Origin of the sequence: Mycoplasmopsis columboralis (assembly GCF_900660675.1) — a bacterium.
Taxonomy (GTDB): Bacteria; Bacillota_I; Bacilli_A; order Mycoplasmatales; family Metamycoplasmataceae; genus Mycoplasmopsis; species Mycoplasmopsis columboralis.
In genome coordinates, this window is the sequence record NZ_LR215039.1 from 576,717 (window position 1) to 634,387 (window position 57,671).

At 27.4% G+C, this 57,671-nt stretch carries 39 protein-coding genes (2 of these 39 cut by a window edge); 23 read left to right on the top strand and 16 right to left on the bottom strand.

The features are described 5' to 3' along the window. The 4 genes from EXC45_RS02270 to EXC45_RS02285 all read left to right on the top strand — a co-directional run. Nucleotides 1–411: the 3' portion of a ribonuclease HII gene (locus EXC45_RS02270; protein ID WP_036434752.1), read on the top strand. The gene continues 192 nt to the left of window position 1, outside the view; 411 of the gene's 603 nt are visible here — the last part of the coding sequence; its start codon lies off the left edge, out of view; the stop codon is at nt 409–411. A 76-nt stretch (nt 412–487) separates the two neighbouring features. After that, nucleotides 488–1,288, top strand: a complete 801-nt coding sequence (locus tag EXC45_RS02275; RefSeq protein ID WP_036434754.1) for an energy-coupling factor transporter ATPase — start codon at nt 488–490, stop codon at nt 1,286–1,288. Then, nucleotides 1,279–2,223 carry an energy-coupling factor transporter ATPase gene (locus EXC45_RS02280; protein ID WP_036434756.1) on the top strand — a complete coding sequence of 315 codons (945 nt, stop codon included), beginning with the start codon at nt 1,279–1,281 and terminating at the stop codon, nt 2,221–2,223. Before EXC45_RS02275 ends, EXC45_RS02280 begins: the two co-directional genes overlap by 10 nt. Further along, nucleotides 2,223–3,131 carry an energy-coupling factor transporter transmembrane component T family protein gene (locus tag EXC45_RS02285; RefSeq protein ID WP_036434758.1) on the top strand — a complete coding sequence of 303 codons (909 nt, stop codon included), beginning with the start codon at nt 2,223–2,225 and terminating at the stop codon, nt 3,129–3,131. Before EXC45_RS02280 ends, EXC45_RS02285 begins: the two co-directional genes overlap by 1 nt. A gap of 70 nt (nt 3,132–3,201) precedes the next feature. Here EXC45_RS02285 and trmB read toward each other — a convergent pair whose 3' ends face one another. From trmB to EXC45_RS02300, 3 genes are read right to left on the bottom strand one after another with little or no spacing between them, the layout of a single operon-like run. Continuing rightward, the gene (trmB, locus tag EXC45_RS02290) at nt 3,202–3,813 is read right to left on the bottom strand and encodes a tRNA (guanosine(46)-N7)-methyltransferase TrmB (protein ID WP_036434760.1); all 612 of its coding nucleotides are present in this window, start codon (nt 3,811–3,813) and stop codon (nt 3,202–3,204) included. A 36-nt stretch (nt 3,814–3,849) separates the two neighbouring features. Continuing rightward, nucleotides 3,850–4,707 (bottom strand): MAGa3780 family membrane protein, encoded by an 858-nt coding sequence (locus tag EXC45_RS02295; protein WP_129693778.1) that lies wholly within the window; start codon nt 4,705–4,707, stop codon nt 3,850–3,852. A 60-nt stretch (nt 4,708–4,767) separates the two neighbouring features. Beyond that, on the bottom strand, nt 4,768–6,135 hold the full coding sequence (locus EXC45_RS02300) for an FAD-dependent oxidoreductase (protein ID WP_036434764.1): 1,368 nt from the start codon (nt 6,133–6,135) through the stop codon (nt 4,768–4,770). A 121-nt stretch (nt 6,136–6,256) separates the two neighbouring features. On the opposite strand from EXC45_RS02300, the gene EXC45_RS02305 reads away from it, so the two are divergent. Genes EXC45_RS02305 through EXC45_RS02315 form a run of 3 tightly spaced genes read left to right on the top strand, consistent with a single transcriptional unit; the run spans nt 6,257 to nt 12,478 of the window. Beyond that, nucleotides 6,257–7,000: a phosphotransferase gene (locus EXC45_RS02305; RefSeq protein ID WP_036434766.1), complete on the top strand. Its 744-nt coding sequence runs from the start codon at nt 6,257–6,259 to the stop codon at nt 6,998–7,000. Nucleotides 7,001–7,024: 24 nt separating this feature from the next. After that, nucleotides 7,025–8,095 (top strand): phosphatidate cytidylyltransferase, encoded by a 1,071-nt coding sequence (locus EXC45_RS02310; protein ID WP_051616977.1) that lies wholly within the window; start codon nt 7,025–7,027, stop codon nt 8,093–8,095. Nucleotides 8,096–8,110: 15 nt separating this feature from the next. Further along, entirely contained in the window at nt 8,111–12,478 is a 4,368-nt protein-coding gene (locus EXC45_RS02315; RefSeq protein ID WP_036434768.1) for a PolC-type DNA polymerase III, read from the top strand. A 780-nt stretch (nt 12,479–13,258) separates the two neighbouring features. Here EXC45_RS02315 and EXC45_RS02320 read toward each other — a convergent pair. The 4 genes from EXC45_RS02320 to cypl all read right to left on the bottom strand — a co-directional run bounded on the left by EXC45_RS02320 (nt 13,259) and on the right by cypl (nt 17,825). Next, nucleotides 13,259–13,966, bottom strand: a complete 708-nt coding sequence (locus EXC45_RS02320) for a hypothetical protein (RefSeq protein ID WP_036434770.1) — start codon at nt 13,964–13,966, stop codon at nt 13,259–13,261. 146 nt (nt 13,967–14,112) lie between these two features. Continuing rightward, nucleotides 14,113–15,864 carry an ABC transporter permease subunit gene (locus tag EXC45_RS02325; protein ID WP_051616978.1) on the bottom strand — a complete coding sequence of 584 codons (1,752 nt, stop codon included), beginning with the start codon at nt 15,862–15,864 and terminating at the stop codon, nt 14,113–14,115. Further along, on the bottom strand, nt 15,857–16,597 hold the full coding sequence (locus tag EXC45_RS02330) for an ATP-binding cassette domain-containing protein (RefSeq protein ID WP_036434772.1): 741 nt from the start codon (nt 16,595–16,597) through the stop codon (nt 15,857–15,859). The genes EXC45_RS02325 and EXC45_RS02330 overlap by 8 nt, the downstream gene beginning before the upstream one ends. Further along, the gene (cypl, locus tag EXC45_RS02335) at nt 16,590–17,825 is read right to left on the bottom strand and encodes an ABC transporter thiamine pyrophosphate-binding lipoprotein p37/Cypl (protein WP_051616979.1); all 1,236 of its coding nucleotides are present in this window, start codon (nt 17,823–17,825) and stop codon (nt 16,590–16,592) included. Before cypl ends, EXC45_RS02330 begins: the two co-directional genes overlap by 8 nt. A 189-nt stretch (nt 17,826–18,014) precedes the next feature. On the opposite strand from cypl, the gene EXC45_RS03995 reads away from it, so the two are divergent. Then, complete coding sequence (locus tag EXC45_RS03995; protein WP_051616980.1) at nt 18,015–19,769, top strand: hypothetical protein; 1,755 nt, start codon at nt 18,015–18,017, stop codon at nt 19,767–19,769. Nucleotides 19,770–19,800: 31 nt separating this feature from the next. Here the strand turns inward: EXC45_RS03995 and EXC45_RS02345 are convergent, their stop codons facing one another. The 5 genes from EXC45_RS02345 to rpsL form a co-directional block, all read right to left on the bottom strand. Continuing rightward, a complete protein-coding gene (locus tag EXC45_RS02345; RefSeq protein ID WP_036434774.1) occupies nt 19,801–20,331 on the bottom strand; it encodes a hypothetical protein in 531 nt (176 codons plus the stop codon). 123 nt (nt 20,332–20,454) lie between these two features. Continuing rightward, the gene (locus EXC45_RS02350) at nt 20,455–20,985 is read right to left on the bottom strand and encodes a hypothetical protein (RefSeq protein WP_036434775.1); all 531 of its coding nucleotides are present in this window, start codon (nt 20,983–20,985) and stop codon (nt 20,455–20,457) included. Between the two features lie 98 nt (nt 20,986–21,083). Continuing rightward, nucleotides 21,084–23,174, bottom strand: coding sequence for an elongation factor G (gene fusA / locus EXC45_RS02355; protein ID WP_036434777.1), 2,091 nt, complete (start codon nt 23,172–23,174; stop codon nt 21,084–21,086). Nucleotides 23,175–23,194: 20 nt separating this feature from the next. Next, nucleotides 23,195–23,665 carry a 30S ribosomal protein S7 gene (gene rpsG / locus EXC45_RS02360; RefSeq protein ID WP_036434779.1) on the bottom strand — a complete coding sequence of 157 codons (471 nt, stop codon included), beginning with the start codon at nt 23,663–23,665 and terminating at the stop codon, nt 23,195–23,197. A gap of 56 nt (nt 23,666–23,721) precedes the next feature. Next, nucleotides 23,722–24,138, bottom strand: a complete 417-nt coding sequence (rpsL, locus tag EXC45_RS02365; RefSeq protein ID WP_036434781.1) for a 30S ribosomal protein S12 — start codon at nt 24,136–24,138, stop codon at nt 23,722–23,724. Between the two features lie 223 nt (nt 24,139–24,361). On the opposite strand from rpsL, the gene EXC45_RS02370 reads away from it, so the two are divergent. The 6 genes from EXC45_RS02370 to EXC45_RS02395 all read left to right on the top strand — a co-directional run bounded on the left by EXC45_RS02370 (nt 24,362) and on the right by EXC45_RS02395 (nt 31,113). Continuing rightward, nucleotides 24,362–26,002, top strand: a complete 1,641-nt coding sequence (locus EXC45_RS02370; protein ID WP_036434783.1) for a PTS transporter subunit EIIC — start codon at nt 24,362–24,364, stop codon at nt 26,000–26,002. Between the two features lie 78 nt (nt 26,003–26,080). Continuing rightward, nucleotides 26,081–27,838, top strand: a complete 1,758-nt coding sequence (locus tag EXC45_RS02375; RefSeq protein ID WP_036434785.1) for an ABC transporter permease — start codon at nt 26,081–26,083, stop codon at nt 27,836–27,838. Then, nucleotides 27,838–28,545, top strand: a complete 708-nt coding sequence (locus tag EXC45_RS02380) for an ABC transporter ATP-binding protein (protein WP_036434787.1) — start codon at nt 27,838–27,840, stop codon at nt 28,543–28,545. The genes EXC45_RS02375 and EXC45_RS02380 overlap by 1 nt, the downstream gene beginning before the upstream one ends. Then, nucleotides 28,520–29,440 (top strand): aromatic motif membrane protein, encoded by a 921-nt coding sequence (locus tag EXC45_RS02385; RefSeq protein ID WP_036434789.1) that lies wholly within the window; start codon nt 28,520–28,522, stop codon nt 29,438–29,440. Before EXC45_RS02380 ends, EXC45_RS02385 begins: the two co-directional genes overlap by 26 nt. Next, nucleotides 29,433–30,242, top strand: a complete 810-nt coding sequence (locus EXC45_RS02390) for an aromatic motif membrane protein (protein ID WP_036434790.1) — start codon at nt 29,433–29,435, stop codon at nt 30,240–30,242. The genes EXC45_RS02385 and EXC45_RS02390 overlap by 8 nt, the downstream gene beginning before the upstream one ends. Further along, nucleotides 30,235–31,113: an aromatic motif membrane protein gene (locus tag EXC45_RS02395; protein ID WP_036434792.1), complete on the top strand. Its 879-nt coding sequence runs from the start codon at nt 30,235–30,237 to the stop codon at nt 31,111–31,113. Before EXC45_RS02390 ends, EXC45_RS02395 begins: the two co-directional genes overlap by 8 nt. 85 nt (nt 31,114–31,198) lie before the next feature. Here EXC45_RS02395 and EXC45_RS02400 read toward each other — a convergent pair whose 3' ends face one another. The 4 genes from EXC45_RS02400 to EXC45_RS02415 all read right to left on the bottom strand — a co-directional run bounded on the left by EXC45_RS02400 (nt 31,199) and on the right by EXC45_RS02415 (nt 35,706). Then, nucleotides 31,199–32,248, bottom strand: coding sequence for an IS30 family transposase (locus EXC45_RS02400; RefSeq protein ID WP_084272228.1), 1,050 nt, complete (start codon nt 32,246–32,248; stop codon nt 31,199–31,201). A 164-nt stretch (nt 32,249–32,412) separates the two neighbouring features. Then, entirely contained in the window at nt 32,413–33,711 is a 1,299-nt protein-coding gene (locus EXC45_RS02405) for an aldehyde dehydrogenase family protein (RefSeq protein WP_036434794.1), read from the bottom strand. After that, the gene (locus EXC45_RS02410; protein ID WP_036434796.1) at nt 33,680–34,777 is read right to left on the bottom strand and encodes an ABC transporter permease; all 1,098 of its coding nucleotides are present in this window, start codon (nt 34,775–34,777) and stop codon (nt 33,680–33,682) included. Before EXC45_RS02410 ends, EXC45_RS02405 begins: the two co-directional genes overlap by 32 nt. 8 nt (nt 34,778–34,785) lie before the next feature. Then, nucleotides 34,786–35,706: an ABC transporter ATP-binding protein gene (locus EXC45_RS02415; RefSeq protein ID WP_036434799.1), complete on the bottom strand. Its 921-nt coding sequence runs from the start codon at nt 35,704–35,706 to the stop codon at nt 34,786–34,788. Nucleotides 35,707–35,922: 216 nt separating this feature from the next. On the opposite strand from EXC45_RS02415, the gene EXC45_RS02420 reads away from it, so the two are divergent. From EXC45_RS02420 to EXC45_RS02460, 9 genes are all read left to right on the top strand, one after another. Continuing rightward, nucleotides 35,923–37,338: a DnaA ATPase domain-containing protein gene (locus EXC45_RS02420; RefSeq protein ID WP_129693779.1), complete on the top strand. Its 1,416-nt coding sequence runs from the start codon at nt 35,923–35,925 to the stop codon at nt 37,336–37,338. A 132-nt stretch (nt 37,339–37,470) separates the two neighbouring features. Beyond that, entirely contained in the window at nt 37,471–38,586 is a 1,116-nt protein-coding gene (locus EXC45_RS02425) for a DNA polymerase III subunit beta family protein (RefSeq protein WP_036434967.1), read from the top strand. An 8-nt stretch (nt 38,587–38,594) separates the two neighbouring features. Continuing rightward, a complete protein-coding gene (locus EXC45_RS02430; RefSeq protein WP_036434970.1) occupies nt 38,595–38,807 on the top strand; it encodes an RNA-binding S4 domain-containing protein in 213 nt (70 codons plus the stop codon). Nucleotides 38,808–38,876: 69 nt separating this feature from the next. Then, the gene (locus tag EXC45_RS02435) at nt 38,877–41,087 is read left to right on the top strand and encodes an ATP-dependent DNA helicase (RefSeq protein WP_036434971.1); all 2,211 of its coding nucleotides are present in this window, start codon (nt 38,877–38,879) and stop codon (nt 41,085–41,087) included. Next, entirely contained in the window at nt 41,087–41,653 is a 567-nt protein-coding gene (gene pth / locus EXC45_RS02440; protein ID WP_036434973.1) for an aminoacyl-tRNA hydrolase, read from the top strand. The genes EXC45_RS02435 and pth overlap by 1 nt, the downstream gene beginning before the upstream one ends. After that, on the top strand, nt 41,637–42,521 hold the full coding sequence (tilS, locus tag EXC45_RS02445) for a tRNA lysidine(34) synthetase TilS (protein WP_036434975.1): 885 nt from the start codon (nt 41,637–41,639) through the stop codon (nt 42,519–42,521). Before pth ends, tilS begins: the two co-directional genes overlap by 17 nt. A gap of 61 nt (nt 42,522–42,582) precedes the next feature. Next, the gene (gene ftsH / locus EXC45_RS02450) at nt 42,583–44,583 is read left to right on the top strand and encodes an ATP-dependent zinc metalloprotease FtsH (protein ID WP_036434976.1); all 2,001 of its coding nucleotides are present in this window, start codon (nt 42,583–42,585) and stop codon (nt 44,581–44,583) included. A gap of 163 nt (nt 44,584–44,746) precedes the next feature. Next, on the top strand, nt 44,747–50,368 hold the full coding sequence (locus EXC45_RS02455; RefSeq protein WP_036434978.1) for a GA module-containing protein: 5,622 nt from the start codon (nt 44,747–44,749) through the stop codon (nt 50,366–50,368). A 275-nt stretch (nt 50,369–50,643) separates the two neighbouring features. Next, on the top strand, nt 50,644–57,671 hold the 5' portion of the coding sequence (locus tag EXC45_RS02460) for an ABC transporter permease (RefSeq protein WP_036434981.1). 811 nt of this gene lie beyond the right edge of the window; the window shows 7,028 of its 7,839 coding nt (coding positions 1–7,028); the start codon lies at nt 50,644–50,646; its stop codon lies off the right edge, out of view.

Sequence of the window (57,671 nt, forward strand, 5' to 3'; positions counted from 1 at the left end):
ATTCGAAATGCTTACGAAATTCAAATTAGTGTCAGAAGCGTTGAAAAATTAAACGAATCCAATCCCAAAGAAGAATCAAAGCTTGCTATGTCCGAATGTGTTGCTAAATTTAGTGCCCGTCCTGAAGTTGTTATTACAGATTTTGAAAAAATCTACACTAATATTGACCAAATTAATTTAGTTAAAGGTGATGAAATTTCTTATAATGTTGCTGCCGCAAGTATCGTTGCAAAGGTATATCGTGACAAATTAATGACTGAACTAGCAACCAAGTATCCTGGCTATGGTTTTGATGCTCATAAGGGTTACGGAACTAAAGAACACAAAGAAGCAATTATTCAAAAAGGTGTTACACCAATACACCGGATTAAATACAAACCTATCAAAGAATTAATTTGCAAAATACCTTAAAAAAGGTGTTTTTTATTATTTTTTTACGTCTTTTCTTTAAAAAATATAATTTTTTAACTGTGGTAAAATTAATACTATGATTAAAGTACAAAATGTAACTTTTAGGTATCGTGAATCCGATCCTGTGCCGGCATTATCAAATGTTTCTTTTGAAATTCAAAAAGGAGAATATGTTGCTATTTTAGGTCATAATGGATCAGGAAAAAGCACTCTTTCTAAAATCCTTTCTGCATTAATTAAACCTTCAAGTGGTAAAGTATCAATTGACGGAATTGTATATTCAAGAGAAACCTTAATTGATGTAAGAAAAAAAATAGGAATAGTATTTCAAAACCCAGAAAACCAATTCATTGGATCTTCTGTAGAAGATGATATTGCTTTTGGTTTAGAAAATAAAAGAATGTCACGCGAACAAATGGTTAAGGTTGTTCGTGAATACGCAGAAAAAGTTGATATGCTCCCTTTTTTAGAACGTGAACCCGAAAATCTTTCTGGTGGACAAAAACAAAGAGTTGCGATTGCTTCTGTTTTGGCTTTAGATCCAGAAGTTATTATTTTTGATGAAATTACATCAATGTTGGACCCAAAAGGTAAAAACAAAGTTTTACAAATTATTCAAGACATTAGATCAACAAAACAAAAAACTCTAATTTCAATAACTCATGATATGGACGAAGCTATTTTAGCTGATAAATGTTTGGTCTTTTCTGGTGGTAAATTAATTGCCGCTGGAAAACCTATTGAAATTTTGAACAATAAAGAAATCATTGATATCGCTAAAATTGATTCTCCTTTTGTGTATAAATTAAGTTCACTAATCAAAGGGGTAGAACCAACATATAATGAAGAGGAGTTAATTAAAGAAATATGCAAATAAAATTAAATAATGTTAAACATATCTTTTCTAAAAATACTCCTTGACAATTCAAAGCTTTAGATGGAATTTCAGTTGATATAAAGCAGGGTGAATATATTGGAGTGATTGGACAAACAGGAAGCGGAAAAACAACTTTTATACAACATTTAAACGGTTTGTTAAGCCCTACTGAAGGTGAGGTTTCTTGAATTTTTAATCAAGAAATTCAAAACAAAAAAACTAAAAAAAGTTCGATCTGAAAAATGCATGTAACTCTTCCTGTTATTAAAAAACGTTTTTTTGGATTAAGTAAAAAAACTAAGAAAACATACAAATTTAAAGAGTCTAAAATGATCAGAAATAAAATTGGTGTGGTCTTTCAGTTTGCTGAATATCAACTATTTAAGCAAACAGTATTAGACGACATCATCTTTGCCCCTATTGCTTTTGGAATGCCTAAAGAATTAGCAAAAGAAAAAGCTAGAGAGTATATTAAATTAGTTGGTTTAAGTGAAGATTATTTAAAACGTAGTCCTTTTGATTTATCTGGAGGTCAAAAACGGAGAGTCGCTTTAGCTGGTATTTTAGCTTTAGAACCTGAAGTTTTAGTTGTTGATGAACCAACTGCAGGATTAGATCCTGTCGGGGTTGTAGAGATTTTAGATATTTTATCCAACTTGCACAAAAAAGGTGTCACAATCGTTAATGTCACTCATGAGTTAGATCACGTTTTAGAAAGAGCTCAAAGAGCAATAGTTTTTAAAAATGGTTTAATTCACAAAGATGGGGACCCATATGAAATTTTAAATGACATTGAGTTTTTAAAACAAAACAATTTGCAACCACCTAAATTATTAGAATTTGTGCATAAATTAAGAGACAAAGGTCTTGATGTACCACAAATCAAATCACTTCAAGAATTAGCAACATGAATTAATAAACAAAGGAGCAAGTAATGAAAAGTGTTTTCGGAAGATATGTTCCTGGTAAAGGTTTCTTTTACAATATTGACCCTAGATTAAAAATCTTTATTGTTATTTTTTATGTTGTATTTGCTTTTTTATCTAAATATTTTATTGATAATCTAATTTTATTAATTCCCTTACTTATAGCTTATGCGGTTGTTATCAGAAAAATTAGACCTATTGTTAAAATGGCTAAATTCCCACTGTTTATGTCTATTGTCATCTTTTTGATTAACATTTTAACAATTAAAGTTGATGATGTTGCGAAAGCATTTGAACATGTAATGTCAAGTGAAAATGTTTGATTTTGAAAACTAGTTTATCCAAATAGTGCAACCCAAGACCAAATTGTTATCACCACTTTAGCGTTAAATCGTAGTATAGCTTTATTTTTAAGGGTCTTTACAATGATTTTAGCTACAACATTACTTACCAATACCACTAGACCTATTTTATTAACTAAAGCAATTGAAGATTTAATGTTACCTTTAAAATTATTATTTATACCAACACAAATTATCGCAATGATAATTTCAATTGCATTAAGATTTATCCCTACTTTGCTTGATGAATCACAAAGAATAATGAAAGCTCAAAGCTCAAGGGGTATTGATTTTAAAAACGGAAAACTCAAAGATAAAGCTATTGCTTTTTCAACATTAATTATTCCGTTATTTGTTTCTTCTTTTGCTAAAGCTGATGATTTAAGTGATGCGATGCAAACAAGAGGATATGAACCTTATTCAAAAAGAACTAAGTATCGTAATTTAAAATTATCTTGAATTGACTTAGGAGTTGCTTTATTTTTTATTGGTTTAGGAACATTTATTGGTTTAAATATAGCTATTGGAGAATCGTTCTTACCAATAGTATGAACACAAGTTTTAACAATTTATTAATTACTGAACTAGGTTTAAACCTAGTTTTTTTATAAAAAAACTTGAGCATAAGCTCAAGTGAGTGTTTATATTATTGTTTCTTTCTCGCTTCTAAATAATTAATGTTTTTTCCTAAAGAAGATCATTTTATTTCATAACCAGTTTTATAATTATCAGCATTAAATTCGCTGTTATGTAAATCTGTAGTTTGAGCTAAAATTTCTCAATTGTTTTCTTGCAATGATTCTATAGAATAATTAAACAACTTGTCATTGTCGGTTTTAAAACGCAACTTACCTTCTTTTGAAAGAATTTGTTCATATAATGCTAAAAATGTCTTATAAGTTAATCTTCGTTTTTCGTGTGCATTTTTTGGTCATGGGTCAGAGAAAGTCAATCAAAGTTGATCTATTTTACCTTCAAATAGTTCAGGAATTTTCACAGCATCTTGTGTGATAATAAATAAATTTGTCAAATTCAACTCATTAATTTTCTTTAAAATTTTGTGAGCTACAGTAGGATATTTTTCTAGAGCAAAATAAGTGATTTCAGGATTATTTAACGCCAGTTGAGTGATCATTTCTCCTTTTCCAGCCCCTATTTCTAAAACATTAGAATTGTGCAATTTGATTGGAAATTCGGAAATAAAATATTTTGAAGTAGCTAACTCTCCAGCTGCATTTTTATTGTGTCTTAGTCTCATAAATATTATTATATTGTATTTGTACTATGCGATAAATTAATTGTTAATTTTGTTTTTTAAGAAATTGCTTGTATAAGGATTTTCTTTTGGTAACTTACAAACTTTTTGTCAAAATCAAGCCAAGAAAACACTTAAACTACAAAGAGCAAGTAAAATCGCAATATCTAAAGTCACAATCACAAAGATATTACCCCCTTTATAAAAGAGCGGTTCCACAAAATTAGCAAAAGGATAAATTGAAAGTTCAACTTTTGAATGATACAAGCCATCAGAATTAAATTTTATAAAGTATTGATCAAAATCTTTACCCACTAAAAACACTGCCAACGCAAAAAGATAATAAAGAATCATCGCTACAGAAGAAAAAAATATGGTTTTGTTAGAAGTGTTGATATTCTTCTTATTTCAAATAAAAATAAACATCCCCAAAGCCGGAGTAACAAAGTGAACAATTGTAGTGGAAACTAACACATCAACTGCGATGTTTCCTTGCAAAATTGCTGGTAAAAAGATCAACCCTCAAAATACTAAAAATGTGATGCTGATATATGAAACGTTCAAATGCATTAATCTTTGCGTTTTTCAATTTTTTGGATAAATCGCAAATAAAATAATACTAAAACCCATTAAAAAATTTGAAATTCATGTAAAAGTTAGTGTTACTTTTCAAAATAAAGCTAACGGTGAAATAATTAAGTTATTAGAGTATAAAAAATAGAGTTGATCTTGAGAAAGGTTGTTTAAAACATTAAAATATTCTTCTTTTCTAATTTCTCAGGTTCAAATAGTTATAGAACACATTAGAACAATGTAGACAATTCCTAAATATAAAGTTCATTGTCGTTTAGTATCTCATTTCAAGAAAGTTAAATGGTTTGTTATTCTATTTTTCATTTTTTAATATTAACATTTTTTGCGTAAAAAAACACCCATTTAAGAGTGTTTAGTTATAAATTATTTTTTGTATTTAATTCCTAAAGCATTTAACATTGGCATTAAGAAGAAGTTAAATGGTTTGTTAAAGTGTGGTAAGAAGTAAACATCTGTTAAAGCAATTTCTGGTAATGTTAATCCTTTTTGAATTGCTAATGCAAACATATAAATAACTTCAGTGTGAATGAATTTACCTCATGATCCAATTTGAACTCCTAAAAGTCTAAGTGTTTTTGAATCGTAAGTAATTTTACATGCAACTTTGTCATATTCTCTCATAAATTCTGGACGGTCATTGTCAATGAAGTATTCTTCAGCAACATTTTCAAGACCTGCTCTTTCAGCTGTTAATTTTGTCATTCCAGTTGAAGCATAGTGGCAATCAAATACGTTAATTGCGTTTGTTCCTACAACTCCTGGGAATGGCACATGTAATCCAGCGATATCTAAAGCAGCAATAAGTCCTGTTTTAACTGCATTTGTAGCAAGTGCTGTGTGAGCGTGTTTTCCTGTCACTTTGTTGATCATAGCAGCAGAATCACCGATTACATAAATATCTTTATCTGATACTGAACGTTGGTATTCATCAACTTTAACAGCTCCGTTAGGTAATTTATCAACATCTGTTAGAGCATCGGTTCTAGGTTTGAATCCAATTGATAAAATAACTAAATCAGCTTTGTATTCACCTTTGTTTGTCACAACTGAAGATACATGTTCTCCATCTTTTGATTTAAATTCAACTACTGATTCTCCAAGTTGAAGTTTAATTCCTTCTTCTTTCATTCTTTTTTCCATTACATCAGTAAATTCAGGGTCAAAGTAATTAGGAACTACTCTGTCTTGAAGATCGATTAAAGTAACTTTTTTACCTTTTAGATGGAAAGCTTCAACTAATTCAACTCCAATGTATCCAGCTCCAACTACAACAACATCTTTGACTTTTTTGTCGTTAGCAGCTTCTAAAATTTCTTCAGCGTGTTGGAATAATTTTGAAAGCATAATGTTTTTGTATTCTCTACCTTTAAATGGAGGTTCAACAGGTCATGTTCCACCAGCAAAAACAAGTTTATCGTAATTATCTGTAAATTCTTTTCCTGATTTTAAATCTTTAACTAATACTTCTTTTTTGTGTCTATCAATTTTTAAAACTTCGTGTTCTGTTTTTAAATCAACTTTGTATTCATCTCTTAAAATTGCAGGAGATGAATAGAATAAACCTTCAGAAGTTTCAAATTCACCTCCAACTCATAAAGCAATACCACAACCTAAAAATGATGTGTTTGTATTACGGTCATAAGCAACAATTTGATCTTGTGGGTTAACTGTTTGTAATGTTCTTAAAAATGATGTTCCTGCGTGGTTTGCACCAACAACTAAAATTTTCATATTTTCCTTTCTAATATTTAAATTATTCAATATTTTAATAACTGCTTATAATTATACAATAATATAATTTATCAGTATAAAATGTGAAAAGTATTTCCACATTTTTAAAAAGGAGGTTTTGATGAAAAAAATTAATCTCGGTTTCACTAATGAATCATTTCAAGATGGGAAGTTGTTTATTCAAAAGAAAAAATACAATAATTTTAATCACAAAATTGACTATAGCATTTTAAACAAACTTGATTTTGTGCCCAAACTAGTTGAAAACTCACAAGAGTGACTTAAATACGAATTTATTGAATCACAAGAATTTATTTTTGATGAAGAGACATTAAAGGAAGTAGCACGAAATTTAAAAACTTTGCATGATTCAAAATTAAAGTTTCCTAAAACCAATCATGCTGCTCGCATTAAAGAATACCGTAAAGTTTTAAAAGATAAAAACATACACATTGAAGTTTTAAACAAATATTACAAAAGAATTAACAACATTCTTGCACACGCTGAAAACAATCGTCCTTTGCATAATGATTTATTTAAAGTTAATATCTTAAAAGACAAAAAGGGTAAATTATGATTTATTGATTGAGAATATGCATCAATGGGAGATAAACATTTTGATTTAGCATATTTTATTACTAGCAATAGTCTAAGTGAAGATCAAGAAAAGATTTTTTTAGATGAATATGACTCATATTGAGAAGAATATTTGTGACAACATAAAATTTTAATTTACTACTTGGTTATTTTATGAATCAATGTTCAAGATCAAAAACCTTTTGATGACAAACCCTTTTATGATTTGGTTGAAAAAACAGTTCAAACTTATGAATTTAAAAAGAAAAACAATCTCTTTAGAAACTAACTTTTTCAATATAATTGAAACACAATGAACAATCAAATAAATAATTCGCAACATTCGCTTTTTCAACAAAGAATTCTTCCTGCCATTTTTATGGTGGTAGGATTAATTTTTATTTTCATTCTTTTCAGATTGTCTTTTTTTGGTTTTCCTAATTTCAATTGAAGTTCTTTTGCTGATGTCGGAAAAATTGTTGCAAGATCACTTTCTCTTGCCATTTATGTTGCATTAGGAATTTGGGCTTTTTATGAATTAACTTATGCTTTTACACAAAATAAAATAATTGCCTCAGTTCTGGGAGTGTTTCAATTATCAACAATGTTTACTGGGATTTCGTTTTTCTTTTTTATAAGTAACTTTTGAAATGTTCAAGATAAAACTTCATATAACATTTCAAACCTTATCTATTTATATTCTGATTGAATTTATTACTTGTTTTTATTGTTAAACACTGTTATATTTGCAATTTTAAGACTAACAACCACAAAAGATATTATTTATTCAAACTTCTTTGTAAAAGTACTGATCTATTTTATTTTTTCTTTTTTGATTTCTTCTTTTTTTAAAACCTTTGTTTTATTAATGGCTGTTCCTTCAGGATTGTCATATATTTTAATTTTAATGACTGCAGCTAGCGCCTCAGATATTGGAGGTTTTGTTTTTGGAGCTAAATTCGGTAATAAATATTTTAAACGCAAACTTGCGCCTACTATTAGTCCTAAAAAAACATGAGAAGGTTTTTTTGGTGGAATGATAGTTTCAATAGCAACAATAATTTTATTGTCAATTATTTTAAATTTTGCAGATCTTACATCTCAACAAGATAACAAAAATTATTTTAGTGTTTTGTTTAAAGTTTTTGTGGCTCAAGATAGTTCTATTTCATCAGTTTTAATTTCTAAATTTTCACTTATATTATTTACTTTATTAGTTCCTGCAATAGCAACTTTAGGAGACTTATCATTTTCAATGATTAAACGAGCTAATAATATTAAGGATTTCTCTAAAGTCTTAAAAGGGCACGGCGGATTGCTTGATCGTATCGATAGCATAATCTTTGTTTTTGTTATTTTTTCATTTGTTGCCATTGGATTTTAAAAGTTAGGAGAAAAAATGAGTACAAAAGAGTTTTACAGTGATATATCGTTTAATAATTTTGCCAAACATTCTAAATTGGGTAATTTAGAAACCATAAAAGACGCTTATATTTTAGACAATAAAGTAACTTTTAGCGAGGATCAAAAAAGTGCTTTTTTAACAATTTGTTTTAAAAATATACCTAGTTTAAGCGATTTTGCTATTCTTAAGCACAAAATAGAAAATTTTGATGATTTAATACTAAATGCCTCTTATTCAGTTGATGATTATTATCCTGAAGATTCTAAAATCAAAGACTATGTGTTTTATTTTTTACTACACAATGAAGATTTTAGAGAGTTTGCTCAAACTTATAAAGACTCTTCAATTTTGCAATTTGATTTTGAAACTCGAACATGAATATTTACTTATTCTGATCTTTCTTTAAAAGATACTTTAACTAAGATAATTCAGTTTTTGAAAGAACAATTTTTAACATTAAACTTAAGTAAAATCTTTTTTGATGCAAAACAATTAGAAATTCAAATTCAAAAAGAAGTAAAACCAGAAAGTTTTTTTATTGAACAAGAAAGCTTACTTTTGGGCGAAAAATCAACTAAAAGTGATTCTTTTTCAAAAAATGTGTTTAACGCTAAAAAAACAAAATGATTATCAAACAACAAAAACTTTAAGAAAATCTCACTTAAAGAAATTAACTCACTTGAAGAAATTCCTGAACGGTTTAATATAAACTGCTCTGGTCAAGTTTATAAGACAGATATTATCGATCGAAAAAACTTCGTGATTTATAAATATTGAATCACTGATTATAAAGACGCTATTGAAGTTTCATTTTTTCAAAACCAAAAACTTTCTTCTGATCAAATATACAATGTTAATGATTGAATTGATGTTTATGGTGCTGTATCAGAAAGTTTTGATAAATCTCAAAAAGTCATCAAAGCTTCACAAATTATCAAAACAGAATCCCCACAAAATTCAAGAACCGATGAAGAAGAACAAAAAAGAATTGAATTAAACACCAAAACTAAAATGAATACAATGGACGGAATAATGAGTCCATCACAAATTGTTTCAACAGCTAAAAAATTTGGTCATAAAGCTGTTGCTGTTTTAGATTCTAACGGGGTTCAATCATTTCCTGAATTTTATCATGCTGCTTCTAAAGCTGGTATAAAAGCAATTTACGGTTCTTCATTTAATGTTATTGATAAATCTAACAATGTATTTTTAAATGAATTCGAACACAAAAACTTAGAAGATATAGAATATGTAGCTTTTGATATTGAAACTACTAATTTGTCAGCCAGATTTGGAGAAATCATTGAATTTGGAGCTGTGTTAATTAAAAATAATCAAATCGTTGAAGAGTATCAATTTTTCATGAAAGCAACAAAACCACTTTCAGCATTCACTACTGGGTTAACTAAAATTACAAACGAGATGCTTCAAACTCAAGGTCTTTCGCAACAAGAAGGTTTAAAGCGTATTTACTCAATTTTAAATAATCGTGTGGCTATTGCACATAACTGTAAGTTTGACCGTGGCTTCTTAATTCAAAAATTCATTGAATTTGGTTTTGAATTACCCAAAACAACTTACATGGATTCTTTGATGGTGTCAAGACTACTTTTCCCACTTAAAAAAAGACATAGACTTGAAGAATTTTCTTCTTATTTATCAATTGAATACAATGTTGATGAAGCTCACCGTGCTGATTACGATGCTAAAGTGCTTGGTAATTCTTGAATTATGGCAATTCAGGAATTAAAAAAACATAATGTATTCACAACAACTGATTTATCTTTGTTTTTAGATTCTAATTTTTATAATAAGCTTTTTGCTGATCATCAAATTAGTGTATTGGTTTTAAATCAACAAGGATTAAAAGAACTTTTTTCTTTAGTTACCTTTACACTAACTCAAAGATATTTTGCTGGTCCTAAACTTTTTTATGAAGATATAAAAAAATCTCCGAACATCTTAATTGGAACTGGAGGAGTTAGAAGTCCATTAATTAATGCTTATTTATATGGTAGCGAACAAGATCAAAAAGAAATTTGAAACAAAGGTAATTTTGATTATGTTGAAGTTCCTCATCCACGAGCTTTTTTAAATCTCACTTCTGAAGATGGACTAACATTGCTACAAATTGAACTAGCATTAAAGAAACTTGTAGATGATGCTAAGTCTCTAAATAAACTTATTGTTGCTATTTCGGATGCAAGATACGAAAATCATGAGGATCAAATCTTTTACAAATCATTAGTTTATTCAACAGGGATCGGAAATACCAAACACTTCCTGTTACCTTCAGGAAAAGAAAATCAAAGAAGTTTAAAATTGCCAGAACTTCATTATTTAACTACCAGAGAAATGTTAGATGAGTTTTCTTTTATTGGTGATGTTAATGTAATTAAAGATATTGTTATTAATAATACTCATAAAATTGAACAGATGGTTCAAGATGATATTGAAGTAATTAAAAGAGATTTGTATACACCAAAATTTGATGATTCTAAAAACAAACTTTATGAATTAGTTTATAAAACCGCAAAAGAAAAATATGGAGAGACTCTTCCTACAATTGTTGCTGAAAGACTAGAAAAAGAAATCACTCCTATTATTAAGTACGGTTTTGATGTTATTTATTGAATTTCTCATAAGTTAGTTAAAAAGAGTACAGATAGCGGTTATTTAGTTGGAAGTAGAGGAAGTGTTGGTTCTTCTTTGGTGGCAACCATGGCCGGAATTACTGAAGTTAATCCACTTCCTCCACATTATATTTGCAATAAATGTAAATATTTTGAATTAGTCGAAGATTCTTCAATATCATCAGGTTTTGACTTGGATGATAAAAATTGTCCAAATTGTAATATTGTGTTAGATAAAGATGGTCAAACCATTCCTTTTGAAACTTTCTTAGGTTTTAACGCTGATAAAGTCCCTGATATTGATTTAAACTTTTCTGGTGAATTCCAAGCTGAAATTCATAACGAAGTTAAGCGACTTTTTGGAGATTCACACACATTTAGAGCTGGTACAATATCAACAATAAAAAGTAAAACAGCATATGGATATATTAAGAAAATGGAAGAAGAATTTAATTTTGGTTATTCTCAAAATTTCATTGACTTTCTTTCAACTAAAATTGAAGGAGTAAAGAGAACTACTGGTCAGCACCCAGGGGGAATTATTATTATTCCTAAAGAATTTGATGTGGAAGATTTCACTCCCGCTAATTATCCAGCTGATGATACATCTATTGATTGAAAAACTACCCACTTTGATTTCCATGCCATTCATGATAATGTTTTAAAACTTGATATTTTAGGACACCTAGATCCTACAGCCATTAGAATGCTAGAGAGAATAACTAACATTGATGTTAGAAAAGATATTCCTAAAAAAGATCCTCGTGTTATGTCTCTTTTTAGCTCTACTAAGGAGTTAAATATAACTCCTTCAGATATTGGTCAAGAAGAAACTGGAGCTATTGGTATCCCTGAATTTGGAACCAACTTCGTGCGTAAAATGTTAAAAGAAGCTAAACCAGAAAGTTTTGCTGATTTAATTTCTCTTTCAGGATTATCTCATGGTACTGATGTGTGAGCTAATAATGCACAATCACTAATTAAAAACAACAACTTCACCATTAAAGAAGTTATTTCTTGTCGTGATGATATTATGGTTTACTTAATGCAAAAAGGCGTTGATTCATTATATTCATTCAAAATCATGGAAAAAGTTCGTAAAGGTAAAGGACTTACTGAAGAAGAAGTTAAAGAACTTAAAAAACACAATGTCCCTGATTGATACATTGATAGTATGCAAAAAATTAAATACATGTTCCCTAAAGCTCATGCTACTGCATATGTATTAATGGCGTGAAGAATCGCTTGATTTAAACTATATTATCCACTTGAATACTATGCAACTTTTTTAACAACTAGGGTTGAAGAATTTGATGTTGAAACAATTGTGGATGATTTTGGAGCGATCAAAATTAATAAAAAAATTAAAGAAATTTTATCTTTAAATGATAAAAAAGTTAAAGATGATGAATTACTCACAACTTTAGAATCAGTGCGCGAAATGTACGCAAGAGGATTCTCGATTGCTAATATTAATTTAGAACAATCCTTAGAAAAAGAATGAGTAATTGACAAATTAAACAAAAGACTTATTCCTCCTTTTTCAGCTGTAAAAGGGCTTGGAGAAGCTGTTGCTAAAAAAATAGTTCAAGCCAGAATTGAAAAAGAATTTATTTCAAAAGAGGACTTTGCAAAAAGAAGCACAATTAACAAAACATTGTTAGATACTCTTGAAAAACTCGGGGTATTGAAGCATTTAGACGACACAGATCAAATGAAATTGTTCTAAAAAACAAGGCAGATTTTATTCTGTCTTGTTTTCATCTTCGTCTGTTTCGTTTTTATTGTTTATTAGGTCTTCCTCTGAGTCAGAAAGTATTGTTTTTCTTGTCATAATATGATTGAACCGTTCTTTATTATTTATATAACATCAGTATATGAAAATTCAACGAGGAATTCATATTGGAATTCACAAAAAGAAAGCAATATATATAAAGATTATTCCTGCATCGTATATTTGCGCTGGTATTATTCATCAAGGGATTAAGATATTTCAAAATATAATTAATCAAACAATTGATGAGAAATAAATTATTACAGTATTAAAAATTAAAAACATAACAGATGCCATAATACTTATGATAGGACTTTGTCTAAAAACTGTGTAACCATCTCATTTTGTGTCTATTTCAGACAATTCCTTTTCTTTACAAAATTTTCCTTCTATCTTTTTTAAAAAATAGGTAATAAAACAAACAAAAAATATTAAGGAAAATTGTGATAATAATATAGGTGCTTCAGGAATATACTCAACAAGTTTGATGTTTTTCTCGTCGTTTTTAGACCAAAAGAACAACATAAATAACGAAATAACTAAGAACATTATTAGTTGAGTAAAATAATTTAAAAAAACGATTAGATATAAAACAGTAATTATTCTGAATCTTGATTTAGTATTAAAGTTACTACAAAACATTATTTTATTATATAAAAATTGATCTGTAAGATGATCGTGTTGATTTATTTTTTATTTAAAGGCATAAAAAAGCAGACAAACATTTTGTCTGCACTAATTATATTTATCCTGTAATTCGTGTATTTTTAAATATAAACTTTTATAGTCTCCGATTTTCTTGTTATTTTTTGAACCAAAATTTTCACATTCTACAGCTGTAAAGTAAATTACATCTAAGCTATTTTGGTTAAATAATCTTTCCAATGAATTGATATTTAAACTATAACCTGTTCACTTTCCTATAATAAGGACATTAGATTTAATAGGAGTATCCAACACTTTTAAATCAGAAGGAATCAAATTTTTATTTTCCACTTTTATGTTGCTAAATTTCTTTTCAAAAATTCTAAAATAAAAATCCATTGTATAAAACATTCCAGCAGGCATAAATAGTAAGGAAATTGAACTTATTAGAAATGGGGTTCAAATTCTTCAATTAAACACCGTGTTATTATCATCATAAACTAATCCAAATATACAAATTCCAAAAATCAACATTGCCAAAAAACCTAATAACAGAATTGGTAGAATAATTTTTTTCTGGTTTTCTTTAATATGTGTTTTGATTAGTTCATATCCTTTTTTATATCTATAATCAACGCTAATATCGTTTTTCACAAGGTATTTTATTTTTTCTTTATTTAATCAAAACACTGTTCTAACTAGTTTTAAATCTCTATTTCTGTACGCAATAAATGCAAAAAAAGCAGCATAAGCAATATATATACCAATAGTGATATAAAATAAATATTCATTAATCATAAATTTCCTAAATTTCTTTACTGTTATAAACTTTATACTAAGTCATAGAAGCTGTTATTTGTGCAATTGAATAAACATCTTTTTATTTAATTGTTTAACAACTAAAGATAACTTTTAAATTATATTCGGATAAATTCAAAAGGTATTTAAAACTTTTTTCTAAAAAGAAAATAACTTTTCCTTTTTAACAGATCTAAGCTAAACAACGGTGTGTTAAATTTGGTTTTTCTTATAATCACATAATTAATAGTATTCAAAATTAAAATATTTAAAACTATAAGTCACATATAAGCAAAAGCTTTATTGGGATTGTAACTTTTAGCATTTAAATGTGAATACATATATCCTCCTAAAGAGAACTCTGTTGTGGATAAGAAACTATACAAAATAACACTCTTAAAAATAATTTCAAAATAAATAGTGCTTAGTGTGATGATGTGAATTTTTAAGCAAGGTAGAATATGTTTGAAATAAATTTGTCTTTTATTTCAACCTAGTAATTTAAGTTGATTAATCTTTGTTTGATTTAAGTTGTTTGCGTATTCAGAAAGTTGTTTTAAAAACGAACAGCTATTATGAACCCCCAATAAAAATAAGACCACCAAGGCAGTAGAATTAAACAATACACTAAAAATGTAAAACAAAACAATAACTGGTACGGTTCGAAAAATCACAATTAAAGTTTGAAAAGATATTACAGTAATCTTTCTTTGTTGACTGTGTACCAAAAATGGCAAGATTAAAAAAACAAAAAAACACATAATTACAAACACGAAAAATGCGTGAGCTCAAGTTTGAAATGATTGTAAAATTAGATTTTTTTCTATAGAAAATTCATTTAAAGAAAACACACTATAATCGGGTTTAAATAAATTGCTTAAATATGCATTAAAGAAGTTGTTTTTTAAAAATGAATAATTTAAAGTAGATGATGTTCAAATGCTGAAAATCACAGTACTTAACACAAATATAACAATCAAATATTTTTGTCAGCTTTTTAAGAACAATTTTTTGTTTTTTTTCTTGTTGCTAAACTTAAATGAAAAATGTACAAAAACATATTTTGCGAGCACATAATTTAGCAATTCAATAAATAAAATAAAAGATACAAGAACTATTAAAGGTATTAAAAGTTCGGAAATTTTACTTCCACCCCCTTTTGTGGCGTGCTCAGTAAGTAAACCAATACCAATAAGACCTAAGCTTGATAAAAGAGAAGATCATCTAATATTTGATTCAAACGAAAACAGGAACAATGATAATGCTTTATTTTTGAATTTAGGTCACACTTCCTTGGTAAATGATTTAATTTTTGTATTCCCCATTTGAATTGAAAGAAAATAAAACTTCAAATCAATGTCTTTATATAATTCTGCAAAGTATTTATGAAGTCATAATCAAGAAAATCAAATATAAACTAAAAATAAAACAGCTTCTGCTGATTCTAAACTACGGCTTATTAGAGTAATAAAAACAATTTCCGGCAATGCTCTTAAAACAAAAATCAAAGAAATTCCAATATACGCAACATATTTATTTACAAAATTTTTGTTAGCTAAAAACGAAGAGATTAAAGCAAAAATAAATCCTATGAAAGTTCCTGATATTGCTAGTTTTAAATTAGATCACAGATAACTCAGTGATTTAAATCACAAGTTGCCACCATCTCTAAATGTGCTTTGATCTTGAAAAATAAAAAGTTTTTTTATGTTGTTTTTAAACACTTCAAGACCATATGAACTATTTGTTTTGTAATCATAAGTAAAAACAACTCATAAAACTAAAGCAATTACAATCAAAAATAAAAATCATTTTCAATAATTTTGCAACCTTCAGGTGGTTGATTGATTTTTTGAAGAAAATTTAAATTTTCAAAACTTATTTTCTCTACTAATCATTATCAATCACCATTTGTTTTAGTTCTAACAAACTTGTAGATTCTTTAATAAAAGTTGATATTTTTTGATTATTTACTACCACAAAAAAGTCAAAGTATTCATAAGCTAAATTAAGATCATGAATAACAACTATGGTCGACAAATCAAATTTAAAAGATATTTCTTTTAAGCTTTTAATCACATTTTCAGCTGTTTGAAAATCTAAATTAGATGTGGGTTCATCAGCTAGCAAAACTTTTGCTTTTTGAATTAGTGCTTTTGCTATTTCTACTCTTTGCTTTTCTCCGCCACTTAGTTGCTGTGCTCTTAAAAAAGTTTTATCTAAAATATTTAGACTTTCCAATGTTTCATAAATATCATTTTGCTGTTTTTTGGTTATTATTGAAAAAAATTCAAAAAACTTATTTGAATAGGATCTAATTGATCTTTTAACGTTTGCATAAACAGAATCTGTCTCTATTAAATTAGGTTCTTGAGTTATGTATGCAACATTTAAAATAAGTTTTTTTCATTTCTTTTTTGAGCATTTAATGCTTTCATTTAATAATTTAATATCGCCTTTTGTTATTGGTAGGCCTCTTACAATTGTATTAATTAATGTGGTTTTTCCTGCTCCAGATTTACCAATGATAGCCACCATTTTATTTTTGGGAATTGCTAAATTTAAGTCTTTAAAAAACTTCATGTTATCAACTTTTATAGTTACATTTTGAAACTCTATCACATTACTCATGTTTTAGCATTTCCTTTAATGTACTATATTTGGTTAAAAGTTCTTTGTCGCTCATTTTTACAAACTTATTAAAACCTGAATAAATACCATAGGTATTCTCTTCATAAGTTAGTTTTTCTAAAGCTTGAGCAAATATATCTATTTGCTCTTTTGAAATCCCTTTACGTGCTAAAACAGCATCGTAAAGAAGCGGACCACTCATTGTGAGATATCTTACTTGCTCATTTGGATAATTTGTTGGTTTAAAATTATAGCTTTTAGATGCAGAATCAGGAGTTCATGTAGGCGGTGTTCAATTAAACACTCCGTCATACTCAAAAGCTATTCTATAAACTTTACCTGTAGATGTTTGAACTCCTAAAGAACTTTCAGGTACATTACCTAAACTAACTAAATCATTAGGCTGTTTAATTAAATAATTAACTATATCTGAATATTTTAAATTAAAGTTTTTAGCAATTAGTGAAGCTGGTAAATTAAACTTTGCTAATGAATCAGAAGAATCAAAAACGATTCCAAAACTTCTAAAAGTATCTCAATCTTTATTAATTCAAGCTTGTTTTATTTGTTCTCTTTGTTCTTCAGTACCTGAAATTAAAATAGAACCATAATAATTTTCGGTATATGATCCCAATTTATAAAAAACTTCGTATTTAGAACCATCTCATTTTAATTTTTTCTCATTATTAATTCAATCAAGCGGATATGTACCGTAATTGGAATTCTCTAATTGAATTTTGTTAGCATTTTGTGCCATTAAATACAAAGGATCATTTTCCTTTTTATTTTCAAAATGAACCGGTTTATCAGGTGTTCATAAAAACTTAATTGTTTGACTTTGAGCAACCGAAGGAAGCAAATCTTCTTCTGATACATCTACTAAATCTGTATAACTCATAATTACAAAATCATTAGTAGAATTGTTTGCTAAAAACTTTGGATAAAGAGCACTTCGATCAGAAGCAAATTCTAATTTCACACTAACATTTGGTTTATTTTTTAATGAACTAATATTATTTTTTGTTTCATTAAAATAATTAGTCAATGTTTTTTCTCAATTTGTTTTGTCTTCTTCACTAAATCCGGGATTGGGTTGTGGTGCATAAATAGTTAATTCTTGATCTCATTCGTTTAAATTTGAAGAATTAAAGCAAGACACAGCCATAAACGGTGTTGCTAGTGTTAAAACAAGAAATAATTGTTTAATTTTTTGTGTTATTTTTGACATAAAAAAACTCCTTCAAAAAGGGGTTTGCTGAAAAATCGCAATAATGCGAAATTAACTTAGCTACGCAAGCATTACCTTGATCAGCTTAGGTATTTCTCAGCCCGTAACGGACACCCTCGTTAATAATGTATATATTTTAACAAAATAAATTACTCTTTTGTTTGCATATTATTAATTTATAATACGCATATGAAAAAATCAAAGAAATTTTTAACTCTCGCTGGTGTTGTTTTAGCTGCTGTTGCGATCACTTCAGCTATTTCAACTCCGCTTATTTTATCTAAGTTCAAAAATGGTTGAAGCTATTCAATAAAAAGTCTAAATCCTTTAAATAAAATTTATGAAGAGAAAAAAGAATATCAACAAAAACAACTCACAGACTATACAAATGTTCTTGATTTTCAAGACCAAGCAGATATTAACATATATTTTTCTTCAAATGGTGTTCAAACCTATTACAACTTATTAAGAATGGCTATGCTTTCAAAAAAAGAAGTTCATTTTGCTATTTGAAACAAATCTTATTCATTTCAGAGAAAAACTAATAAAAATTATTTGGAAAACTTTTTAAAACATTTAAGAACTGTAGATTCTATTAACGAAGAACAAATCCGTGAAAAATCTTCTGTATTGGAATATTCAAATGAATTGTATTGAGACATTCTTGAAAGAGTTCAAAAAATAATTATTGATAATCCAGATAAAAAAATTAACCTTTGAATTAATGCAGATCATTTAAAAAATAATCCGGGGCTTCCATTACTTTCTTCTTATTCGAACGTTTTAATAAATGGACTTGAGGATTCAAAAATTCTTCCCAATTATATTTTTGATAATTTTGAAAATCAATCAGTTGACAAAGAAAGCTATTTTAACGAGCAAAACAATGCTTTTGAAAATAATTTAACAGAAATAAATCGGGATACACAGTATCTCATTCCTACCTTTTATGCTGGTTTTAATATATTTTTCAGTGATCCTAGTGCTGTATCAAAATATACATCTCATGGGTTTAAAAATATTTATAACTTTTTCGATCCAAAAAATTCTAATCTTACACATAAAGAAATTAAAGATTATATTTTCTCAGCAAGAGATATTAATAAAAAAAGATATATGACTCATTGATCATCTATTACTGGTTTAAATTGACAAGAACAAAGAGATATTGTTAACTCGTTTGCTAAGCAAAATGGTAAAAAATCTCTTTTAGTAGTAGGAAGTGATTTCGAAAGTGATTTAAATTACATTACTTACTTAGCCGATACTTATGCTGATCAATACAATATTTTTTATAAAGGTCACCCTGGCTCTAATTACAATAGCGAATGAGTTTTAGAAAATTTTATTACTAAACCAACTCAGTTAAAATACACAAACCCTTTTGATAATGATCAACACATTTACATACCAAAAAAAGACCATATAGTTTATCCTTTAGAATCTCAAATACCGTCTGAAGAACTTACAACTGATAATGTTTTTGTCGAAAATCCTTTAAGATTTGATAAATTTATTGCTACCGATTACACATCTACTGCATTACTAGGTATTTTGAACGGATTTAATAATTTAGAAGATATTTTAGAAATTCAAGAAACACCAAAGGAAAAAAGCGAAATATGAAAACTAAACACTCCACAATGAGAAGCTAAAATATCTCAATGATTATCACAAAGAGTAGTGGGTACATATTTGAAAACTCAATTAAAAGAAGATTCTAAAAACAAGGAACTTGATCAATTGACTGTTGATGATTTTGATTTTAATTTACCCGACAATTCAAAACCTTTTTTAAAAGATCTTTCAAATATAGTAATAGTTAGCAAATCTCTTTCAAACACAAATAAACATGTAATTGAATTTCGAGCTAAAGTAAAAGTAAACTCCTTTGTTTTATTAGATAAAGAATACGAAATTGTATTTGAATATGTTCAAAATTAAAAAATAGGTCCATTAGTTAAAGACCTATTTTTTAAACTTCAGATTTTAAATTTTCGCCTTGATGCAAATGATCGTGCTTGATGATTTGATTTGCTAATTTTATTGAAGTAACTACATATATAATTACAAATATAAAGGCAACAAATGCAAAACTTGATCCATAAGGTATATGCAAAAAGTATGTTAGTAATTCTAAAACAAGATCAGCTAAAATAAACATAGACAAAAATCAGATTGGATAATTAAATAAAAATTTATTTTTAATTCTGATTTCCTCTGGTGTGTTCACTTTAATTGCTTTAAGGGATTTTCATCAAAAATAAGATAAAAATAAACTAATGATTAGCATACTTATTGAATAGCTGTAGTTAAGTATTGGTAACACTTCGTTAATAGATTTTAATATTGATTTTAATTCACTTTCAGTATTTAAAGATCTTGAAATTAAGTTGATGATTATAGAAATGATTTCTAACACAATTTCAATAACAACAAGAGACAAAATAATTTTAGCAAAGAATTTTACTTTTTTAGCATGTTCAATCGTGTTTGTATTTTTCATTTTTTAATTATAAACAATTCTAATTTATTTGAATTATTTAACTTAAACACATTAATAAAAACCCGCATGTGGGGTTTTAAAATAAAAACTGTCAATTGATTGAGATTTAAATTTAAAAATTCACTAATTTTGAATTTCTGAGTAGTTTTGTTCTTTTGAATTTTCAAATTCTATGACTTGATTTGCAAATCTTATAGCTTTTAATGAGTAAACAAGTATAAAGATAGTGAAAATCAATAAAACTATTGGTACATAGCTTACTGGGAAAATAAATAAAACAATTTTAAATACAAGATTAGTGGCAGTAAATGCTGAAAGCATTCATGCTGGTCTGCTGAGAATGAAGTTATTCTTTTCTTTAACTTCTTGAGAAGCGTTTTCTTTAAGGTGTTGATAAGGTTTAAGTAATAAGATTGACAATCCTAAAATAATAACCAAAATAATTGTTGAAAAAACCAATCCGACAATTGAAAAAATTTTCTTAGCAGGGTTTAATAGTGTTTCATCTTTATTTTGTGCAATCGAGAGCGCAAAAACAATCAATGCTATGACAAAAATAACTTCAAAGATAAATTCAACAATGATTGTCCAAAAAATAGATTTTGACAACAGTTTTAGTTTTTTTGCATTTGATATTAGTGTAAATTCTTTCATATTTTAATTATAACCGATTTTATATTTTTGCTTTTTTTGAATCTTTTGAAAAACAAAAAACCCGCATATAGCGAGTTTTCTGGGTACTGACTTTAATATTATTCTTCGTCTTTGTTTTGAATATTTCTACGTTTGATGATTTCATCAGAAATATTTTTTGGACATTTTTCGTAGTGATCGAATTGCATTTGGTATGTTCCACGACCACTTGTCATAGATCTAAGTTCTGTTGAGTAACCAAACATTTCTGAAAGAGGAACTGCAGCTCTAACAATTGTAGCTCCATCATTTCTTTGTTCTTGGTCGTTAACAAGTCCTCTTCTTCTTGAAAGGTCTCCAATAACATCTCCAATGTGATCGCTAGGTACAACTACCGCAACGTCCATAATTGGTTCTAAAAGAACTGTTCCAATGGCATCTTTAGCTTTAGTAAGAGCTTTAGAAGCAGCAATTTTGTATGCCATTTCAGATGAATCGACATCGTGGTATGATCCATCAAATAATGTAGCTTTAATATCAATCATTGGATATCCAGCTAAAATACCAGCTGCCATTTTGTCTTCAAGTCCTTTTTGAATTGGTTTGATGTATTCTTTAGGAATTTTACCACCAACGATTTTATCAACGAATTCAAATCCACCATCTGGATTAGGTTTAAATTTAATTCATACGTGTCCGTATTGACCTTTACCTCCAGATTGTTTAATGTGTTTACCTTCAACTTCTGCAGTTTTAGTAATTGTTTCACGGTATGAAACTTGAGGTGCTCCAACTTTTACTTGAACACCAAATTCACGTCTAAGACGGTCAACAATAATGTCAAGGTGTAATTCACCCATACCAGCAATAATTGTTTGACCTGTTTCTTCATCGGTATATGTTCTAAATGTAGGGTCTTCAGCTGCTAATTTTTGAAGTCCAAGTGAAAGTTTTTCAGTAGCAGCTTTTGATTCAGGTTCAAGAGCTTGAGAAATAACTGGTTCAGGGAATACCATTTTTTCTAAAACGATTTTTGGTGATTTTTCTGAAATAAGGGTATCTCCTGTTGTTGTAGCTTTAAGACCAACAGCAGCAGCTATATCTCCAGCACGACATTCATCAATTTCAACACGGTTGTTTGCGTGCATTTGAAGAATACGTCCGATACGTTCTTTTTGTTCTTTAGTTGAGTTGTAAACATAACTTCCTTTGTTTAAAACTCCACGGTACACACGGAAGAATGTAAGAGTTCCAACAAATGGGTCAGTCATAACTTTAAATGCTAAGGCAGCAAATTCATCATCATCTGTTGCAACAACATCAACTTGATTTTCACCTTCATAAGCTTTAATTGGTGGAATATCAAGAGGTGAAGGTAAATAATCAACAACAGCGTCAATCATTTTCTTAACCCCTTTGTTTTTGAATGAAGTTCCACAAACAACAGGGAAGAATTCTGAAGTTAAGGTTGCTTTACGGATCGCTTCTTTGAATGTAGGTTCATCAATGTCCCCACCTTCAAGAACAACCATCATTAATTCTTCATCGAAGTTAGCAACTGCTTCAAGTAATTCTTGTCTTTTGATTTTTGCAATTTCTTCTAATTCTGCTGGAATTTCAATTGGAAACTCTTCTTCTTGAGCTTCTCCATTGTAAGTAACAGCTTTCATAGTAACTAAGTCAATGATTCCGTTGAAGTCTGATTCAGCTCCAATAGGTCATTGAATAGCAACAGCATTTCCTCCAAGTCTGGTTTTAACTGATTCAACTGATTTTTCAAAATCAGCTCCAGCTTTATCCATTTTGTTTACATAAACAATACGAGGAACTTTGTAGTTTGTAGCTTGTCTTCAAACTGTTTCTGTTTGAGGCTCAACTCCTGATTGAGCATCAAGAACAGCTACAGCTCCATCAAGCACACGAAGTGAACGTTCAACCTCAACTGTAAAGTCAACGTGTCCTGGGGTATCGATAACATTAATTCTTTTTCCTTTTCAGAACGCTGTTGTAGCAGCAGAAGTAATGGTAATACCACGTTCTTGTTCTTGAGCCATTCAGTCCATTTGTGAAGCACCATCGTGTGTTTCACCGATTTTGTGAATTTTTCCTGTGTGGAATAAAATTCTTTCTGTAGTAGTAGTTTTTCCTGCATCAATGTGGGCCATAATACCGATGTTACGGTAGTCTTTTAATTGATAATCTCTAGCCATAATATCTTAAATACACAAAATTATCATCTGAAGTGTGCAAATGCACGGTTTGCTTCAGCCATTTTGTGAGTATCTTCACGTTTTTTAATAGCTCCACCAGTTTTATTTGATGCATCAATAATTTCGTTAGCTAAACGAACGTCCATTGTTTTTTCATTTCTTGAACGTGCATAGTTAACAAGTCATCTAAGAGCAAGAGTTTTTTTTCTACGTGGAGAAACTTCGGTTGGAACTTGGTAGTTTGTTCCTCCAATTCTTCTTGTTCTAATTTCAAGTTGTGGAGTGATGTTTTCTACAGCTTGTAAAAACACTTCCATTGGGTCTTTTTGAGTTTTTTCTTTAACAATTTCAAACGCTGAATATAAAATGTCTTGAGCGATTGATTTTTTTCCGTCAAGCATAATAGTGTTAATTAATTTTGTAACGATTACAGAATTAAAAACTGGATCTGCAAGTACTTCACGGATAGGTGCACTTTTCTTTCTTGACATATTGTCCTCCTAATTTTTGATTCAATTTTTTATGATTTTGATAATTAATTATTTAACTATTTAGCTTTTTCTTTTTTGGTTCCGTATAAACTACGTCCTTGTTTACGTTTTGCTACTCCGGCAGCATCTTGTGTTCCACGAACAATGTGGTATCTAACCCCAGGTAAGTCTTTAACACGACCTCCACGAATTAAAACAACAGAGTGTTCTTGTAAGTTGTGTCCTTCTCCTGGAATATATGCTGTAACTTCCATACCATTTGATAATTTAACACGAGCATATTTACGAAGCGCTGAGTTAGGTTTCTTAGGTGTCATAGTTGCAACACGAGTACATACACCACGTTTAAATGGTGAAGCCATTTTTTTAGCTTTTTTAATAAGTGAGTTGTAGCTTAAGCTTAAAGCAGGTGCGTTTTGCTTTTTAACTTTAGAAACACGACCACTTGTAACTAATTGGTTTGTTGTTGGCATTTTAACCATCCTTTCATTTGATTATATTAATTTTGGCATACTAAAATTGTATGAGTTTATTATACATAAAATTCCGTGCCGGGTGTATCATATTTTTATTTTTTTTAATAGCGAGAAATTAACTTAAACAAAAAGAGTAATTTATAAATAAATTATTTATTTTGACTAGTCATTATTAAGTTTGTTTTTTTAAATTTATTTTGTTAAAATTTAGTTCACTATTATGAAAAAGAAAAACAAAATTAGCAAATATTTTGAGTTTTTTGGCGGAATAGAAAATATCAAATTCTATCATCACAAAGATAATTTTTACACTTTCTATTTTCATGATTTTTCCGATGTCAAAATAGCTCAGATTCAAAATTATTTATTTTTAGGTGATATTCAAGTTTTTGATGATTTTTTGACCATTAAGATCAATGAAGAGTGCTTTAAAGATTTTAAAGGACTTCTTTCATCAAAATTTAAATTTGATCACAACTATTACAAAAAGGTATTTTTGTGAGACGAAACACTTAAACCATCTAAGAATTTAATTAACATCTTACGCAATCTTTTCAAAGGTTTTGCAGATATTTTTCTTCCTTTAATCCCTTTGTTTATAGTTGGGGGTTTGTCATTAGCTACTGCTATTTTAATTGATTCATTTTCTAAAACAACAACTCAACATTCTGCTTCTTATTTTTTAAAACTAATTGGAAACAGCATTTTTACCTCTTTACCAATTTTTATTGGATATACATCTATGAAACGATACGGTGGAAATCCGTTTTTAGGAATGGCTATAGGGATTATTTTGGTTGCTCCTAGTTTATTTAACATTAATGATTCTTTAAATAAATATTATGTTAGCGCTCAATTGGGCGCTTCCTCAGAAACTATTTCAATGCTAAAACAAACCTTTATTGAAGAACATAAAAATATTCCCAATTTAACACTAGATGACATTAAAGTGTCATATTCACTTTTCCCAACAAATTGAGGATATTTTAAATTTGAATTTATCGGTTATCAATCACAAGTGTTTCCGACTTTAATCATTGTTTATTTGGCATATTGAATTGAAAGAATTTCAAATAAATACATTCATTCTTCAATTGTCGCTTTACTTTCTCCATTATTTACTGTATTAATTTCTGTTTTTATTGGTTTTTGAATTTTAGGACCTTTAGGAAGAGTTATTTCAGATATTTTAGCAGTTGCTTTGTCTGGTATTTGAACTTATACTAATTTTCCATATTTTGGGATTGGAGGATTTATTATTGGTTTTTCATACCCATTTATGGTTCTTACTGGTTTTCACCAGGGTCTTTTACCAGTGGAAATCCAACTTTTAGCAACTATTGGTCGAAGTTGGATTTCTCCTATTGCCATTTCCTCAAATATCGCTCAAGGTACAGTTGCTTTAGCTATAGCTACTTGAATGTTTATTAATAAATTTAAAAACAAAACAACTAAAGTAATATCTTCAGGAGTTACTGCAAACTTAGGAATTACTGAACCTGTGGTTTTTGGAATAAACTTACCACTAAAATATCCAATGTTAATTGCCGCATTTTCAGCTGGGGTTGCTGGATATTGAATGGGAATTACACAAGTAGCCGCCATTTCTCAAGGGTCAAGTTCTTGAATTGGTAGTTTAATTCAATTTACCTGAACGATAACTGATGCTGATAAACAATATTATGAGTCTTTAAAGCTATTTTCTATGGGTGAATATTACATTGTTAATTCAATAGCAAACGCATTAAAAATGCTAATTGCTAATTTAATTGCTGTACTTACAGCTTTTAGCATTACATTAACTTTATCTTTAACCAAATTTAAAGCACAAACAAAACAATGAGTTGTTCAAAATCTTTAAAAGTAGTTTTTAACTATTTTTATTTTTTTATTTTTATAATATTACTAACTGGTAATATATTAATGAGGATATTTTATTATGCAAAACATTTTATTTTTTTCAAAATCTTTTTTTAAACTAATCTTTAAAAAGAAATCAACTTATATTCCGTTGATTATTTTTGTTTTAATAAACTTAATTGTTGCTACAGTTAATTTAACATTACAATTAAATGTTTATATAGGAATTTGAAGCGCTGTTTTTGGAGTATTGTTTATTATATTTACCATTTTTTATGCTTCGTTAAAATATTTAAATTTATTTAAAGACCTTCAAGAAGAAGGTTTAGAACTTTTGATTGTTTCTAAACCTATTTCTCGATTACATTTAAATTTAAGCAAACTATTTGTGCTTTATTTTATAGCTTTAATAAATGCTATAGTCTTAAGTTTGTTATTTGTTTTTTTACAAGCTAATTATTTTAGCGGTTATTTTCTTTTTAAAATATTTGCTTTAAGTTTGGTTGTTTTCTTTTTTACTTTTACAATAATGGGACAAATCACTGCCTTAATTTCATTAAAATTAAGTGCTAAATTATCTTTATTTATTCCATCATTTGCTTATTTGGGTATTGCATTTGGTGGTTTTGCTTTACTTAATAATTCAACTTCAACCCCAAATAATGCTGGCTATTATTTAAATTTAGAAAATATAAATACTCAATCAGGTAACCAAGCTAATTTAAAATCTTTTTATTTGAATAACCCAGACTCTCAACTAAACATTTTTGCTTATGGACAAAATAAAGAACTTTCACCTCTTCAAAAAAACTATATTGAGAAAGTTTTTAAAACATCTAAAAATTCAGCTCTAGAATATCAAGTATACTCATACTTAATGTTTCCTTATTGATTTGTTGGTTCATTACTTTTTAATGATTCGCTTTTAAACGATTCAAATGACACATTTTTAAAAGATACTTTATATTCTTTTAAAAAGAATTCGCTTAGAAATTCATATCAATTGAAAAACAATTCAAATCTATTGAAATTAAACATTTACAATGGTAAAGAATTAAAAGATCTTTATGTTGTTCCAGGTTTGTATAAAAACAGTGGTTTAGACAAAGGAGTTGACACTCAACTTATTTACGCTAGGGAAAACGCAAATAATTTTGATGTTTCCTTTAAAGAAGATGAATATGTATTTGCTCAACCAAATAATATTGTGGGTTCTTTAAAATGAGATGTGGTAAAGGATGCTTTATCCGATGAAATTCTAAGTGCTTATTTTGAAGATTTTTATCATCAACATTTACAAAATAAACAATTATTTAAAGAAGATATTTTAACACTTATTGCTTCAGAAATAAATAATCCCGATTCACAATTATTTAATTCAAATACTTATAAAACTAAACTACTTGATGAAAATTACATTAATGGTAAATATATAACTTCATTAACTGAGCAAAAAATTTACTTAGCGGTTTCATTTATATATTATTTATATTTTTCACACAATAACTCTCAAACACTAAAAGAACTTTTATACGATAAAGAAACATTAAATTATCGCTTTGATCAATTAAAAATAAAAATTGATGACAACACTTATTTTATTGGAGGATATAAACAATTTACCCCTATTCAAAAAGTTGTGGATGATAAAATTATTATTCGATACGAATTGGAAAAATCAGATAATACATTATTCCAAGGTCAAGAAACAATTTATCAAATTAATAAATCTTCATTAATACTAAATGACTGAATTTTCATTTTTATTTGAGTTTTAATTTCAACATCTTCAGCGGTTTTACTTGTTTATTTAAATGCTAGAAAGGATTATAAATAATGATTAATACAAATATTTTAGAAGTAAAAAATCTTAGCAAAAAGTATAAAAATTTTGTTGCTTTAGATAATGTATCTTTTGAAATAAAAAAAGGTTCTTTTCATGCATTTATTGGAACAAATGGTTCAGGTAAAACAACCACTATAAAATGTATTATTGGAGCTTATCAAAAATATACAGGAGATATTCTTATAAATAATATAAGTGTGACAAATCCACTTTCTCGTTCTAATTTAGGATACATTCCTGAAAACGCAACTTTTCCTAAAGATGTTACTGTGTATGATTATTTAAGTTTTTTGAGTTCTTTATTTAAATTAACTAAAAATGAAATTGAACAAAAAATAAATTTTTACTTACAACAATTTAAAATAACTGATTTGAAGAATAAAAAACCTTTTAACTTTTCTTCCGGTCAAAAGAAAAAAGTTCTTCTTATTCAAGCGTTACTTGCTGATCCTGAAATTATTATTTTAGATGAGCCTGCAGCCAATTTAGATCCATACGGGCGCTACGAATTATTTAATATTTTAAAAACTTTACAATCTCAAGGTAAAACCATTTTAATTTGCTCTCACATTTTAAGTGAGGTTGATAATTATTCAGATTCATTAACATTAATTAATGATGGGAAAATTATTTACAACGGTAATAAATATGATTCATTAGAAAATATTTTTTATGAAAAAGTGATTGCTTCTAAGTAGTTCAATTATTCCTTTTGTTTTAGTATCTTGCACTCAAACACCCAAAAAAGATACTCCCACAAATGAAAACACCAATGTTTTAGATGCACTTAATTCATATTTATTCACCAATGACAAAACAACACAAAAACAGTACTATTTAGAACAAAATGCTATTTCTAAAAATTTATTTTTAGAACTTAACTATGCACTTTATTGATTTCCTTTGTATTATATTTCTTCGCAAAATCGTAACGATTCTTTTGCTAATTTAACTCTTTCTTCCAAAAAGATAATTGAAAATGCTTTAACAAAAAATTGATATTGATTTTTGAAAAACATCACTCGTTTTGAATTTGTTTTAAATCCGTATGGTGACAAATTTCAATCTAGTGATTTGGAGAATGCAATTTTTGAGAAAGGAAATAAAGATAAGAAAATTCTTTTAAACATTAAAGATAACCTTCAAAAAGTAATCATTAAAGATTTTGCGCTTCCAAACTCAACAAACCAATTAAGCAACACTAAATTTGTTTACTTCTTGTTTGGTGACAACAAAGTTGTATCTGCGGTTTTATACAATAAAGATAATATTAATTTCTTTAACTTGACTGGTGATGTATTAGAGTTTGAAGGTAAATTATCAATAAACGAAATCCAAAAACAACTAGATAGTATTCAAAATTCAATGATTCAGATTTATCAGCAAAAAATAAAAGAGGAAATTGATTACCTAAAATTGCTAGATTCTTCTGAAGAAGAAATTAATCTATTTTTGACAAGTGTTAATGATTTAAACTTTTTCAAACTATTCACTTTAAATGGTTACAATCAAATTATTTCTCAAACATTTCAGGAACTATTTGATAAAAACATTTTTTCCCGCTACACACTAAGAAAGGTAAACTATGATTAAAAAACTTTTTATTTTATTTCCTATTCCTTTCTTTGTTGCGTCTTGTGCGAATATAGATAATTCAAAACTAATTAGTTCAGTTAATTTTGAAGTTCATAATCAATTGAGTTCTCAAGCCATTAAAAGCAATCAAATAATAGATTCTTTATTAAGAAGGATTTATAAAAACGAAATAGAATTAAATAGCTACAAAAAACAACAAGAAAGTTCAAAATTAAAGGATGATTTTTTAAACGAAATAGCTATTTTGAAAGAAGAGTATTTAACAAAATCTACAGCAGACAATTTGCAAAAAATACAAAATTTAATTAATAAAAACTGGTATTTTGTTTTGAAAAACATTAATTTGTTTTACGGTCATTTCACATCTTGATTTGCTTTTCCTGATTCCGACTCAGGAAAGCATTCATCTGAATTTAGAAGTTTAATTGATAACACTAATCCATCAGAAGATTTCAATTTTACAAATAATTATTGAGAAAACATTAGAGAAGGTGATGAGTCACAAGAGTTAGCTAACACTACAGTTATTTATCTTCAAAAACAAAAAGTTATATTTAGATTTTTAATAACAGATGTGCTTTCAGAAAGACCAAAAATGCATTTTAGTGGAATAGGATGAAATTTTCCTTTTAGTAAAACTACCAAAATATCTGCTGGTATTTTGAGCGATGTTGTTCATAGTGCTTTAATTCATAAATATCAGGAAGGATATGATTTATTCGAAAATTCAGTTGTAAAAGAATTTAGATATGGTCTTATGGAAGAATTTATTTTACTCCCAAAGGAGAATCATGAATAAATTCAAAAAAATATTAGTTGCAGTTGCCCCTTTGCTTGCTTTATCTTCATTGTCATGTACAAATAAAAGCCAAAACATAACTATTTCAAACAATATTTCAAATTATCAAGAAAGCAATCAATGAAATTTATTTATTAATCAGGATGCAATTCAAAGCATTTTGACCACAATTTACGATAATCCCGAAAGCATTCAAAGTTATTTAGATTCTCAATTGAATATCAATGAAGATTACACTAGAATTCTTAATGAATCTTTGGTGTTTAATAATAGCTTATCATTATCTTTTGGTTCTGATTCTGGTGGATTTTTGTCAAGTGTTCCTAAACCTTTTCCATTAAGAGAGTTAGATAAACAAATACAGGATCTCTTTGAGCATAATTGATTATGATATTTATTTAATTTAAATAAAGCAGAATTTATATATTATCCTCAATTTGATCGTTTTGAAACTAATTCTGAGTCAATTAAATTGGATACTTTACAAAATTCTTTGAGTAATTCTTCTTTTTTTAGACCTTTATCAAATAAAATTTTGCAATTTTCAAAACAATATTATGAAGATTCGCAAGAATATAAAACATATAACTTTTTTTTACTTTTAGATGGAGGTTTTATCTTAAAACTTCAAGTAGATAAATATTTTGAAGATGGTAAATGGGATACTTCGATAAATTTGGATAGTTATATTTATTCATACCCTTACATATTTAACAAAGAAAATGTAAATAATATTTTTAACATCAGTAAATATGTAAGTGATACTCAATCTTTTTTTGAGTTATCTGAAAATAGAAGTAAGTCAATTTTGTTTAAAGAAAATTACGGTTCTTCTGAATTGAGATTTACTCTTTCAGCAATAAAAAAATAGGATGACCTATTCCTTAAATGCAAACCGTAACGCGACACGGAAAAACACAAAAAATTCGATCCTTTTTTGCTTAAAGGATCTTTTTTTAATGTTTATTTTTGAAAAATCTGTTTCTTGAAGTGTTGCTTGGTCTTCTCTTTTGGATTTTTACAAACAATTTTTCTTCTGGAGGTATAGGGTTTGACTTATCTTTGTAATAATTTCAATCAAAGAACATTTCATCAGCAGAAAAATAGCCGTGAATTTTTCTAGGCATTTGATTAATTTTATCTTGCACTTCCTTTACCTTTTCATCAGAAACGTTATTGAAATTAGTTCGTTTCTTGAAAAATCTTCTAACTATCCCGTTATAGTGCTCGATAGTTCCTTTTTCAAAAGAAGCATACGGATCTGTTAAGTATATTTTTACTTTTAATCTGTAACCTAGGTAAAAAAGTTTGTTAAACTCAAAATCATTATCAGTAGTGATAGATTTAACATTCAATTTATATTCTTTTATAAGTTCTCAAAGAGTGACTATTATTTTTCAAAGATCTTTTGAAAATACTTTTTTTATTATTCCATAACGACTTTGTCTTTCTACAAAAGTTAGTAGATGATGTTGTTTTTCACCGGTTTTTCCGACTATTAAGTCTAATTCTCAATGACCAAAATCAGTTCTATCATCTATTTTAGAAGGTCTTGCCCAATACGGAACAACCCATCTTTTACCCACTAATCTTTCTGCTGCGCTAATATGTCTTTTTCTTCCTCTTTTGTATGATTTTCTTAATCTATCATTAGAATTTATTACTCAGATCTCTGAGTTAATTCAGTTGAATACAGTTCTTAAAGATGGGGATTTTATCTCGGGGTGGTTATTAGTAACCGCCAAATAACTAACCTCAACTCCTCATGTTTTCTTGTCGAATTTTTCAATAAAAAGATTTGTAAATTCTTTATATTTTTCAAATGTATTTCTTAATTTAATTTGTTCCGATCATCTCCTTCTATTGTCATGTTTTAACTGTGCATAATATGCATCGTATCCATAAAGATTTGAGTTTTTCTTAATTTCTTCATATAATGAATTTCTGTGAATTTCAATCTTTTCTGCGATTTCTTTGAATGTGTATTCATTATTTTTTAGCAACATTTCAATTAACAATCTTTTTTGAAAGTTAATTTTGGTATTATTTATATTGCCTCCCGGACTCGTTTTATGGGGAGGTTTTTTTGTAGAAAAAATCGCCCCACCTTATAATTTTACTTAAAAGGTGTCGCGATACGGTTTGCAATCGGGGAATAGGATGACCTATTTTATTTAATGATATTTAGGTATTTTCTTAAAATACCTAATTTTTTTGCAGTGTATGGATATTTTTTAAATTTCATATAAATATCTCTTTTAACTTTTAAATAAGCTGTTTTAAAACTAAATAATTCAACAGATGCTCATCCATGATATTTACCATAACCACTATTTTTATATCCTCCAAAGGCTAGTTTAGAATCTGCAACCAAATCAATTGTGGCGTTAATCATTAAATTACCACTATTGAGAGTTTTTACTCTTTGAAAATCTATTTTATTTTCACTAAATAAGTAAATTATCAACGGATTAGGATTTGATGAGATTATTTTAGATATATCCTCTCAATTTTTATATGTTTTAGTATATACAACCGGACCCATAATTTCTTTTTGTTCGAAATTAGAATTAAGATGTTCTTTGTTTAGATAGCATAAAGATATTTTTTGTTTTAAAGGATCGTTGCTTATGTTTGAGGTGTCTTTATCAATTTCTTTAACTAAATTATCAAATGTTTGGATATTAATTATTTTTGAGATATTCGAATCTAAATGCATAATATCTAGCTTGTTATTTTTTATTTCTTTTTGAATAATTTTGTCAAATGCATCTTTTACACTTTCATGCACAATTAAATAATCCGGTGCCACACATGTTTGTCCGCTGTTTAGAATTTTTCCATAAAGAATTTGTTCAGCAGCTAGCTTTAAATTAGCGCTTTCAGTTACAATCACAGGAGATTTTCCTCCTAATTCTAAACAATAAGGAATTTTTAATTCATACGCTTTGGTTCTTATTTTTTCTCCAGTTAGTTCCCCACCGGTGAAGAAAATAAAATCTCATTTTTTATAGTCTAAAATTTCTTCAATAGTTTTTAAAGTTAAAACTTCTACATTATCAAAAGGTTTTAAGATTTTAGAAATTACTTCATTAGTATTTGGAGTAAATGGATGTAAAGACATTGAGATTTTATTTCCCATCGCAAATGCTCCAATAAAAGGATTTAAAGCTAAATTAAATGGATAATTTCAAGTACTAAAAATCAAAACCTCTCCGTGTGGTTTGTAAAAATGACCTTTATGAGAAAGCAAGTTGTTTGAAAGTGTTTTTAAAGATCTCATTTTGGTGATTTTTCTAGAGTTTTTGATAAAAAATTTAAGTTCTTTATACACTGGGTAAAGTTCGCTAATTAATGTTTCGTGTTCACTCTTGTTCAAATCTTTTTTTAACGCTTCAATTAAATCTGATTCAAAATAAATTATTTGAGTTCTTAATTTAAGAAGTTGTTTTTTTAAAATATTTGTCATATTTATCCTTTAAATATCTTTTAAATAAATTAATTTGATTTAATAGTTTGTCAATAAAAATATTGACTCAAAATAAAGCTAAAATTCAAAACGAAACATAAACTAAACTTCAACCTACTGAAATATTGTAATTTAACAACGCAATAGGATTTAAAGATAAATTCGATGCTTCATTAGCAGTGTTTGAATATAAAGCATGTCTTGCTATTTGTAAAATATGTGTTGTTGGAATAATTGAACAAAAGCTTTTTAGCCACTCTGGATAGTACGATAAAGGAATAAAACTTCCTATAAAGTATCCACCAAACATAATCAAAATAACATTAACTCCTTGGGAAACATTCAAAGATCTAAGTCTTGAAAGTAAAATCGGAAAAAACAATGATGATAAAACAGCTCCCAAAAGAATTAAAAAGAAAATTGAAATCATACTTTTTAAATTAATTACATTAATGATTTGGTATGTAAATAATTCATTTAAAGGTTCGTTTGAAGTTTCTGAATATATGTTTTCTACTATTTTTAGTATCTCATTTGCTGAGGAACCATATTGAGAATTTAATTCAGGTTTTTCTTTGATATATGAAACAAGTGAAGATATTTGATCAAAAGTATCAGCAGCAATGCTTTTTAAAATTAATTGTGAATTGAAACTTCTGATTTGGTTAACTTTAAAAGCAATTATAAAAATTATAAATATAATAAATACAATAAATGTGGTGATAAAGTTAATTACAAAATTAAATAAAAAGTAACTGTATCGTATTTTTCAATGCTTTATAGGAGTTATTTTTATATCATTAACAACTTTATTAGCATTGTCTTGAATTTGTATTACTGTTAAAGTAGCTCCGTTAATAATTGTGATTAAAAAAATCAATCCTGTTCCTATTTGAAAATTATCTCTGGCCAACAATGATTTACTTCCTCTTTCTAAAGAAACTAAATTAAAAACTAGCAATAAAATAACAAAAATTAAGATAGGAGCAAAAATGCTAAAGAAAAATCTAAATTTTTGATTTCACAAAGACAAAAATTGTCTTCTAAACAAAATATATGTGCTCATTTAAACTCCTAATTTTTTGTAATTGATAAAAACACATCATCCATATCACCTTTGATAATTTCAATATCACTCATCATTTCAGGGTGTTCTAAAATGTAATCTTTGATTTGTTTTGTGTTCTTAAAATTAATTAAATAACAATTATTTTCAAATTCAAATTCTTTGCCAGTATTCAAAATATATTCTTCTAAAGCTTTGTTTTTACGTGAATAAATTTTTAATGTTGAATTAGTGAATTTATTTTTTAAATCAGCAACAGTGCCTTCGGCTACAATAACCCCTTTATCTAAGACAATTACATTGTTGCAATTTGCTGCCTCTTCCATGTAATGGGTAGTTAAAATAATGGTTAAATCTTTTTCCTTACGATACTGATTGAGAATTTTTCAGACTAATTTTCTTGAATTTGGGTCTAAACCTGTTGTTGGTTCATCTAAAAATAAAATACTTGGTGAGTGCACTAAAGCTCTAGCTATGTCTACTCTTCTTTTTTGTCCGCCAGAAAGGGTTTTATACATTTTATCTTGAAAATCTTGAAGATTAAATAGTTGGATTATTTCACTAACTTTTTGTTTGATTTGTTGTTTTGAATCCTTCAAATATAAGGTTGCTTTTTGATACAAAATTTCCTTCGGAGATAAATAAGGATCTAAAATCGATTCTTGAAATACCACACCTATTTCATTTCTGATATATTCTCCATAATGACTAATATTTTTGTCATTAATCAAAACTTCACCGGAATCATATTTTAAAAGACCTAAAATAATGTTTAAAGTTGTGGTTTTTCCTGCTCCGTTTACACCTAAAAATCCAAACAACTCTCCTTTTTGTACTGAAAAACTTAATTCGTTTAAAGCTTTATATTTACCAAATGATTTTGTTAACTTATTTATTTTTAAGATAGTGTTTTTTGTATTTTGTTCCATGATATTTAAATTATTATAAATAATAATTTACAAAAATTCATTAAAAACAAGTAATTCACAAGTTATTAACATGCTTTTTCTTTATTATGAATAAAATGCTTTTATTCACATTTTTTAGTATTAAAGGTTGTGATTAAATATGTGGATAACTTTTAATATTTGTGATAGTTCACACATCTTTATTTAAAGATTATAAAAACTACTAAAATTTTTATTATGAAAGAAGATATTAAAGAACAATTAAACAGAGATGTTGTTGAATTAAGGGTTCTAACAGACCAATTTAAAGAAAATCTTTCAAAAAAGACCGATAACATCTGATATACCATTTTCTTTGCAAAAATGCAAGTGGTAAAATGTTCTAAGAATCATGTTATTTTTAGTAACACAGAGATAAATCAACAATACTTAGATATATATAAAAATGAATATGTTTCTCAAATAGACTCTGCTGTAAAAGATATTTTAGGTGAAGATTTCGTTTGAGATTTTATTGCTACAGATCTAATAGAGCACAAAAAAAACATTCAAGAAGCTAAAGTTAGCCAAAAGAAAATTAAAGAAGTAATTAAATTACAAATTCAAAACGAAGAAATAAACACAAATTTTACTTTTGATAATTATGTTCAAAGTGATTTTAACAAAGAAGCAGTAAGAATTTTTAAAAGTGTGGTTACTGATAATCCTGGAGTTAACATTTTGTATTTATCAGGTAAATCAGGATTGGGTAAAACACATTTAATTTCAGCTTTAATTAATGAATTTAAAAACGTTCGTAAATCAACAACTTCCATTTATATTAGTCCTTTTAATTTTTCTACTTATATTTCCAATTTAATCAAAGAAAATGATCCAGATAAAATTTCAAAAATTCTTAAATATTACTCAAATGTAGATTTAATTGTTTTTGATGATTTCCAAATCTTTGCAGAAGGTAAAAAAACAGCTACAAAAAATTTCTTGTTTAACATTATAGATAAGCGAATGTTGTTAAACAAATTAACTGTATTTGCATCAGAATTTGAAATTAAAGATATTGTTCATCTGTTTGAGGATCGTTTGATTACTCGTTTGAGGTCGGGAATTCAAACTAAAATTCAAAAACCAACTAAAGATGATTTTAAAAAGGTCTTTGTTGAAATTTTAGAAAAAGAAGAAGAATTAAAAATTGATTTGTTTGATGAGAAAAGTGTTGATTTTATTATTAAAGGTCACTCAAATTCAATTAGAGATTTAACCGGGGCTATAAGTAAGCTTAAGTTTTATAAAAAAGAAATTCTCAATTCAGATTATGTTTTTAATGTTGTTAAAAATGCATTTAAAGATTTTGTAACACCAAATAAAAAAATAACCTCAGAGGAAATAATAGAAAGGGTTGCTAAGTATTATAAAATTTCTCCGAACGAGTTAACTTCTAAGAGTCGTAAAAGTGAAATTGTCATTGCCAGACATATGGTTATTAATCTAATGAAAATAATGCTAGATTACTCATCTACTAAAATAGGTCAAATTCTTAAAAAAGATCATTCAACTATTTTAAATGCTATTAAAAAATTTGAAACTCAATCCAATGATATTTCTTCAATTAAAAAGGCTTTCGAAACTATAAAAGCAGATATTGAAAATAATTAAAAGTTATTCACAATTAAAAAAAACTTAAAAAACACTAAATTTAATGGTTTTTATTATAAAAAACAATGTTTTTAGTATTTATTCACATATTCACAAAATATATTATTAATATTCTTTAAAGAGAGGGTTTGTATGAAATTTACAATTCAAAAAAATAAAATAGAATCGGTTGTCGAATTTTTAAGTTCTTATATTGATTCGGCTGATTCCTTTATGCCTTTTAGATGCTTGTATTTTAAAATCAATTCTGATTATTTAACAATAACAGCGCAATCAGCTACTATATCAGCTAAAAAGCAGCTTAAAGTTGACGAAGATATAATCAGACTTGAAGAGGTTGGGAAAACTTTAATAAATGCTTCGATATTAAAAAATATAATTAAAAAATTTAACAATTATGTTACTTTTAAATCAAATGAAAATACAATTGATATTTATGAAGGAACAACTAAATTTACTCTAACCAAAATTGATTCGAATCAATATCCACAAATTGATTTTAACGATCAAGAAAATAGAACTGAAGTTGATGCTCATAACTTAGAAAAAGTAATTAATAATGCTTCAATTGCTGCTAGTGTTTCAAATGATAAACTCAATGCATTAGTTTATAAATGCATCAATGTAAGTAGCGATGGAGACAGCAATATTCGTTTTGTATCAACTGATTCTTATAGATTAAGCACTGAAAGTATCAAGGTTTCTAAACCAGTAGAACTAAATTTAACAATCGATGCTAAAAATCTGAAAAAAATTGTTACAAAAGATGCTGATAAAAAAGTATTTATGTTTTTTAATTCATCTAAATTCGGAATTTCTTACACTGATACCATTGTTCAAACATTAACTACAAATTTAAATTATTTAGATGTTTGAAACTTATTTACTTTTGATGTATCTCGAACAATCAAAATTGAACGTCAAGAATTTTTAAAACTTATCAACAAAGCACTATTTTACTCATCGGAAAAATCAAGAAGACTTCAGTTTACTTTTAGCTCAAACGAAGCTAAAGTAATTTACGAAGTACCTGAAATTGGTATTGGTGAAGCACAAACTTCAAATTACACCTTAGAAGGTCCGGAACTTGAAATTGATTTGGATTTTCAATACATTAAAGATGCAATTTCGGTATTAGATAATGGTTTAATTAATATTTACATTAGTAAAAGAGAAGATAGACTATTGCTTATTTCTGAAAATAATCAGTTTAATAAACAATTAGTAACCCCTCTAAGAAGAATATAAGGAGAAATATGGTAGTTAAAATAAAAGGTGATTCAATTAAACTAAGTCAATTTCTTAAAAAAATTGACGAAACTCAATCAGGAGGACAGTCTAAATTTTTTATTAAAAATAATTCAATAAAAATCAACGGTGAAGCTCCTCAAGGAAGAAGTTCGAAAATAAAACCTGGAGATATTGTTTGAGTTAATGACACTTTAATTAAAGTTGTATCAGAAGAATAATTTTCTTCTGATTTTTTTATTTATGCAAATTTATATTAAATATATTTAATATAATTAAAATTAATAATTATGAACAATCAAATAATTCAAGGAAGCTTTGTAAAAATTTTAAAAGGAGGGAAAGAGTACAATTGAGCTCTTTTGATGTTTAAACCTCAAGATGGTTCAAAAACATTTGTAGTTTACGCACGAAATAATGTTCCTAATTTGTTTGTTCAATACGAAATTACATTAAGCACAAATTCAAAATCTTACGATAATAAAATATTAAATTCCTACATTCCGATAATAGCGTCTAAGGAAATTAATTGGGAAGAGTATTTTGCAAAACACATTCCTTTAATTGGTAAAACAACAGCTAAAAAAATTAATGATTTATATGGTAGTGATATTTTTTTACTAATTAAAGAATTAGATGAACATCATGAAGAACTACTAGAAGTTTTAAGTGAAAAGCAAATTAAAAGTTTTGTTGATTATTATTCAAAAAACTCACATGTAGTGGATTCTTTAATGGTGAATAATTCCGAAAATGATATTAAGTTTTTTTACGCAAATAATTTACAAAGTTTTTATGAAAAATTAGTTAGTTTAATAAAAAACAAAGAACCTTTGATTGAGAAATTTGCACTAACATCCCCATATAGCCTCTATTTTGATTATGGATTAGAATTAAATGATGTTGACAAATTTGCTCTTGCGTTAGATGTACATTATCAAAATAACAAAAATGAATTTAGTAACGATCGTTTTGAAGCTTATGTGGATTCTCTTTTAAAAGAAAAAGAAAATAATAATTCAACTTTGATTTTAATAAATGAGGTTGCAAGTGATGTTGCTAAAATTTTAGATTTTCCAAAATCAGACATTATTGAGCGTTTTAAATTTTTAATTGCTCATCAAAAGTTAAGACTCCGTCAAATTAATTCAACTAACTATTTAACTCGTAATGAAACATTTTTAAAAGAACAATTAATTATCAAAACACTCCAAAAAATAAAAGAAAAAAAACCCACAGAACTAACCTTTACTGCTAATGAAGAGTTTGAAAAATTAAGCAATGAGCAAAAAGAAGCATTCTATCATTTCTTAAATGAAAATATATCAGTGGTATCTGGAGGTCCTGGTACTGGAAAGAGTCACCTTATTCATTTTATTAATCAAACACTAATTCAAAATGGTTATGAAAATTTAAATGATTATTTTATTGTAGCCCCTACTGGTAGAGCGGCTACAAATGTGTCAATAAAAATTAAAGAACAATGTAAAACGATTCATAGTATGTTAAAAATCGACCGCAACGAAAGAGATGTTGATGAAGAAACATTACGAGATTTAAAAAACACAAAAATAATTGTTATTGATGAGTTTTCGATGGTGAATGTCAATATTTTTGCCAAACTTCTTTATGCATGTCCAAATTTAGAGAAATTGGTTTTAATTGGTGATGTTGAGCAATTACCAGCAATAGGTCCAGGGAATTTATTAGAAGAAATTATTAAATTCAATTTAGCTAAAACTACATTTTTAGAAAAAAACTTTAGAAGTGAATATAAAGAAATTGTTGAACATTTTAATGCTATTAAACATAATCAAATTCCAGTATTTAAGAAAAATATTGTTGACTTAATTCAATACGATTCAAATATTTTTACTGATAAAGTAGTAGATTTATTTGTTGAGCAAACAAAAGACTTTTCACTGGATAATGTTATTTTACTCACACCTTCGTATAAAGGAAATGCAGGAATTATTAATTTAAATAATAAGATTCAACAAAAAATAAATCCCAATTCTCAAATTGTTTACACTTTAAAAAAATTCAAAGAAGAAATTAACTTTAAACTAAATGATCGTGTTATTCAGTTAGAAAATAGAGTGTCTGATGATGTTTATAATGGTGATATTGGATATATAAAAAAAGTTGAAAAAGATAAAGAAAACAAACACAATCTAATTTGTGTAGAATTCAAGCGTGATAATGCAATAATTGAAATTAAATATACTGAAAATGAATTCAGAGAACAAGTTAATCTTGCTTATGGAATTACAGTTCATAAATTTCAAGGTTCAGAAATTGATAGTGTCTTGTTTGTTATTAACCCACAATATCAGTTTATGACAACAAAAAAATTAGTATACACTGCCACATCTAGAGCCATTAAACATCTAACGATAACAACAACTAATGATTGTGATTACTTTGATTTATTGATTAAAAATTCAATAACAAAAGAACGAATACTTACTAATTTTGAATATATTTTAAAAGGAGAATAATGAAACTAATTGTTGGTTTAGGAAATCCAGGTAATGAATATAAATACACTAGACACAATGCTGGTTTTTTAGTTATTGATCGTATTTGTGAAAAACTAAAAGTTTCTTTAAATAAAAGTAAATACAATGGTGAATTTGTCAAAATTGATGATATTATCATTGCTAAACCGCTTACTTATATGAATAATTCCGGAACATTTGTTCAACAACTAGCTAATTTTTACCAAGTTAAGTTTGATGATATTTTAGTAATCCATGATGAAAAAGATTTTCCTTTAGGGAAATCTAGTATCAAAATAGGAGGAAGTGGCGGAAGTCATAACGGAGTATTAAGTATAATTGAAAAAATCGGATCTACTGATTTTAAAAGAATGAAAATAGGAATTAACACTCCACACCAAGGTGCTTTAAAAGATTTTGTTTTAGGTCGTTTTAGTGAAGAAGAATACTATATTTTAGATAATGTTATTGAAGTAGCTTCTGAAGCATGTATTTCATACATGCACAATGATATTCATGCGATTATGAATAAATTTAATCAAAAGAAAAATGTGATCAAAAAATAAGAAATATTTACTTGCTATTTCAGGTGGTCCTGATAGCATGTTTTTACTTAATAAGTACAAAAACAAACGAATAATAGTTGCTTTTGTAAATTATAATCAGAGAAACAATTCTTTTATTGATCAAGAAATTGTTGAAAGATTTTGTTTAAAACATAACATTTCTCTAAAAAAATTAATCTTAAAAAAAGAAGATTTTAAAGGAGGAAACTTCCAAAACTGGGCTAGAAGTGTAAGATACGATTTTTTCTTTAAGGCAGCTAAAGAAAACCAAATTCAAACAATAATAACCGCTCATCATAAAGATGATTTCTTAGAAACTTGTTTTATGCAAGAAAGAAAAAATAAGGTTGTTAATTATTGAGGAATAAAAAAAATAAATACCATTAATGGTTTTACAATATTAAGACCACTACTACATAGGTATTTCAAAAATAAAATACTATCTTTTAACAAAAAACACAATATTGATTTTGCACTTGATTACACTAACGAACAGACAAAATATCAAAGAAATTCAATAAGAAAAATTCTTATTAACAAAACAAAAATTTACAAAGAGATTTTATTTTGAAAATATCAACTAAAAAATATTTTTCTTTATTTAAAAAACAAAAAAGAAGAAAAAGAATTTTTAAAATGAGAGAAAAGTAAGTTTTCTCAAGATATATTTGAAAATTTACATTTTCAAGAAAATTTGGTTTATAGATTTGTTCATTCTTATTTTGTAGATGTTAATTTATCAAAAGACAAAATTGCTTCAATTATAAGTTTTATTAAATCTAAAAACAGAACATCTAAATATAAATTAAAAAACAACACTTTTATTGTTAAAAAAAGAGGTTTTTTAATTTCAGATTATGCCAACTAAAAGTGTCAAAAATAATTAAAAAGTTTATAATTGATATTAAATACATAAAAAAGGGGGCGTTTTGAAAAATACTAATACAAAGCGTAAGATCATAACAATTGCTTTAATTATCGTTTTATTAGCAATTGCAATTGGTCTAATTGCTTATTACATAGTTTCACTTACTTCGGCTGAAGTACCAAAAACTATTACTGATTTAAATAAATATATTCTTGATGCTAAAAAAGATACAAGCGACAATATTTATTTTGAAAGCTTAACAACAAATCCGTTTACAAACTCAATAACCGGGGTATTTGTTGAAGAAGGTAAAAAAACATCATTCATTACATATGGTAACTTGAGAGATTTAGAAGCTCTTAAAGGTTCAGTAAACGCAACATTACCAACAGAAATATTCCAAGTTGGAGAAGTTTTAAAAGGATCTTATTCAAGTGTTGCAACACCAAAACAAAATGTGTTCGTACAAATTTTAATTTCAATGATTCCATGAGTATTAATACTTATTGTTTCATTCTTTATATTTAGATCTCTTAATCGTTCAATGTCTGGACAATCTAGTGCATTTGGTGGAGATAAAAGCCCAGCACAACTTATTAAATCAGATAAAAAATTCTCTGACATTGCCGGAAATAAAGAACCAATTGAAGAGATTAAAGAAATTGTAGATTATCTAAAAAATCCTAAAAAATACGAAGAAGCCGGTGCCAGAATGCCTCGTGGTATTTTACTCGGAGGTCCTCCAGGAACTGGTAAAACATTACTTGCTAAAGCAACCGCAGGTGAAGCTTCAGTTCCATTTTACTTTGTATCAGCATCTAACTTTGTTGAGTTATTTGTTGGTATGGGGGCTAAAAGAGTTCGTCAAGTTATAGCTGAAGCTCGTAAAAATTCTCCAGCTATTATCTTTATTGATGAGCTTGATGCTATTGGTAGAACAAGAGGAAGTGGTATTGGTGGAGGACATGACGAACGTGAACAAACACTTAACCAACTTCTTGTTGAAATGGATGGAATTAAAGAAAATTCAGGATTATTGTTTGTAGCTGCAACTAATAGAACTGATATTTTAGACCCTGCTTTAACACGTCCTGGACGTTTTGACAGAATTATTACTGTCGGACTTCCTGATGTGAAAGAAAGAGAAGAGATCTTAAAATTACATGCTAAAGGAAAGAGATTTGATTCTTCAATAAACTTTGAAAAATTAGCAAGAAGAACACCTGGATTTAGTGGTGCTCAACTTGAAAATGTTATTAATGAAGCTGTGTTGCTTTCAGTTAGAGAAAACACAAATGTTATTAGTGTTGAATTAATTGATGAAGCAATTGATAGAGTTATGTCAGGACCAGCTAAAAAATCAAGAACTATCACTAAAGAAGAATTAACCCTTGTTGCTTACCATGAAGCCGGACATGCAGTTGTTGGTTTAAAAATGCCAGGTGGAAATAAAGTTCAAAAAATTACCATCATCCCTCGTGGGAATGCGGGTGGATATAACTTAATGATGCCTGAAAACGAAAAATACAATTACACCAAACAAGAATTGCTTGCAAGCATTGCAAGCTTTATGGGTGGTAGAGTAGCTGAAGAAATTAAATACGGAAGCAAAAATATCACTACAGGAGCTAGTGATGATATTAAAAAAGCTACTTCAATTGCTCGTAGAATGGTTGTTGAATTTGGTATGTCTGATTTAGGACCTATTAAATATCACGACGAGGAAGGAAATCCTTTCTTAGGAAAAACTTTAGCCAACGGTGGAGGTATTTCAAACCAAGTTAGTCATGAAATTGATTTAGAGGTAAGAAAAATAATCTTTGAAGCCAAAAATATTGCAACTAAAATTATTAACGAAAATCTTGAACTTCTTGAATTAATTAAAACATTATTACTTGAACAAGAAACTATTATTGCTGAGGAAATAGAATACATTGCTAAAAACCTTGCTTTACCTCCTAAAAAAAGCGAACAAGAAAAAAGCAATCAAAATAATATTGAATTAGATGATTTAATAGAACTAGTTGGTAATGAGGAAAATAAAGAAGCATCAAACAAATAAAAATAATAATGAGCACAGCACCATATAGGTGCTGTGTTTTACTAAAATCTAAAAAGAAGAGAATTGTACTAAATTTATTTAAAAATCTATATTTATTGCAAAAAGAGACATTAATAAGTTTTATAATTAAATATACCAATTAAGTTAGTAGTAAGAGGTTAAAATGAAAAAAACAATCAAAAGTAAAACAATTAAAAATATATTAATTTCAAATTTTATGCTTTCAGCACCACTTGCAAGTGTTGTTTCTTTATCTGCAAACAATAATTCATTAAATGATATTAATGCATCATCTACCACTGATGAAGAACCCTCAATTGAGAATATTCTTACAAGTACAGATTTAGCTCAAAGAAAAACTCAAGCTAAAGACGCAATTTCTACATATGAGTATTTAAATAAAGCTCTTAGAGATAAATTTAAAGAGCAAGTAGACTCAGCTACTACAAATGATGAAGTAGACACCCTTTTAAGAAATGCTTTAAAATTTAATAATTTAATACAACAAACCACTGTAGTATTTGATAAATACGATGAAATTTCAAAAAATGATGTTTATACAAGAGCGGCAAGTTCTGAAAGAACAGCTTTTAGAAATGCATACAATAGCTTAAAAACATTATTAGAAAATGTTGAAGATTCAGAATTCCCAAATAAAAATCACTCTCAATTAAAAATTTCTTCAACAAACTCAGTACCTAATTATGAAGATGTAAAGCAAAAAGCGGATTCATTCTTAAATGCGAGAAAGCAATTAAATGGTTTTAAAGTTACAATCACATTTACTGGTGACAGAAAATCTTACCTAGCTTCTGAGGTTCCTCACGATCTTTTTCATTTTGAATTTACAAACGCTAATAGTTCAATTGAAGATTTTTCTCTTTGAAAGGGAAGGGTAAAATCTTTTGAAGATGTGCAAGACAAAACAGGACCTAATGGTAGATTAAAATTAAAATATGAAATTTTCAACCCCAACATAAATCAATGAGTAGAAGTAGCAAGTACTCAGCTCTTCACCGGTTTTCAAACAGAATATTCACGATTACGTAAATTATTTGATGATAGCAAAGCTTCTAGAACCGAAAATAATGATATTTTCAACTTTTCTGCTGAACTTTTGAATAAATGACCAAATGAAGCGCAACCAGAAGAAGTTGTAAAAGAATTGAATAAATATTTTTCTCAGCATAATGCTATTGCAATTTTACAACCAGATGAAAAAATGTATCGAGATGATCAATACGGTACATACAGATTTCACATAAAACTTCAATCAACTAAAGATGGTTACACAGATATAGAAACTAACAGTAGACAGATAGGTTTTGAAAGATTGTTTTGAAGTTATGTAAAAGAAAAAGATCGACTTAGACAAATAAGAGATCAAATCAATAACGGAACAATAAAAGCAACAGGAACAGCCGTAAACAGTCAAAATTTTTCTTCTTACACTTATTTTGATAACCATTTAAGAGGTGCTGATTGAAACGATATAACTTTTAAAATAAATGACAGAGTTTTAACACCGTATACTGAAGAAATTTTAAAAAGAATAAATCCAGATATACATATTGCTGATTTAGAAAACGGAACAGGGAATTTATTTTATTATGATAAAGAACTTAATGCAATTTTTGAAATCACTTACCCGCATTATAGATATGCTGAAACTGAAAATTACTTAGGAAGTCATATCGGAAGAATACCTCTAAGTATTTTTAGTGCTAGAGAACATTTATTAAATAACTTTCATAAAGATCAAATACCTCCGGTAGAAGAGATTAATAATAACAATTATTGAACTCCTTGATGATATCCTTTATCGGTTGCAATACAAGATCCAACAATTGATGATAGTATTAATGGTAAAAACGCAAGAATTGAAATTTCTCCATTTTTAACCGAAAGAGAAAGATTAAATATCATTTTAAATGATTCAAATTATCCAAGTGCTTTAAATAAAAGTTTTGACAAAGAATTTTTGAAAGAATTTTCTCCAAGATTTGCATCTGAAAATGATGCAAAAATTGCAATAGATAATGCACTAGAAGAACTCATTGATCCTAATAGTTATGACGAAAATAGAAATTATTCAGATAAATCAACATATACTTATTTTCAATCCACTGAAGCTTTAATAACTGACTTTTCATATGATGAGGAATTAGGAACCTTAACTTTCAAATACAAGCTAAGAACACAAAATCAATGAAGTTATCATGGTCTTGTTGATGACAGTAGTGACATAGATAAAAGCGATGAAAGAACTGTTACTTTGCAAGGATTTAGAGCTAGACAAGATGTTCTAAGAGAATTAAACACAGAAATTGCAAAAGCTACATCTATAAATTACACCAATAAAAACTTAACTCCAAGTGAAGAGAATTTTAATTTTTCAAATTTTGAATTTAATTTTCAAAGCAATGGAGATTCATTTACGGTTGGTCCAAATGACGATTTTCCAAACTATGTTCAACGAACACAAACCACTGCTGCTAAAAATTATCAAATAATTGATAATTCTGATATTGAAATTGATCCAAATAGCAAAAACGACCGTTTAGGAACAATTAAAGTAAGATTTAGATTAAATTCAACGGGTGAATCTAGTTACAAAGATATTTTATCTAACTGAACTAACTGATTTACAGTATCTGGTTTTTTAACTGAAAAAGAAAAATTAGAAAAAGTTTTAAATGAAGATCCAAACCACGAAAATCTTTATGTAAACACTGATAATTTAGAATTTCCTAATAAAGACACTAAAAAACCTTCTGATGTTTCAGATCAAGAAATAAAAGATGTTTTAAACGGATTATATGAATCCAAAAAAGCATCTGTTATTGTAGATTCTGTAAAAAGAGACGATAAAACAGGTGAAATAACCGTTACATATAAAATCAATTCAACTAAAGATGGATTAAATGATATTCAAACTGAAAATACAAAAACTTTAAAAATTTCTGGTTTTGTTCAAGATCAAAATAAAAACACTAATTTAGACAGTTTTAACGAAAATAGTGTTGACATCACCTTTGATAATTCTTCAAGTGTGTTGCCAAGTGATGAAAATTCAAAAAACAAAGACAATTATAATATTCAATTAAATAGTGACGATCCAAATTTACAACCGCAAATAATAGGCGTAATTGGTTATGATGATATTAACGGAAAAACTTTAGTAGCTTATAAAGTTATTGATAATAATCCTGAACATCTAGATCCTGATACTGGTTCAAAACCTGAATCGAAAGTCTTTTATAAAGCGGTAGAAGGATTCAAAACAGAAAGAGACAGACTAACTTCCCTTAAAGATGATGCTAACAGTAATTTAAATTACTCAAATGCACAAAATCCAAAAGCATCAACATTCCCAAGTAAAGTGCAAGGAAGTGATTATGTCCTTGATAACACTTTTTCAGCAAACAATAAAGTTTCAACAACAGATACAACATTAACTCCAAATAATGAAGATGGAACTATTAGGGCAAATTACAAACTTAATACTACAAAAACACAAGATGAATTATTTAAAGTTGATGAGACTTTAGTTCCTGAAACTGCTCGCCAAGATTTAAACGAATTTAAAAACAGAAACTTTGTATCTCCTACTACAGAACAATTTAAAGTTTCAGTTGATAATATTAAAGCTGATAATGGATTCTTAAATTATGAAAGAGATTTAGATAATAAAATTCAAGCTGCTAAAAAAGCTATTGATGTTAAAGAAAACCTTTCAGAAGAAGAAAAAGCAAAACTTAAAACTGATTTAGATCAAGCTAAAGCTGAATTTAAACAATCAACATTACCTGTTGAGGATGCTTATAATGATGCTAAATCAACAATTGAAAACGTCAATAGCAATGCAACTACAACTGATGCTACAAAAGCTGTCAAAATCTCCGAAGTAGATACAACATACCCACACTTAAATAAAGAACAAAGAGATCAAGTTAAAAATAATATTAAAAATTCAAACACTTTGGAAGTTCAAAATTCAAATCTGCCTGCAACCACAAAAGTTGAAGAAGATGCAAATGCTCTTGATGATTCAATGAAAGATACCAAAGATCGTGTAGATGCAAATAATTCATTTACTACCGGAGACAAATACACTAATGCTCCACAAAATCTTAAAGATCAATATGATGCAGCAATTCAAGCAGCTAAAGATTTAATCCCGCTTCATACTAATGCTGACGGAACTAATACAAAAGTTCCTACACTTGAAGGAATTGAGGATTGAAAAGACTCAATAACAAAACCAAATACTTCAAATTACCCACTTGAAGCAGTTGAAGAACTTAAACGTGTTATTGATTACTATAAAGACAAAATAAATAACTATGTATTTTCTAAAGAAGATGCTATCAAAGGAATTGATAATCTTGAATATCTTTCACCAAAAGAAAAAGAAAACTACAAAAATGAAATTAATAATGTTAACCCAAATGAAAAAGATACTGAAAATTTATTAAATACAATAATTGACAACGCAACAAACACTAATAATCAGAAAAAAATATTTGCCGATAATATTCAAAATTATAAAAATCTTAATCAATCACAAAAAGATCATTTTATCAATCAAATCAAAGCAAATCCATTAGTGAGTGAAGATTTATCTAAAGATATACCAATGAGCACAATAATTGCGCAAGGAAAATCATTAGATGATAAAATGGGTGAACTCAAAAATCAACTAGAAAACGCAATTAAATTAAAAAACACCAATGTTTATCTAGAAAATACTCCTGAAAACCAAAATGATTTTGATGATGCTATCATGAATGGGATGTTAGTAATTAATAATGAAACACCTAAAGATTATCAAAATCCCAATTTAAACGAAAATCAGGTGCAAGAATTAATTAATAAGCTTATTTTAAAAGAAAAAGAACTCACCAAAAAAGCTGTAGATAATTTAGATAATTTAACCAATGATCAAAAAGATCATTTTAAAAATAATATTGAATCTTCAAAAGAAACACAATCAATTCAGCAAGAATATGTGTCAGCAAATAAATTAAACGATTTAATAGAAAATGTAATTAATTCATTAAAAAGGTTAAATGAAAATCCTTCATTAGAAAACAAAAATCAATCTCAAGATCTTATTGATAAACTTAAAGATCAAGCTGGTCAAGAGTTTTCTAATAAGTATCAAAAAGTGCTTGATTCAATTGTGAAAAACTCTGATTTAAATGATGCTTTAAAAAATTACAGAAACAGTTCAATAAATAATCCTGAATACGAAAGCAAAAAAGACGCTTTAGAAAAACTTTTAGATTCTCCAATTGATGGAATTGAATCACCAAATGATAAACTTAATGCTTTAGTTGAAGATTTAATTAGCAATTATAAAAATATTCATGCTCAAGGAGAAAGTGAAATAGGACTTGTTGATTCGTTAATTAAATTAGATAAAGATCAGTTTAGTAGCTGAAATCAAAACAACAATACTAAAGGTATGTTTGATAAGTATAATTCATTAGACAAAGATCTAAATGATAAAAACTATTTTGATATTATCAAAAAAGCAATTCAAAACAATAATAAAGTTCCAAATAAGATTTATGAACAAATAAAATCGATAAATGATTCAGACGCTTCAAATGTGATTAAATCAGTTCTCAAAGGATATTTAGATTCACTTGAAACATCAAATGATTATTGATGAAAACATTGAGGTTGATACGTCATTTTAACCACTGGTTCATTAAGTGTCATTTCATTAGTTTATGCATCTATTAAGAAGTTTTTGAAAACAAAATTTAATAAGTAATTAAATATTTAAACCCGACAATCCACTCGCCGGGTTTTTATTATTAATTTAAAAAGGTTTAAAAATAGCAAAATTTGTAAAATCTATTTAAAAACAAAATAACATTCAAAATTTTAAAAATATTATTTCAAGATTTTAAAGTGTTGTAAAAATTTACTTTTATATTGTAATTAGAGCCTTTTTTGAGTTTTTTTGCGTTGCTACCTGATTGTTATAACTTTAATTTTATGAATTTTGTTATAAAATAAATTATAAATAATTTAAAAGAGGAAAAGATGTGAAATTTATTTAAAGAAGTTTTCAGGTCGTTAACAAAAAATAAAGCCACATTAGGAGGATTAACAATACTTGTTTTTCTTTCTTCTGGTATTTTTACTTTGTTCCATGACATGAGTAAATCAATGAAGGTTCAGTATCAAAAATACAAAAATCTTTCAAACGGACATGATTTAACTGTGGATTTAAATATTCCTTCATCAGGAAGTTTTTATAACAACGGTTATTACATAAATGGGCTCACACAATCTAATGGCGGAATTTACTATGATAAACCAATAAATTACATTTCAGGTCAATACAGTCTCCAAAGAAACATAATTTCAATTGAAAACATTCAAGATAATTTCATTAATCTTTCAACTTTTGTTGGTTCAAATGATGAATTTTCAAACAAATACATCAAAAGAAATGATTTTATTAAACTATATAATGCTTTGTCTGATAAAAACTTTTCAGAGCAAGGAATTATTTTAAACTACAAAAATCCAACAAAATCTTTTGTTGTTAATCAAAATTACTCTTTAGATACTTTTACAAAAAATGGTAATAATTATGAAGAATTCAAAACTAAATTATTTGCCAATAAAAACAATTCTTTTACTCTTGATAAAAATTATAAACTTTCAGAATTATTAACATTAGATAAAAGCGGCGACCAAATCTATTTTTCACAATTACCTACTTTATTTGTTAATTTACAAACAAATGAAGTAACTTTTGATTTCGTTAAAGGAAAAAATTGAGAAGAACAAGAGCAAGCTTATAAAGTATTTGGTAAATCATTGGCAAAATTATTCGGATTAAAACCAATTGCCAACAGTGAATTTGTGTATGTAAAAGATTCAACTATTGAACCAATATTGGTTGATTTTCCAAATGAAGACGAAAACACTTTAGAGCAGTATTATAATATTGACTTACACAATAATTATTCTTACTTTGATTTGTTCGGAAATGAAGATATTCAAATTGATAAAAATAAAAGTTTTTCATTTCAAGCAAACAAGGAATATCTTGTACCTTCTTCATGAGCAGCTGTTGAAAATGAAGTAACTTTCTTTAGAAGAAAACTATACACCACAACATATGACGATGAAAACAAAGACAAATGAAAAGGTTCATACAAAACTTTTATTTCAAACATTTTTAGTGGGGATGATAATGAATTAAAAAAACAATATGCTCGCTTTGCATATTGAGATAAAGAAATTAATCGTTATGTAACCTATTTTAACGAGTCTGGTATTGCAGATGTTACACCAACATTGATTAATTCATTAAATTTAAGCTTATCAATTGATGAAGTTAATAATACTAAATTAGTTTTAGCTCCTGATTTTGAGCAACCTGCTGCAGTAAAATTAAGCGATTTCAAACTAGAAGAACCAAAAACAATTAGTGAAATTGAAGGTTTTGAAAAAATGAATTCTCAAAACTACAAAATCACAACTTCAAAATTCTATAAAGAAAACATTGTAAAAACTATTCGTGATGGTGCTTTATCAATAACCAAAAAAAGCATTACAGATGACATTATCAATTTAACTGGAAAAGAAAATGTTGGACTAAGACAAACCACAACTGTTGAATCTGTAGATGAAAATGGTAAAAAAAGCGTTTTCAATTTTGTTAATATCGGAGACAATGAAAATACAATTAATGGCGTTGAATTAAATGTAGACAAACCTATTAATGAAAGCCAAAATAAAACAGCTATTACTGAATTATCATTGCCAATTGATAAATTCTTCAAAACAAAACAAATTGATTCATTTATTTCAAAAGAAATTTTAAATCAAGCTAGATACAATATCAGTCCTAACCCAGAGTATTTAATTCCTGATTATAATTATGAAAACGTAATATTCGTTGATCGTAACAATAATACATCAAGAAACTATTCAAGTAAGAAGGTATACCGTTTAAGTGATTATGTCGAAGACGAGAATTCTCCGTTAGTCAATAATTTTAACTCTTACGGAATTGCGTTTATGAACGCAAGTGATTTTATATTGTTAAAAGCAGTTTATGATCAAAATGGTGCATTTACACATTGAATCAATACTTCTTTACCAGAAAATGTTAATGGAATTCTAAATTTAGATCAACTATACCAACAATTTCTTCAGTATAAGTGAATATTAAGATTAAACTATGTTAATCCAAACGGATGGGGTAGAGTTGATCCTAATTTCCCAAATATTGTTTCACTTCCATTTTTCTATAGAGGTCCTAAAGTTGATATTCTTCAAGAAGCTCTAAACAAAAACTCTCTTTCTTTAGGTCTTGAATATATTCAGAAAATGCTTTATGAATCAGATTTAGTTCAAAAAGGATTTTTATCTAAAGAAGAAGTTTATGCAATCATTGAAGGAGCTAATTACGCAATTAACGAAAACGATTTTGCTAGAATTTTCTCTTCAGGAAACATCAATTTGATCGTAATTCCTAAAATGATGTTGGATTTAGTTTATAGTTTAAGTCATAATCCAAAAGGTGACTACTTAACAAAAATTCTTGATTCAATATTAAAGAAATCAATAGAAATTCTAAATGAACAGGGTACACTTGAACAACAAAAAAGTTATTTAAAAGAACAATTAAATAATTTATTTACCTTTGTAAAAGGTGTGTTCGGCACTGATTTATCGAAATTTATTGCACCTCAAACTTTAATTGATTTATCTAAAGATCCTAAAGTATTTCTTCAAAGTTTAAGAGATATTGTTGCAAGTTTTGATTTTAGAAGTTTTTCTGATAAAGTAAAAGTCTTTTTTGATGATCAATACAATAAAAAAACTTTAATTGATGGAATTGAAAGAGAAAGAAAAATCAGTATTACAGAAGTTTTGATTTGACTTTTTGAAACTTCAAATCAATCATCCCTTAAAGATGCTTTATTTAAATTTTTAGACAACATTAATATTAAATTTTTACTTGATTCAGAAAAAGGAATTCAAGCAATTGTTCAAAACTACATTCCAAAATTTAAGCCTTTTTTAAGTAGTTTGTTAACTAAAGTTAACGATCCTAACAATGATGAAAGTTCAAAATATGTAAATTTAATTAACGGGTTAAAATTCTTTATTAACTCATTTAATTTAGAAGAATTCTTAAATGTTTTAAATAAACAAATTAAATTACAACCTTTTGATCAAAGTTCAGTTGTTATCAATAGCATTACTGGTCAAAATGAAACAGTAACTAAATACTATTATGCAGGTGCTGTTAATAACATTGATATTAATTTAGCTATTTTCAAATCTTTATTTAGCGTACCTAGTTCTGATGTTGTATTTAAAGATCAAATTGTAAAAATGTTTAATCTTTCAAATAAAGGTTTTTCAATCAAAATTGATGAAAACAAATATTTAAACCTACCAGCTCCTGATGATCAAAAACTTGGATTTTTTGATTTCATTGATGCATTAACCACTCAAAATAACATTGACGATCTTGAGTCTTTACCTTTATATAACATTGACAAGTTGTTAAAGAAACTTAAAACTCAAAACGAATTAAAATTCAATTCACTCTCATTTGAAGAAAGAAAAGTTGCCGTAGATTATTTAGGATTAGCTGATAAGGTTGATTTAAATGAAGAACAACTCAAAGAAGTTGTTCAAAAATGAGATACACTCTTTAGTTTACTTGTGCTAGATGATTCAAATTTAAAATATCACACTAATATGAGCATTGGGTCATTAGGTTACTTTTTTAAAAACTTTGATGTATCCCATTCTTCCGAACTTTTTTACACACTTTCAAAAAAACTTTTAGAACAATTAATTAAAAATCCAAATCAAAATCAGTATTCATATCCAAAAGATTCATGAATTTTATTTAAAGAATGATGAAACTTATATACCTCTTTACCAAATGTAAATCATGCTCGTAAGATTGAATTTTTAAATAAATGACTTGAAATTGCAAATAATGAAAGTGTTGTTCAATCATTTAATGATTTTGAGTTGTTTAAACCTAGTTCACAAAATATCGCCTTATATGAAAATACAAAATTTGGAATTTCTAGATCATTAGCAAATCCAAGAAAAATGCAAGAATTATTCTTTGCAAAAAATAACAATAGATACAAGAATCCTCTTTTAGATAATTTATTCAAAAATTACAGTGAGTTTTATGAAGTGATTGCGGCAAATGAGTATGGATGAACAGTGGTTTTCTCTCAAATTGCAGCTTCTCATATGTACTTTAATGTAGGCGGAAATTCATTAGATGGACAAGCTCTTAAATATAGTGCATTACAATCAGTTGTAATAGATAATTTTATTAATGGATTTTTAAACAATCAAGTTGTAATAGATAATCAAGAAAGTATTTCAAGAATTTTTGCAAACTCATTCCCTCCTTTATCTTTACTTGGAATTCCTGACACTGTTGTTTATCCTCTTTTAATTAGTTTTTATCCACAAACTTTAGTTTGATACTTAACTAATACCGATGATGTTGATGTATCAATATCTGAGAATGCTAATTTAGCTTATTTTGTTAAAAACAAATTAGTAAATTTTGAAGAAATAGCAAACTTACCTATTGATAAATTCACCCAATGAATTAAAAATTTTGCTTCTGAAGTTGTATACAAATCTACAATTGAAAATGATTTAACATTTGCCATTGCCATTGATGATGATTTCTTCACTTGACAAAAAAAACAACAAGCTTATTTAGATGGTCACTATACTGTTTTTGGAGTTAATTTATTTGACATAATTTTAGGAGCAATGGACTCAATTACTGCACCAGTGGTTCAAAATAACTTTTTAACATTTAGCCAAAGTAGCTCTTCTCTTGTAAAAGCAAACTATGCTTGATTACAAAAAAATAATAAGAAAATTTACACCGGTGAAATTCCGCAAAATCCAATTTTAATGCAAGCATTACTTGAAAAAATTGACAAAGATTTTGTAGTTGAAATTAACGGATCAAGATTTATTATTGTTGGAGATGAAGGATCATTTGATTATTTATATCCAGTTATTGATGAAGCAAACTTGCAAGTAGATGTTGAAAACCAAGGAATTTTATATGTAAATGACAAAGGATTTTCTAGAATTAGATATTCATACTTAGGAAATGCTTTAAAAGAATATCTTGTTGTTAAAAAACCTCAAAATGTTAATGTTAAACTTTTACAAAATAAAATTGAAGATATTATTCAAAACACTATTGATGATCCAAACAGAATTAAAAGAACATATTTAAATAGTGAATTAGATGGATTAAACCCTGAACGTTCATTAAGAATTTCAGCTATTGAAAAAATTATTAAATCAGTTTCTACCATTTCATTGCAACTTTCAATTATTATGATTTTCCTTGTGTCAATCTCAGTTATCTTTATTATTAAGCGTTATGTATCAAATAAAAATAAAGTTATTGGAATTTTGGTTGCTCAAGGTTACACTCCAATGCAAATTGCAATGTCAATGACCATTTTTGCTTTCTTTACCGCTTTAATTGGTGGGACAGCTGGATATTTAGCTGGATTTTTAAATCAAGCTGTGGGAATTAAAATTATTTCAGCATATTGAACTATTCCAATTGAAACACTATCATTCTCACTTACATCATTTGCTTCGACAGTGATTTTACCAATGATTGGAATGTCACTTCTTATTGCTGTGGTAACTCTTTATTCTTTAAGATGAAAAGCTATTGATTTAATGAGTGGAATTGCTGATTTATCAATTGGAAACTTACAACAAAAATATCAAGGACTATTTAAAAAAGTTAATATCAAAGGGAAATTCTCCGCTTCATTAATCTTTAATAGTTTCTGAAAATTGGCTGCATTTGGATTTAGTATTATCTTAACTTCAATTGCGACAATTTTCCAATTCTCAACCTTAGGAGTCTTTGAAAAATCAATCAATAAAACTTATGAAAATAGAGATTATTCATACCGGTTTGATTTACTTACTCCAACAACAGAAGGTGGAGCGTTAATGCCATTTAATAATCAATTGCAAAATAACTTATATGTGCCTTTGGGTAACATTTCAGAGTTTAATCAAATTCAAAGCGATTACTTTAAAGTTGGGAAATCAAGTGCAATTAATATTGATGATCGAAATGGAAATCCTAGCGAATTTGATGCCCACGTAATTACTCAATTTTCAGTTAATTTAAAAATTGATTCTACCATTTCAATTGATCCGTGAACATTGGTGTATAACAATTTACCCGATTCACAAAAGGCTCGTATTAATAAATTAAGAGATCAAGTGGCAATAATGCTTGAAAAAACTCAAAGTCATGTTGTGTTTGATAAAAACAATGTCTTAGATGTTAAAGAAACTAGCAAGTCTAAAAAAGATTTCTTCCATTATGTGCCAAATGCTGAAAATCCTATTGAAGGGAAATTCTTCTACTTAAAATGAAATAACTTTGAAGAACAATATGATCACTACATTATTTCAACAGGTAGATTTAGAAACGAATATAGAGACTTTTTAGTTAATGCATATGCCCAAATTTCTCAAGGTAGACAAGTTAATGATTACTTTGTATCTTTTGGTGGGGTATACTTTAATGACCAAACTGATGAAGTGTATACTTATGTAGATTCTGTATATGAAGATACTAACATTCGTTTATATGGTTACCAAAGAAACAGTCAACAGCTCAAATTAATTGACGCCAAAGGACAAGATTTATTAACTTATATTAATGATGAATTTGACAAAAACAACCATTCATTAAATGAAGCTATTCCACTTGTTATTAACAACGTAGTTAAAGATAAATACAATTTAACAATCGGAAGTAAAATAACTATTCCTGTTTTAAATACTACCGATAGATATACCCAAAAAATTAATGCGTTATTAAACAATGAAGAATATAAACCTACATATAAAAATTACACATTTAAAGTTGTAGGTATTAACCCAACCTTTATTAATAATGAGTTAATTATTCCTAAAAAAGCTGCTGATATGATTACTGGATTAGATTCATTAAACAATAATCCAAAATACGGACCTTTTAATGGAATTTT